Below are 57,671 nucleotides of genomic sequence, written 5' to 3' on the forward strand. Positions count from 1 at the left end.
TGGCGCCGGGGTGGCGCGGGTCGGCGGCCTGCGGTGCTGCGCGGGTCCGGTGCGTCGGGGTGGCGCGGGTCGGCGGCCTCGGTGCTGCGCGGGTCCGGTGCGTCGGCGCTGCTGCCGGCCGCGGGGCCGCTGCCGCGACCGTCCCGGTGGATGTGGACGGCCGACGTGATCCTCGCCGTCGTGCTGGCGGCGTGCACGGTGGGCACCGCGGTACGGCAGGGCGACGCGGGCATGGTCGTACCGCCGGGGAAGGTGCCTCTCTTCCAGGGGCCGGTACCGGTACCGGTACCGCCTCCGCCGCCCGCGGGCTGGGTTCCGGACCTCGGCCCGGTCGGGCATCTCGAACCCTGGCAACTCGTCCTGGCGGCGCTGACCGCCCTGCCGCTGGCCGCCCGCCGTCGGTATCCGCTGACGGCCTTCGGGGCCGTGATCGTCACGACGCTGCTCCTCAACCAGCGGCTGGGCGCGGGCGACACGACCGTCTACACGTTCCTGTCCTGCGTGGTCGCCGCGTACAGCGCCGCCGTCTACAGCCCGCACCGGCTGCGCGCGCTCGCCGGTGTGCTCATGGGCGCCGGTCTGATCGCGGCGTTCTCCGAGGAGAACTTCCCGTACGTCACTCCCGCCGTGGTTCCCTTCCTGCTGCTGGCCGGCGTGGGCCTGGGGGCGAACGCGACCCACGTCTGGAAGCAGCGGGTGCACGCCCTGGAGGTACGGCAGGAGGCCGCGACCCGGCTCGCGCTGGACAGCGAGCGGGCCCGTATCGCACGGGAGTTGCACGACATCGTCACCCACAATGTGAGCGTGATGGTGATCCAGGCGGGCGCGGCGCGCAAGGTGATGGACGCCGCGCCCGACCGGGCCCGCGAGGCGCTGCTGGCCGTCGAGGCGGGCGGGCGCACGGCGCTGTCCGAACTGCGGCAGGTCATGGGTCTGTTGACACCCTCCGACGAGGACCCCGGGATCGGCGCGAACGCGGAGCCCGGCGCCGACCTGGCCCCGCAGCCCGACCTGTCCCAGGTCCCGGCACTGGTCGGGCGGGTCCGCGCCACCGGCGTACTCGTCGAACTGACCGTCACGGGAACCCCGGTGCCGCTGCCCGCGGGCGTCGGCCTCACCGCGTACCGCGTGGTGCAGGAGGCGCTGACCAACACGGTGAAGCATGCGGCGGGTGCGACGGTCCGGGTGGTCCTGGAGCACACTCCCGACGCCCTGCATGTGGTGGTGACCGACACCGGTGGGACGGCCTCCCCTTCGGCCGGGACCGGCACCGGCCGCGGTCTGACCGGCCTGCGCGAACGTGTGTCCCTGCACGGCGGCACCCTCCGCGCGGACGGCCGCCCCACCGGGGGCTACCGCGTGGACGCGGTCCTCCCGACCGGGGAACCTTCATGACCGATCCGCTCCGCGTCGTGATCGCCGACGACCAGGCGCTGGTCCGCACCGGCTTCGGCATGATCCTGGCGGCCGACGGGATCGACGTCGTCGCCGAGGCCGCCGACGGGGATCAGGCCGTCGAGGCGGTCCACCGCACCCGGCCCGACCTGGTGCTGATGGACATCCGCATGCCCGGCACGGACGGTCTGGAAGCCACCCGGCGCATCCTGTCCGGCGCGGTGCCCGACCCGGCGCCCCGCGTCGTCATGCTGACCACGTTCGACCTGGACCGCTACGTCTACGCCGCCCTCACCGCGGGCGCCAGCGGCTTCCTCCTCAAGGACGTCACCCCGGAACACCTGGTCGCGGCCGTCCGCCTGACCCGTGCCGGGGACGCGCTGCTCTCCCCGGCCATCACCCGCCGCCTGGTCGAACGCTTCGTCACCCACGGCTCCGGTACGACCGCCCTGCACCGCGACCTGTCGGTCCTCACCCCACGGGAGCGGGAGGTCCTCCAGGCCCTCGGCGGCGGCCTGAGCAACGCGGAACTCGCGGCCCGCTTCCGTCTCAGCGAGGCGACCGTGAAGACCCACGTGGCCCGCATCCTCGCCAAGCTCCGCCTCCGGGACCGCGCGCAGGCGGTCGTCGTCGCCTATGAGACCGGCCTGATCGTGCCTCGCTCCGGGGACGTGGCCTGATCGTGCCCCGCTCGGGGGACGTGGGTGCCTGAGGGGCAGGCCTCGCCGTCGTCGCGGCCCCGTGTGCCTCCCGGCGGTCGGCCTCAGGAAGCCGCCGTTCCGCGCCCGCCGCCACGGCGCAGCGCGCGGGAACACCAGCCGATGACCGTGGCGTTGATCAGCGCGCCGAGCACGACGGCGAGGAGCAGCATCGCGCCACCGTCCGGCAGTACGAGGAACAGGAAGCTGCCCGGGGCGGTGGCGAGCAGCGGGATGACGGCCGCCATGGACTCGCCCGAGTCGTCGGCCGCGGCCACCACGATCGCCCACACGAGCAGGACGGCACAGACCGCCAGGTAGACGAGGGCGACGACGTCACCGAGCGCGTGGCGCAGTCGGCGGAGGAGGGATCTCCCGCGACCGGAATCGGAATCGGGACCGGCGTCGCCATCGGTATGGGTGTGGGTGTGGGTGTGGGTGTGGGCATCGGGCACAGGTGGACTCCTCGGTCGATGGGTGGACGCCGGTGGGCGGGTGGCCGGTCGGTCAGTTGGTCCGTCGGGCCGTCGGGCCGTCGGCCGTCGGTCAGATGAGGGTGCCGGGCAGGTTCGGGCGGGCGAGGCCGAGGTCGTAGGCGAGGATCGTCGCCTGGACCCGGTCGCGCAGCCCGATTTTGTGGAGCAACGCGTTGACGTGGGTCTTCACGGTGCCGACGGTGATGCCGAGCTGCCCGGCTATCTCCGCGTCGTCGAGCCCGGAGGCGACCAGGAGGAGGACGTACCGTTCTCGGCGGGTCAGGCTGCCCAGCTCGCGGGGGCCGCTCCCGGACCGGGATGCGAGGCCCGCCCCGGACGCGTAGTGGTCGATGAGGCGGCGGGTCGCGGACGGGGCGAGCACGCTGTCCCCGGCCGCCACCACCCGTATGCCCCGCAGGAGTTCGGCGGTGTGCACGTCCTTCAGCAGGAAGCCGGAGGCGCCGGCGCGCAGTGCGTCGAAGACGTACGCGTCGAGGTCGAAGGTGGTCAGTACCAGTATCCGGGGCGCGTTCTCCCGGCCGGTGATGATCCGGGTGGCGGCGATGCCGTCCAGGTCCGGCATCCGTACGTCCATCACGACCACGTCCGGCGCCAGTTCGCCGGCGAGCCGCACCGCCCCGGCGCCGTCACCGGCCTCGCCGACGACCGTCATGTCCTCCTCGCCGTCGATGACGGCGGCGAACCCGGCCCGTACGACGCCTTGGTCGTCGACGACCAGCACCCTGACGCTCATCGCTCCCTCTCCTCGTCGCCGCGCTCGGGAAGGGGTTCCGCAGTCGGCTCGGGAGTGGGCTCAGGAGTGGACTCGGGAGTGGACTCGGGAGTGGGTTCAGAAGTCGACTCGCCCATGGACTCGGGAACCGGCGCACCCGGAAGCGGCAACCGGAGGCGTACCGCACCCGGTTCCCCCGTGGTCAGGGTGCCGCCCAGCGCCGCGACCCGGGCTGCCAGCCGTTGCCGTACGACGGGCCGGCCGGAGCGGGGCACCCCGGTGGCCGTGAGGGTCAACGTGTCGCCGTCGGAGTCGAGTTCGAGCACCGCGGGCTCCTCTCCGCCGACGGCGAGCAGTGTCTCGGCGGCGTGATAGGCGGCCAGATCCACGGCCGTCGGCAACCGTTCGGGTACCCGGTCGGTGAGCCGTATCTCCACCTCGCGGCCGGTGGCCCGGCACTGCTGGGCGAGCAGGTCGAGCGCCTGGAGGGTGGGCTGCGGCCGCAGGTCGGGCCCGGTCCGCCCCGACTCCCCCGCCCGGACGGTGTCGAGCAGCGAGCGCATCGCGGCCAGGGCCTCACGGGCGCGGTCGGCGACCGTGTCGAGCCGGCCCGCCTCCGCCTCCGCGACCATGTCGGCGGCGCGCGCCAGCACCGTGGTCTCCAGACCGGCCGCGATCCGGCGCCGCTCGGCCCACGCCTCCCGTACGGCCTCCTCGGTCCAGGCGGCGAGGCGTTCCTCGCGCACCCCACGGGCGGCCCGGTCCCGCCGCCCGCGCGCGGCTCCCGCCCACCGGGCCGCGCCCACCACCAGGGCCACGCCGGCCGTCGCGCCCACGGCGACCGTCCAGACGGGGAGATCCGTGCCGCGGTCCAGGACGGCGGCACCCATCGCGACGGCGTGCACGGCGACGGCGGCCAGGGGGACGGCGTGTACGGCGACGGTGGCCGGGAGGACGCCCCCCGGACGCCGTGCGTGCCGGTCGGGGGAGGGCACGGCCGCGTCCGCGGCGAGCGCCACGCACGTGGCGAGCATGCTCAGCGCGGGCGGCAGGACGACGGGACCGGTGTACTCCCCCAGCGCCATCGCCACCGGCCACAGCGGGGCCAGAGCGAGCAGCACGCCCTGGGCGGCGCGCGGCGCCCGCCGCAGCCACAGCAGGGCGACGGCCTGGGCCGCGGCCAGCAGCGCGAACAGCACACCCGCCGACACCTGCGACCCGCTCGACGTGGTCTGCGACCGGACGACCAGGACCGGCAGCAGTGGTTGCAGGCACAGCCCGACCGCGGCCGTCACCTGGGCGAGACGGTAGCTCCGCGGCACGGACGCCTCCACCGGCGCGGCGGACCGCCCCGGCAGGACCGCCCGCACCTCCCAACCGCCCTCCGCCGTCGGACCGCTGGTCAGCGTGCCGCCGGCCTCCCGCGCCCGGGACCGCAGGAAGCCCTGGCCGCGCCCCGAGCCGAGACTGGCGCCGTGCGCCGCGGCACCGGCCGGCGGTGCCTCGCTCGTGACCACGACCTCGGTGCGGGTGTCGCCGTACCGGCACCGCACGCTCGTAGCGGCACCGGGGGCGTGCCGCGCGACGTTGGTCAGCGCCTCGCGCACGATGCCGTAGGCCGCGTCCGCCACGGCACCGTCCGGCAGCGGATCGATCTCGCACTCCACCCGCTGGTCCAGCCGACGGAACCCGGCGACGAGGGCGCGCAACCGCTCCTCCGGAGAGGGCAGTTCCTCCCGCGAGGGAGCCGGCGCCCGCACCGCGCCCAGCGCGCGGGTCACCTCGCGCCCGGTCTCGGCCGCGAACTCCAGTGCTCCCTCGGCGAGTTCCGGACGCCGGTCGCGCAGTCCGAGCGCCGCCCCCGCCGTGACCACCACGGCGGTCAGATGGTGGGCGCTGACGTCGTGCAGCTCGCGTTCCATACGGCGCCGTTCGACCGCCGGCAGCCGGTGGCGCTCGGCCTCCGCGCGCCGCAGCACCCGCTCGGCCGTCCCCTGTGCGCGACGCGTGCGCCGCACGAGCAGACCGGTGCCGCACGCGGTGGCGTAGAGCAGGGCGGTCAGGACGAGATCGAGCCCGTCGCGGTCGCTGAGCCCGTGCAGGCTGAGGTTCTGGAGCAGCTGCCAGAGGGCCAGCGCGACGACGCACAGTACGGCGGTGAAGGTGTCGCGTTCGGTCGCCACCGTGAACAGGGCCAGCGCGACCCCCGCGGTCCCGAGGACCGCCATCGCGCCGACGGGCAACGGCCCGGCCCCCAGCGCGCAGGCGGCGGCGACCAGCATCAGAGTCACCACGGGGCGGGCACGGCGGAGCGCGAGAGCGGCCGTGACCGGCCCGGCGACCAGCGCGGCCACCAGGAGGGCCGACGCGGGCGGTACGTCCCCGCGCACCAGCTCCGCCCCGGGCCACACCACGGCCTGGACGCAGATCAGCAGGACCGGGAGCAGCCGGTCGTCGGTTCGATTCATGACGAATCCAGGCTAGGGCCGCAGGTGAACGGCTCTCTCCGGCTGGAGGCGGATTTCGTTCTCTTACCTGGGATGCAGAGGGAGGCGGGCGGCTCGGAGTCGCTCTCCATCTCCGGTTCGAGACGACGGTCATCCCGCAGCCCGAGGCCCACGGGAGCGGGCGCGCCTAGGCTCGATCACATCGAGCAAGGGATCGGCGGTCGGCTCGTCCGAGCGCCCGATCGTTTCCCTTCCTTCCCTTTCACCACCCACTTCAGGGGGACCTCCCATGTCCAAGCGCGTTCTGGTGTCGTCGATCGTCGGCGTCGTGGCCCTCGGCGGAGTGGCCGCCGGCGGCCTGGCCCTGGCCTCGGCAAAGACCACGGAGGAACTGACCGTCGAGCACGCCTCAGCACGCTACGTCGCGCCGTCCGCCGGCCTGACCGGCTCGCTCACCTTCACCGCGGACGTGGGCGACGACTCCGGCGTCCGCGGCCTGAAGGTCCTTGCCTGGCCCGCGAGTTCGGGACTCGACCCGACCGCGACGGAGCTGAGGTCCGCGGAGGGCGCGAGCTGCCGCAGCACCTCGGACACGGCGTCCCGCTGCACCTACACCCTGGAGATCACCGAGCTGGAGGCAGCCGAACTGGCGGAAGGCACCTGGCACATCTCGACCCTGGCGACGGCCAGGGACGGCGACACGGAGTTCGCGCCCCGCACGTCGGAGTTCACCGTCACGCGCTGACCGTTCCGGCGTCGTCGGCACCCTCCCGGCAACTTCTACACTGTCGTAGAGTTTGTTGGGGTTCATGTCCCATGGACCCGAAGACGGTTTCCGAGGAGGAGAGCAGCGTGGGAGTTTCTCTGTCCAAAGGCGGCAACGTCTCACTCAACAAGGAGGCCCCGGGCCTGACCGCGGTCCTGATCGGACTCGGCTGGGACGTACGGACCACGACGGGCACCGACTACGACCTGGACGCCTCCGCACTGCTGCTGGACGCGTCCGGCAAGGTCGCCTCCGACCAGCACTTCATCTTCTACAACAACCTCAAGAGCCCGGACGGTTCCGTCGAGCACACCGGCGACAACCTGACCGGCGAGGGCGAGGGCGACGACGAAAGCGTGAAGGTGAACCTCGCCGCCGTGCCCGCCGAGATCGACAGGATCGTCTTCCCGGTCTCGATCCACGACGCCGAGAACCGAGGCCAGAGCTTCGGCCAGGTGCGCAACGCCTTCATCCGCGTCGTCAACCAGGCGGGCGGCGCCGAGATCGCCCGCTACGACCTCTCCGAAGACGCCTCGACGGAGACCGCGATGGTCTTCGGTGAGCTGTACCGCAACGGCACGGACTGGAAGTTCCGCGCCGTCGGCCAGGGTTACGCCTCCGGCTTGGCCGGCATCGCCACGGACTTCGGCGTCAGCCTCTGACCCGTCTCCCGACGGTCGGTCACCGGCCCCCGCCTCCGCGGCGACCGGTGACGACGGCCCTGCCGACGACGCCGTGCGCCGGCTCGGCCGAAGCGGACAGCGTCCGCCGAACATGCCACGGCTTGCGGACCCACCAACTCGGACCCCCTGCAGCTCCGAAACCGAGAACACCACCCCCCCGTTCGCTGAACTGCGGCAGCTTGAGCAGGCGGGTAGGCGGTGACGACCTGGTAGGCGTTGCCCGGACGGAGGACCGTGCGTGGACGCCGGTTCCTTGCGTTCGCGCCACTCTCGGTGAGGACCACGGCGGCGATGTCCGTCATGCGGTTCGGGCTGCAGCGGCTCCGGCGGAAGATCCGCCAGGACTTCGGGCGGGCAACGCGGTTCCCCGTTCGCCGGCTCGTGATCGATCTGCGGGGCATGGACGATGCTCGCTGACACCAGCCGGGCCAATCTCCTGGTGGCGCCCTGACGACGCCCGTGATGCTTCGTTCGATGTCTTTCCTGGGGGCGGTGACCGGTCCTGCCTGCCTGAACCGGGCGGGTGAACGGCTTGCCCAACTGGACCTCCGCGACGCTCCTGGCCCTCGGGGTGGAGTGGCCAGACGGTGCCCGGCCGGCGGGGCGCGACCGGTTCCGGCGCTCTGCCGGGAGCGTGGAGACGCGCCGCCGGTCGAGGGGTCAACAGACATTGAGGAAGATCGCGACCGCGACCGAAGAAGGGCGCTCGAGTGGTGAACCGGAGCGCCCTTTCCCACGTTGCGGTGATTGGACGTGCGTGCGTCCCTGCGATGCCGCCGTGCGCTGTGGCCCTCGGCGGCACCACACCACCATGGAAGGAACAACTCACCAGTGAAGCGCTTCATCACACGCCTCGCGGTAGTCGCGGCGGCCGGAGCCATGGCCGTTGTGCTGCCTGCTTCGTCGGCGTCCGCCATCAACCGCACCGATTGCAATGGACTGGGTCTCCTGTCGCTTCACAACGCAGGCGGCTCCCTCTGCTTCGCCAACGCGGGCGTGCAGAGCGTGGCGATCTACGGCGTGGACCGGATCTGGACCGGAGACAACAAGGTCACGTTCGAGTACGTGCCGAGGCTGGGCGCGCCGGCGACCAGCACGACCGTGGACAAGTGGCATTTTGGGAACATCGAGCCCATCCACAAGATCACGAAGATCAGGATCTGGTAGCACCCGTCGCCGCAAATGAGGTGACAGCGGGTCCTCGTCAGCGATGACGCAGGCACTCGGCACCGGAACCCACCGTGTCGCGGAGGTGGGGGCGCGGCCGGGCGCAGCTGCAGTCGTCCACACGGCTGCATGACGTCGCTGCGATGGGTTCATTGAGCCTTTTCAGCCTTGCCTCTCCAGGGTGAGAACCGCGGCGGCGATGTCCGTCGTGCGGTTCGGGCTGCAGCGGCTCCGGCGGAAGATCCGCCAGGACTTCAGGCGGGCGACGCCTCGTTCGACAGGAGCGCGGACCTGGGCGGGTGCCCGGTTCAGCGTCCGTTCGGTCGGTGACAGTCCGCCGTTGGGCGGGCGGTGGATGGCGGATGGCGGATGGCGGATGGCGATGGTGACCCAGGAGCCGGCGCCGATGTAGGCGCGGTCGGCGACGATCGGGACCTCCTGGCGTTCGCAGATTCGGTCGATGCGGTGGGTGCGTGCGACGGTCAGAGCGTGAGCGCGGCCCGGCAAGGCCGGCGAGATCCACAGAAGCTGGCCTTCGGGATCGGTGACGACCTGCACGTGCACGCCGTGGCGCCGGTGCTGGTGGGAGTGGTCGGCGCGTCCGTCGCCCAGGCGGTCGCACTCGCTGAGGGTGCGTCCGAGCACGTGGTCCGGGTCGTGCTCGCCCAGGGTCTTGAGCAGGCCCGGCGCCCGGTCGGCGAGGAGCCGCACGGCGGTGGCGTGGGCGTGGGCGGTGCACCTCACGCAACGGCACGGGAGCCCTGTCCGTTGCGGGCACCACAACGAGACCGGAACTGAGACCGGGAACAGCCGCGCGCCCCGCGCTCAGCGCGGTCGCCGCATGCGACAAAAAGCAAAAGCCCCAGGTCACGGCGAGTGAGTCCTGGGGCTTTCACAGAGCCGCCTTCGGGATTCGAACCCGAGACCTACGCATTACGAGTGCGTTGCTCTGGCCATCTGAGCTAAGGCGGCGCGCTGTGCGCACCATGGTGCGGTCAGCAACGACGGTAAGTCTACACAGTTTCCGGGGGTGCTCCGAACCGCCCCCGGAGCCCGCCGCTCCGGGGTGGTCGCAAGACCGCCGCAGGCCTATGAGCAGCGCTTACCGTCCGTCGGAGGGGTGCCGCGGACGAGGTAGGTGTTGATCGCGGAGTCGATGCAGGAGCTGCCCCGGCCGTAGGCGGTGTGGCCGTCGCCGCGATAGGTCAGGAGGCGGGCCGAGGAGAGCTGGCCCGCCAGGGACTGGGCCCAGCGGTAGGGGGTCGCGGGGTCGCGGGTGGTGCCGACGACGACGATCGGGGCCGCGCCCTTCGCCTCGATGCGGTGCGGTTCGCCGGTGGGCGCGACCGGCCAGTACGCGCAGTTCAGGGAGGCCCAGGCAAGACCCTCGCCGAAGACGGGGGACGCCTTCTCGAAGTCGGGCAGGGCCCTGCGCACCTCGTCGGGGCCGTCGAACGCGGCCGGCAGGTCGATGCAGTTCACGGCCGCGTTGGCGAACATGAGGTTGGCGTAGCCGCCCTCGGCGTCCCGCTCGTAGTAGCTGTCGGAGAGGACGAGGAGCCCGGCGCCGTCGTTCTCCCGCATCGCCGAGTTCAGCGCCTCGCGCAGTTGTTCCCAGGCGCTCTCGTCGTACATGGCCGCGATCACGCCGGTGGTGGCGAGGGACTCGGTGAGCCTGCGGCCGTCCGCGTCGCCGGTGGGCAGGGGGCGGGCGTCGAGCCGGTCGAAGAACGCCTTGAGGTTCTTGCCGACCTGCGCCGCCTTCGTGCCGAGCGGGCAGTCCGGCTGCCGCACGCAGTCCTTCGCGAACGACTGGAACGCCGTCTCGAAGCCCGCCGTCTGGTCCAGGTTCATCCGGCGGGAGGGCAACGACGGGTCCATCGCGCCGTCCAGCACGAGCCGCCCGACCCGTTCCGGGAACAGCCCCGCGTACGTCGCCCCGAGGAACGTCCCGTACGACGCCCCCACGTACGTCAGTTTCCGGTCCCCGAGGGCCGCGCGCAGGATGTCCATGTCGCGGGCCGCCTCGACGGTGGAGACGTGCCGCAGCAGCTTGGGCGACTGTGCGCCGCAGCCCTCCGCGAACTCCTTGTAGGCGTCCACCAGCTCGTCGGTCTCACGCCGGTCGTCGGGCGTGACGTCAGTCTGCGTGTAGGCGTCCATCTCACGCCCGTCGAGGCACTCCACCGGCTCACTGCGGGCCACGCCGCGGGGGTCCACGGCCACCATGTCGTAGCGGGCGCGGACCGGCGCCGGGTAGCCGATGCCCGCGTACTGCTGGAGGTAGCCGACCGCCGAGCCGCCCGGTCCGCCCGGGTTCACCAGCAGTGAGCCGATCCGCTTGCCCGGGCCGGTCGCCTTCTTGCGGGCGACGGCGAGCCGCACGTCGCCCACGCCGGGCCGGGCGTAGTCGAGCGGCGCCTTCATCGTGGCGCACTGGAACCCGGGGACGCCGCAGTCGCGCCAGCTCAGCTTCTGCCCGTAGTACGGCGCGAGCGCGGACGGCGTGGCCTGCGGCAGCGCGGCCAGTGCCGCTCGGGCCACCGCGGGGCTGGCGGAACTCGTCGCACTCCCGGAGGAGCAGGCCGAGACGAGCAGGGCGGCGAAGGAGAGAAGCGTGACGCCGGTACGGAACCTGTGGGGGGAGCGCCTGGAGTGCATCCAGCGAGCGTAACCGTGCGCAATGGCCTGAAAGCGGTGCGTACGCGAAGTGCCACGGACGAGTGACCCGGTCAATCCGCTCGGTCCCGCCGGCCGCCCGCCGGACGGACCCTCAGCCCGCTCTCAGTGCCATCGTCATCGCCTCCACGGCCAGCAGCGGAGTCACGTTCCGGTCGAGGGCCTCTGCGCACGCGGCGATCGCCTCGATACGGCGCAGGGTGGACTCGGGGGTGCTGGCGCGGGCCAGCCGCTCCAGGGCGTCCTCGGCGTCCACGTTGGCGAGGGCGATGCGGGAGCCGAGCTGGAGGGCGAGGACATCACGGTAGAAGGCGGTGAGGTCGGTGAGCGCGACGTCGAGGCTGTCGCGCTGCGTCCTCGTACGCCGCCGCTTCTGCATGTCCTCCAGGTCCTTCATCACGCCCGCCGTGCCGCGCGGCATGCGACCGCCCTGCACCGCGCCCATCGCTGCCTTCAGCTCGTCGGTCTCCTTGGTGTCCCGCTCCTCGGCGAGCTGCTTGGCGTCCTCGGCGGCGGCGTCGACGAGTTCCTGCGCCGCCCTGAGGCAGCCGCCGACGTCCTCGACGCGCAGCGGCAGCTTCAGCACGGCGGCGCGACGCTCACGGGCCGCCGGGTCGGTGGCGAGGCGGCGGGCCCGGTCGACGTGCCCCTGGGTGGCGCGGGCGGCGGACGCGGCGACGGCCGGCTCGACGCCCTCACGCCGTACGAGCATGTCGGCGACCGCGTCCACGGAGGGTGTGCGCAGGTTCAGGTGCCGGCAGCGGGAGCGGATCGTCGGCAGGACGTCCTCGATGGAGGGCGCGCACAGGAGCCAGACCGTGCGCGGGGCCGGCTCCTCGACGGCCTTGAGGACGGCGTTGGCCGACTTCTCGTTCAGCCGCTCGGCGTCCTCGACGAGGATGATCTGCCAGCGTCCGGTCGCCGGAGAGGTGTACGACTTGCGGACCGTGTCCCGCATGTCCTTGACGAGGATCTCCGCGCCCACGGCGGCGACCGTCGAGACGTCGGCGTGCGTGCCGACGAGGGCCGTGTGGCAGCCGTCGCAGAAGCCGCAGCCGGGGATCCCGCCGAGCGCCCGGTCCGGGCTCACGCACTGGAGCGCGGCGGCGAAGGCCCTGGCCGTCTGGATCCGGCCCGCGCCGGGCGGCCCGGTGAACAGCCAGGCGTGCGTCATGCTCGACGCCTCGGGCGGCGCGGTCCCGGCCGTGGTCGCGGTGACGAGCGCGTCGGCGTCCCGGGCGGCGGCGGCGAGCTGATCGCTCACTTTCTCCTGTCCGACGAGGTCGTCCCACACGGTCATGGGTCACACCGCCCTTCCGTCACGTTCACATCCGCACCGCCGATCGGTCCGCGGTGCGGATCACCCTGCGCCTTGCCGGTTCCATTGTGCGGGCAGCCACTGACAACCCGGCCCGGCGGCCACGGGGCGTCAGCGCCGCCGGCCCCGCCCGCGGCCTTCGTCACGGCCTTCGTCACGGTCGTCGTCGCTGTGCGGGCCCAGAAGCTCGTCCGCCAGCGACGGCAGGTCGTCCAGCGGGGTCTCCTCGGCCCAGTCGGAGCGCGGCCGCTGACGGGGGGCGCCCGACTCGTCGACCTGGGGCAGTTCCCGCGTACGGTCCCCGGTCCCGTCCGGCTCCGCCGCGCGCTCGTCGCGGAAGTACCCCGGCGGCACCCGGTCGTCCGGGTGCTTCCCGGACACGGACGGCAGTACGGCCGTCTCCACCTCGGGACTCGCCCCGCGCACCGGCGGCAGTACGGCCGTCTCGTCCGCGGCCCCGGCAGGCGCCGGCGGCTGCGGCAGCTCGGCCGTCACCTCGTTGTCCGATCCCCGCGCCGCGGACTTCCCGGCGGTCGGCGCCGCGGCGTCCGCCGCGTCCTCCACCGGTTCCTTGCCCATCCGCACCGGAGGCAGCACGGCCGTGTCCTCGATCGGCCCGCCCGACGCGTTCGTCGGCGTCACCACCGGAGTGGGCACGGTCGTGGCCTCCGGGGCGACCGGGGGCGCCGCGGGCGGTGTGGGCCGCAGCCGGTCCTGGGCCGCGGCGGCCGCCTGCTCAGCTGCGCGACGCGCCTCCTCGGCCCGCAGCAGCGCCTCCTCGGCCTTGCGCTGCTTCTCCAGGCGCCGCGCCTCGGCCTCGGCGCGCAGCCGGGCCTCTTCCTCGGCCTGCCGACGGCGCTGCTCCTCCTCCGCCTTGCGGCGGGCCTCCTCCTCGGCGCGGGCCTTCTCCTCGGCGAGGAGCCGCACCCGCTCCTCCTCGGCACGCCTGCGTGCCTCCTCGGCGCGCTGCCGGGCCTCCTCCGCCTGCCGCTCGGCCTCGCGGCGCTGCGCCTCCTCCAGCTCGCGGCGCTTGCGCTCCTCCTCCTCGGCGCGCAGCTTGGCGAGCTGCTCCTGGCGCTCCCGCTCCAGACGCTCCTCCTCGGCCTTGCGGGCGGCCTCTTCCTCGGCCTTGCGGCGGGCCTCCTCCTCGGCCTTCCTCCGCGCCTCTTCCTGGGCCTCGATCTCGGCTTCGGAGAGCGGCAGCATCCGGTCGAGCCGGTGCCGGACAACCGTGGTCACGGCCTCCGGCTCCTGGCCGGCGTCGACGACGAGGTAGCGGCCGGGGTCCGCGGCGGCCAGCGTGAGGAAACCGGAGCGCACGCGCGTGTGGAACTCGGCCGGCTCCGACTCCAGGCGGTCCGGCGCCTCCGTGAAGCGCTCGCGGGCGGTCTCGGGGGAGACGTCCAGCAGGATCGTCAGATGCGGCACGAGCCCGTTCGTCGCCCAGCGCGAGATCCTCGCGATCTCCGTCGGGGAGAGGTCACGGCCCGCGCCCTGGTAGGCCACGGACGAGTCGATGTACCGGTCGGTGATGACCACCGCGCCGCGCTCCAGGGCGGGTCGCACCACGGTGTCGACGTGCTCCGCGCGGTCAGCGGCGTACAGCAGTGCCTCCGCGCGGTGCGACAGACCGGCGCTGGAGACGTCGAGCAGGATCGACCGCAGCCGCTTGCCGACGGGCGTGGCCCCCGGCTCGCGCGTGAGGACGACCTCGTGCCCCTTGGCCCTGATCCACTCGGCGAGCGCCTCGGCCTGGGTGGACTTCCCGGCGCCGTCCCCGCCCTCCAGGGCGATGAAGAAGCCGCTCTGCAACGGCGCCTGCTCCGGGTCGTCGCCGCCGAGCAGCGCGTCCCGCAGGTCGTTGCGCAGGGGGACGCCGGAGCGGTCGTCGACCTTGGCGAGCACGAGTGCGGCCACCGGCAGCAGCAGCGCGCCGACCAGCATCAGCGTGAACGCGGCTCCGCCGTGGGCGAAGACGAACTTGCCGTTCTCCAGCCGGTGCGGCCCGATGAGTGCCGCCACCAGCGGGGCGATCAGGGCGCCGAGCGCCACCAGGACCCGTACGACCGCGTGCAGATGTTCCGTCACGCGCGTGCGGCGCTGGTCCTCGGTCTCCTGGTCGAGCAGCGCGTGCCCGGTGTTGGCGGCGACGCCCGCACCGATGCCTGCAAGGGCCGTGATCAGCAGCACGGTGGTGACGTCCGGGACCAGCCCGGCCGCGAGCAGGGCCACGCCGGTGAAGGCGATCGCCAGCGCGAGGAGCCGCCGCCGCGACAGCGTGACCAGCACCTTCGGTGCCGTACGGACGCCGACGGCGACTCCGCCGGTCAGCGCGAGCACCAGCAGGCCGTACGTCACCGGGCCGCCGCCCAGGTCCTTGGCGTGCAGTACGGCGACGGCGACGGCGGCGGCGATCGCCCCGGCCACGGCCGCGCAGGCGAGGACCAGCACCGGGATGGCACCCGTGCGGCCCGCCTCGACACCGGTGGCCGTCCGCGGGCGGCGCAGCCCCTCGAGCGGGGAACGCGCGCGGGGGGTGCGGGTGCCGGGCAGCTCCAGGAAGACCACGACGGACAGGGAGCCGGCGAACAGCCCGCCCGCCACGTACGAGGCGAGGGCCGCCTGGTGCCGGTCGAACCAGTCGATGCCGGCGCCCAGAAGGTTGTTGACCAGGGCCGCGGTGACCAGGGTGGCGGCCGCCAGCGGGATCGCGAGGAAGCTCGTGCGCAGGGACAGGCGGCGCAGGGCGTCGAGGTGATCGGGCAGCGGCCGTACCGTCGCGCCCTCCAGGGGCGGAGCGGGCAGCAGCGCGGGGGCGGCGCTCTCGCGGGCGACCGTCCAGAACCGCTCGGCGACGCCGGTCACGAAGACGGTGACCAGCAGCAGCGCCAGGGCGTCGTCGGGCGTCCAGTCGATCCACAGCGGCGCCGCGAGCAGCAGGGCGGCCCGCACACCGTCCGCGCCGACCATGGTCCAGCGGCGGTCCAGCGGGCCGTCCGGCGAGGTGAGGGAGGTCAACGGGCCGAGGAGTACGGCGCCGAAGAGCACGGTGGCGAGCACCCGGACCGCGAAGACGATCGCGACCGCGAACGCCACGCCCCGGTAGCCGCCTCCGAAGGCGCCCTCGGCGATGGCCGCCTGGAGGGCGAGGAGGACCAGCACGAGGAGGGCGAGGGCGTCGCCGACGCCGCTCACCAACTGTGCGCTCCACAGCCGCCTCAGCTGCGGCTCACGCAACAAGGCGCGCACTGCGCGCTCGCGGGAGTCCGCCACCAGGGCGTCGTCCGGGGCCGGGTGGTGGGCCGTTGGCTGCTCGGCTCGCGTCATGCTTTCAGCCTATCGGCAGCGACTGACAGCCCGGAGGGCCCGTCCATACGTACGCGCGCTCCGACACCAAAGTGATGCCGGGGCGCGCGTTTCATGATCCGATGCCGGGGAACCGCGGCGCCGCTCAGTCCTCGGAAGCCGCCTTCGCAGCCGTCGCCTTCTTCGTCGCGGTCTTGGTGGCGGTCTTCTTCGCGGCCGTGGTCGTCTTCGCGGCGGTCTTCTTGGCGGCCGCCTTCTTGGCCGGCGCGGCCTTCTTCGCCGTCGCCTTCTTCGCGGGCGCCTTCTTGGCCGTCTTCTTGGCGGGCGACTTCGCGCGCTTCTCGGCGAGCAGTTCGTAGCCGCGCTCCGGGGTGATCTCCTCGACGCTGTCGTCGGAGCGCAGCGTCGCGTTCGTCTCCCCGTCGGTGACGTACGGCCCGAAGCGGCCGTCCTTGACGACGACCGGCTTCTGGCTGACCGGGTCCTCGCCCAGTTCCTTCAGCGGCGGCTTGGCCGCGGCCCGGCCGCGCTGCTTGGGCTGGGAGTAGATCTCCAGCGCCTCTTCGAGCGTGATCGTGAAGAGCTGGTCCTCGGTCTGGAGCGACCGCGAGTCCGTGCCCTTCTTCAGGTACGGGCCGTAGCGGCCGTTCTGCGCGGTGATCTCCACGCCCTCGGCGTCCTTGCCGACGACGCGCGGCAGCGACATCAGCTTGAGCGCGTCCTCGAGCGTGACCGTGTCCAGCGACATCGCCTTGAACAGCGAGGCCGTACGCGGCTTGACCGCGTTCTTGCCGGTCTTCGGGGTGCCCTCGGGGAGCACCTCGGTGACATACGGGCCGTACCGGCCGTCGCGGGCGATGATCTGGTGGCCCGTCGACGGGTCGGCGCCCAGCTCGAAGTCTCCGCTCGGCTTGGCGAGCAGCTCCTCCGCGTACTCGACCGACAGTTCGTCGGGTGCCAGGTCCTCCGGCACGTCCGCGCGCTGGTGGTTCTCCGCGTCCTTCTCGCCGCGTTCGACGTACGGGCCGTAGCGGCCGACGCGCAGCATGATGTCGTTGCCCACCGGGAACGACGACACCTCGCGCGCGTCGATCGCGCCCAGGTCGGTCACCAGCTCCTTGAGGCCACCGAGGTGGTCCCCGTCGCCGTTGCCCGCCTCGGCAGCTCCGCCGATGGCCGGGCCCGCCGCGCCCTCGCCGAAGTAGAACCGCTTCAGCCACGGCACGGCCTTCGCCTCACCGCGGGCGATGCGGTCGAGGTCGTCCTCCATCCTGGCGGTGAAGTCGTAGTCGACGAGCCGCCCGAAGTGCTTCTCCAGGAGGTTGACCACGGCGAAGGAGAGGAACGACGGGACGAGCGCCGTGCCCTTCTTGAAGACGTAACCGCGGTCGAGGATCGTGCCGATGATCGACGCGTACGTCGACGGGCGGCCGATCTCGCGCTCTTCCAGCTCCTTGACCAGCGAGGCCTCGGTGTAGCGGGCCGGCGGCTTGGTGGCGTGCCCGTCGACCGTGATCTCCTCGGCGCTGAGGGCGTCGCCCTCGGTGACCTGGGGGAGGCGGCGCTCGCGGTCGTCCAGCTCGGCGTTCGGGTCGTCGGCGCCTTCGACGTAGGCCTTCAGGAAGCCGTGGAAGGTGATCGTCTTGCCGGAGGCGCTGAACTCGACGTCCCGGCCGTCGGCGGCGGTGCCACCGATCTTCACCGTGACGCTGTTGCCGGTCGCGTCCTTCATCTGGGAGGCGACGGTCCGCTTCCAGATCAGCTCGTAGAGCCTGAACTGGTCGCCGGTGAGGCCGGTCTCGGCGGGGGTGCGGAAACGATCACCCGAGGGGCGGATCGCCTCGTGCGCCTCCTGCGCGTTCTTGACCTTCCCGGCGTACGTGCGCGGCTGTGCCGGCAGGTAGTCGGCGCCGTACAGCTGGGTGACCTGGGCGCGGGCGGCGGTGATCGCCGTCTCCGACAGGGTCGTGGAGTCCGTACGCATATAGGTGATGAAGCCGTTCTCGTACAGCTTCTGAGCCACCTGCATGGTCGCCTTCGCACCGAAGCCGAGCTTGCGCGAGGCCTCCTGCTGGAGCGTCGTCGTACGGAACGGGGCGTACGGCGAGCGGCGGTACGGCTTCGACTCGACGGACCGCACCGAGAACCGGGTGCTGTCCAGGGCGGCGGCCAGCGCGCGGGCGTTGGCCTCGTCGAGGTGGAGGGTGTTCGCGCTCTTGATCTGTCCCAGGGAGTCGAAGTCGCGGCCCTGCGCGACCCGCCTGCCGTCGACGGTCTGGAGGCGGGCGACCAGCGAAGACGGGTCCGACGCGTCCCCCGCGCGGCCGGTCGCGAAGGTGCCCGTCAGGTCCCAGTACTCAGCAGAACGGAAAGCGATGCGCTCGCGTTCCCGCTCCACGACGAGTCGGGTGGCGACCGACTGGACGCGGCCGGCCGACAGGCGCGGCATGACCTTCTTCCACAGGACCGGCGAGACCTCGTAGCCGTAGAGGCGGTCGAGGATGCGGCGGGTCTCCTGGGCGTCGACCAGCTTCTGGTTCAGCTCGCGCGGGTTGGCGACGGCGGCCTGGATCGCGGCCTTGGTGATCTCGTGGAAGACCATCCGCTTGACCGGGACCTTGGGCTTCAGCACCTCCTGGAGGTGCCAGGCGATCGCCTCGCCCTCGCGGTCCTCATCGGTGGCGAGGTAGAGCTCGTCGGAGTCCTTCAGCAGGTCCTTGAGCTTCTTGACCTGGGCCCTCTTGTCGGCGTTGACGACGTAGATGGGCTGGAAGTCGTGTTCGACGTCCACGCCGAGGCGGCGGACCTCGCCGGTGTACTTCTCGGGCACCTCCGCGGCGCCGTTGGGGAGGTCGCGGATGTGCCCGACGCTCGCCTCGACAACGTATCCGGGGCCGAGATAGCCCTTGATCGTCTTCGCCTTGGCAGGCGACTCGACGATGACGAGTCGGCGGCCGCCCTTCGCGGTCTCGCTGGTCGGGGACAACTTCGCTCTTCTCTCCGGTCGACGCTGGGGCCTCCCCAGGCCTTCTCTGCCGGGGTCGGGTCATGGTGACGCTGCGGAGTGTGACGGTACATCCCGCCCCCGTGTCAAACGGGAAAAGCCCGCAACGGCCACTCGAACGGTAACCCGACTCCCGCCATTCCTGCCGCCCGGAGTGTCCACCGGCTCTTTCCGGCCTGACCGGAGCGGCGCCTGTCAATTATCCGCCCCGATCCCCCGCGCAGTTCTCGCAAGGGATCGGGGCAAGATCCCCGGAAGCGTTCAGAGGCGGGTGAGGCACCACGCGCCGCCGGCCAGCGCGACGACCGCGACGAGGGTCGCGACGGTCGCCGATGCGACAGGGCTCACACCATGGGCGACGGGCTGCCGCTGCCGTACACGCACCGCGGTCCACACCAGCAGGCCGCCCCCGAACAGCGCGAACACCATTCCGGTGAAGATCGCCGGTCCGCTCTCCATGATCGCCCGCGCCCCTTTTCTGCACCCGCGCGTGTCCCGTCGCCCGGAGACTGGCACGCACGGGCAGCGTCCGGACGAACCCGAGGTGAACGCCGGGCCCACGGGCGGGGGCGGCGGGTCACCGACGGCGGGTACCGGGGCCGGGAGCGTCCGGCGGGCGCCGCCCTGCGGCACCAGCGGCAAATGGGACGGGCCTCACACCTGGCCCGCGCGCGGCCCTCGTCGTCCGGCGAAGCGGGCGGCGCCACATCCGGAACGGGGTGAGCGCCCGCAACACGTCGAATGCGATGCCGCGGATCTCGGTCGTTCCTGTGACGCCGTTCTTCCCTGTCGTTCTTCTCTCACAGCCTTCTTGCAAGCCTGTTCTCCGGGCCTTCTCTCTCGGCCCTCTCTCCGGGTCTTCTCCCGGCCTTCTCTCCCGGCCTTCTCCGTGGACCTTTCCGCAATCCGAGAGGGCGGATTGCGGCCGTCGTGCCGGGGCGAAGGATCGGCAGGAGAAGGATGTTGGCCTGTTTCGCCCTCAGGCCGGCTCCAGGAACCCCTGCTCCACCAGCAACCGGATCTGCGCGGGCGTACGGTCGCGCAGCAGGACCGGGTCCTCGCCGACGAGCTGCGCGATGGCGTCCAGGATCCGGCCCGCGCTCAGCGAGCCGTCGCACACGCCGGCGAACCCCGCCCCGATGGAGTCCACCTTGGTCGCTCGGCGCATGCCGCGGTTCTGGCGCAGCACCACGTGCTCCGGGTCCTCGGCGCCGGGCAGTCCGACCTGTTCCTGCACGACCTCCGCGGCAAGCCTGAAGTGCGCCGCGAGGAGGGCCGCGTCGTCATGCCCGCGGAGATAGTCGACACGCTCGAAGTGGGCCCTGACCGTGGCACCGAGCGGCTGCTCGACGGGGTGCGGCCACTCCTCCAGGGTGATGGTGGGCTCGTCGGACGCGGTCCTGCGCAGGGTGATCCAGCCGAAGCCGACGGCCTTCACCTTGCGCGCCTCGAACTCGTCGAGCCACGCGTCGTAGCGCGCGCGGTACTCGGCCGGGTCGCCCTGGTGGTCACCGGCGTCCCTCAGCCACAGCTCGGCGTACTGCGTGATGTCCTGCACCTCGCGCTGCACGATCCACGCGTCGCAGCCGCGCGGCACCCACGACCTGAGTCGGTCCTGCCAGTCCTCCCCCTCCACGTGCTGCCAGTTGGCGAGGAACTGCGCGAACCCGCCCACGTTCAGCCGTTCCCCCGCCCCTTGAACGAGCGAGCGGCACAGATCGTCCCCGCCCATCCCGCCGTCGCGGTACGTCAGCCGCGCGCGGGGCGAGATGACGAACGGCGGGTTGGACACGATCAGGTCGAACGTCTCGTCGTCCCGGACCGGTTCGAACAGCGAGCCCTCGCGCAGATCCGCGGCGGGCGCGCCGGACAGGGCCAGGGTGAGCGCGGTGATGTGCAGCGCGCGCGGGTTGAGGTCCGTAGCCGTCACGCGCGTGGCGTGCCGGGCGGCGTGCAGCGCCTGGATCCCGGAGCCGGTGCCGAGATCCAGCGCTGCGGAGACGGGCGTACGGACGGTGATTCCGGCGAGCGTCGTGGACGCCCCGCCGACGCCCAGGACGACGCCCTCGGCGCTGCTGCCGATACCGCCGGCCCCGCCGACGGCGCAGCCCAGGTCGGACACGATGAACCAGTCCTCGCCGTCCGGCCCGCCGAAGGGCCGGACGTCCACGGTGGCAGCGATGTCGTCCGCGCCGGCGCGGGTCAGCCAACCGGTCTCCACGCACGCGTGCACGGGCAGTACCTCCTGCACGCGCGCGTACGGCACCGGCTGTTGGAGCAGGAAGAGACGCACGAGCGTCTCCAGCGGCGTGTCCCCGCGGGTCGCGCGCAGCGCGGGCACGGTCTCGCTGCGCGCGAGGGCCGCGTACGCGGGGGCGCCGAGCAGGTCGAGGAGGCCGTCGGCGGTGAAGGAGGCCGCGAGCAGGGCCTCGCGCAGCCTGGCGGCGACGTCCGGGTGGTCGACGGAGGGCAAGGGGGACCGGGTGGCGTTACTCACGCCCCCATTGTGTCCCGCGGCGGCCGGCTCAGCTGTCGGTGGCCGACGCGGACGCGGCGGCCTTCTTGCAGCCGGCCTGCTTGGCCACGGCCTGCTTGACCTCGCCCTGCTCCAGGCTCTGCAGTGCGGCGACCGCGCCCTTGTACTGCTCGGAGACGTCCTTCATCTCCTTGGAGACCTCATCCAGCCCGGTGGCGAACTTCCCCTGGTCCTTCGTGTCGAGCGCGTCGACCTGCTTCTTCAGATCGGCGTAGGACTCGGACAGGACCGTGAGCTTCTGGACGGCGTCCTGCTGCTTCTTCGCGCTGCCTTCGACGCCCGGAGGGGCACCGGCGTTCTTGAGGGCGGTCGCACGCCCCTTGAAGCCGTCGGACAGGTCCTGGAAGGCCTGGGAGTCGGTCTTCTGGAGGTCCTCCGGCGCGCCGTTCTTGGCGACCTTCGCCAGCGCGTCGTAGGCGGCGACGATCTTCGCCTGCTGGGCGGGGACCGTCTCGCAGACCTGCTTGGCCCAGGCGTCCAGTTCCTTGTTGTCCTTCTCCTCGCTGCATCCCGACAGCGCCACCACGAGTACCGCACCGCCGGACAGTGCGGCCGCGAGCTTCTTGTTCACCGGTTTGGCCCCTTCCATGGCTCTCGGCCCCGGAACATACACGCCGACCAGGTGACAACCCCAGACTTGATATCCGTTTCCTTCATATTTGTTGCGCTTTGAACCAAGAGAGAGAAGGCTCACGGCCATGGCGCACCCACAGCAGGGCGGGCGGCCGACGCGACAACACGCGCCGTCCGCCCGCCCTTTGAGCTGCGGGTCCGACCCTGCCCTACGAAACCACCGCCGGATCGACCGACTTGGCCGACTCGTCGGCGTCGTCCTCGTCGCCCATGGCGATGCCGCGCCGCTTGGAGACGTAGACCGCGCCGACGATCACCGCGAGCGCGAGGACCGCGATCGTTATCCGTACGCCGAGGTTCTTGTCGTCGCCGTAGCTGAAATTGATCACCGCGGGGGCGATGAGCAGTGCCACCAGGTTCATGACCTTCAGCAGCGGGTTGATCGCGGGTCCCGCGGTGTCCTTGAACGGGTCGCCGACGGTGTCGCCGATGACGGTCGCCGCGTGGGCCTCGCTGCCCTTCCCGCCGTGGTGGCCGTCCTCGACGAGCTTCTTGGCGTTGTCCCAGGCACCGCCGGAGTTGGCGAGGAACACGGCCATCAGCGTGCCCGAGCCGATCGCGCCCGCGAGGAACGCGCCGAGCGCGCCGACGCCGAGCGTGAACCCGACGAAGACCGGGGCCAGCACCGCGAGCAGTCCGGGCGTGGCGAGTTCCCGCAGAGCGTCCCTGGTGCAGATGTCGACGACCTTGCCGTACTCCGGCGTCTCGGTGTAGTTCATGATCCCGGGCTTCTCCCGGAACTGCCGCCGCACCTCGTAGACCACGGACCCCGCAGATCGCGACACCGCGTTGATCGCCAGTCCCGAGAAGAGGAAGACGACCGCCGCGCCCGCGATCAGGCCGACCAGGTTGTTGGGCTGCGAGATGTCCATCATCAGGGTCATCGGCGCGCCGTCCCCGGAGAGTTCCTCGCCGACGTCCCGCGCGCCGGTGGTGATGGCGTCGCGGTACGACCCGAAGAGCGCCGCCGCCGCCAGCACGGCCGTGGCGATGGCGATGCCCTTGGTGATGGCTTTGGTGGTGTTGCCGACGGCGTCCAGGTCGGTGAGCACCTGCGCGCCCGCGCCCTGCACGTCGCCGGACATCTCGGCGATGCCCTGCGCGTTGTCGGAGACGGGCCCGAAGGTGTCCATCGCGACGATCACGCCGACCGTGGTGAGCAGGCCGGTGCCGGCCAGGGCCACCGCGAACAGTGCCAGCATGATCGACGTACCGCCGAGCAGGAACGCCCCGTACACACCCAGGCCGATCAACAGGGCGGTGTAGACGGCCGATTCGAGGCCGACGGAGATTCCGGCGAGGACGACGGTGGCCGGGCCGGTCAGCGAGGACTTGCCGATGTCGCGCACCGGGCGGCGCGTTGTCTCGGTGAAGTAGCCGGTGAGCTGCTGGATGACGGCTGCCAGGAGGATGCCGATCACCACCGCGACGAGGGCGAGGACGCGCGGGTCGCCGCTCTTGCCCTGGATCGCCGCGTCGGTGACGCCGTCGAGGTCGGCGTACTTCCCGGGGAGATAGACGAACACGGCCACGGCGACCAGCACGATCGAGACCACCGCGGAGATGAAGAAGCCCCGGTTGATCGCGGACATGCCACTGCGGTCGGACTGACGCGGCGCGACCGCGAAGATGCCGATCATCGCCGTGATCACACCGATCGCGGGCACGAGCAGCGGGAACGCGAGTCCGGCGTCACCGAAGGCCACCTTGCCGAGGATCAGCGCGGCGACCAGCGTGACGGCGTACGACTCGAAGAGGTCCGCCGCCATGCCCGCGCAGTCGCCGACGTTGTCGCCCACGTTGTCGGCGATGGTCGCGGCGTTGCGCGGATCGTCCTCCGGAATCCCCTTCTCGACCTTGCCGACCAGATCGGCGCCGACGTCGGCGGCCTTGGTGAAGATGCCGCCGCCGACCCTCATGAACATGGCGATGAGCGCCGCGCCGAGACCGAAGCCCTCCAGGACCTTCGGCGCGTCGGCCGCGTACACCAGCACCACGCAGGAGGCGCCGAGAAGACCGAGCCCCACCGTGAACATGCCGACCACGCCGCCCGTGCGAAATGCGATCTTCATCGCCTTGTGCGAAACGGCGGTGAGATCCTTTTCCGGTTCGCCTTCCGCCGGAGTCGCTTCCCGGGCCGCCGCGGCGACACGCACGTTACTGCGCACGGCGAGCCACATGCCGATATAGCCGGTGCCCGCCGAGAACGCCGCGCCGACCAGGAAGAAGATCGATCGCCCGGCGCGTTGATTCCAGTCGTCCGCGGGCAGCAGCATGAGCAGGAAGAACACCAGGACGGCGAATACGCCGAGGGTGCGCAACTGCCGGGTCAGATACGCGTTGGCACCCTCCTGGATCGCCGCCGCGATCTTCTTCATGCTGTCGGTGCCCTCGTCCGCCGCGAGCACCTGGCGCAGCAGCACGCCCGCGACCACGAGCGCGGCCAGCGCGACGACCCCGATGACCACCACGAGGAGCCGGTTGCCGTCGGTCAACACCGCGGCCGCGAAGGTTGAGGAGTGGTCCAACCGATGAGGGGTAGAAAGCCCCGCCATTCGTCCTCCTTGACGCTTGGGCTGAGCTCAAGATGTGGACGGATTGTAGGTACCGGAACCTGATCAAAACAGTGGGCGGCAAACGGAATTCGCCTTCGCACGCAAATCCGCCACGGTAATGCCCCCAAGGCATTGTCGTTCGTGAACGAATTCACGAAATTCGCGGCAAGATTCACTTCCCCGCGCGACAGGATTCACTTCTTCAAGATTCACTTCCTGGGACCACTGTAAGCGCGCCGTCGTCACTGCGCACACGCCGAAGGGCCCCACCGGAGTGGGGCCCTTCGGGTACATGTCTGCCCGGCCGGGCGGGACGCGGCGTGTCGGCGTCAGCCGAGCGCCGTGGCCGGCGGGGTGGTCGGCCACGTCATACGAATCAGCCCGCCATGCTCGCCGGCGGTGACCTCCATGTCGTCGACGAGGCCGCTGATGACCGCGAGGCCCATCTCGTCCTCCTCGGCGTCCACGTCGATGTCACCGGAACCCGGCGCCCGGTCACCGGGCGCGATCCGCGGGGCCTCGTCCCCCACCTCGATGGAGAACTGCTTCTCCTCCTCGATGAGCGAAACCTTCACCGGGGCGGTGATGCCACCGCTCTGATGGAGTCCGACGGCACGAGTACAGGCCTCACCCACGGCGAGCCTGACCTCGTCGAGAACGGCCTCGTCCACTCCGGACCTGCGCGCCACCGCCGCCGCCACCAGTCGGGCGGTCCTGACGTGCTCGGGCAGCGCGCTGAAGCGGAGTTCAACGGTGGCCATGCATCCCCCTCGGAACTACGGGCGTGCTGTCGGGGGGCCGGGCTGCCGACAGCCCGGTACCCCGGAGTTCAACTGGGCCTCCGGGCCACAAGGGCCCGGACGGAGTGGTCAGTCGGTGGCCGCGACCGCTTCGTCGACCGAGGTGTGAATCGGGAACACCTTGGTCAGACCGGTGATGCGGAAGATCTTCAGAATGCGCTCCTGGTTGCAGACCAGGCGCAGCGAGCCCTCATGGGCACGCACCCGCTTCAAGCCACCGACCAGCACGCCGAGCCCGGTGGAGTCGAGGAAATCCACGCCCTCCATATCGACGACAAGGTGAAAATTGCCGTCATTCACCAGCTCGACCAGCTGCTCGCGCAACTTGGGCGCGGTATATACGTCGATTTCGCCACCGACCTCGACGACCGTACGATCGCCGACGGTACGGGTCGACAGGGACAGGTCCACGGATCCTCCAGCACCTTGCTATCGAGCGGTCGTCCCTCGGAACACCTGGGCAGGAGCCCCCGGGACGGTACGCCAGCCGCGATGGCATTCAATCACTTACCGGCAGGCGTGCACGACGCCTTGGCTCCATTGTCCGTCACGCCAGTGACACACTCGGTGCCGATGGCCAAGAATCACCGATCCGATCGACCCTCGGCACAGCCCGCGTCCCGCCTGTCGCCGGGCCAGATCCTGGACCGGCTCGCCCCGGGACCGAGCCGGGCGTCGCGCATCACTCATACGGAGCATGTGCCCCCGCGCGCGGGCCGCCATGCCGTCTGGCCTGACCGGATTCGTCCGGAGGTCATCGCGGCCGTGCAGGCCTGCGGCATCGAGCACCCCTGGGCGCACCAGGCCGCCGCTGCCGAGCACGCCCTGGACGGCGAGTCGGTGGTCGTCGCGACCGGCACCGCCTCCGGCAAGTCGCTGGCGTACCTGGTGCCGGTCCTCTCGGCCCTCCTGGACGGCTCACAGGCCCCGAACGGCCGCGGCGCCACCGCGCTCTACCTCGCGCCCACCAAGGCGCTGGCGGCGGACCAGTGCCGATCCGTGAAGGAACTTTCACAACCGCTGGGCACCGCGGTGCGCCCCGCCGTGTACGACGGCGACACCCCGGTCGAGGAACGCGAGTGGATCCGGCAGTACGCCAACTACGTCCTCACCAATCCCGACATGCTGCACCGCGGCATCCTCCCGTCCCACCCCCGCTGGTCCTCCTTCCTGAAATCCCTCAAGTACGTCGTCATCGACGAGTGCCACACCTACCGCGGCGTGTTCGGCTCCCACGTGGCCCAGGTGCTGCGTCGCCTGCGCCGCCTGTGCGCCCGCTACGGCGCCTCCCCCGTCTTCCTGCTGGCCTCGGCGACGGCCGCCGAGCCCTCGGTGGCCGCCGGCCGCCTCACCGGCCTCCCGGTGATCGAGGTGGCCGACGACGCCTCACCCCGCGGTGAACTGGTGTTCGCCCTCTGGGAACCCCCGCTCACCGAGATGAAGGGCGAGAAGGGCGCTCCCGTCCGGCGCACCGCCACCGCCGAGACCGCCGACCTTCTCACCGACCTCGCCGTCCAGGGCGTCCGCACGGTCGCCTTCGTCCGCTCCCGGCGCGGCGCCGAGCTGATCTCCCTCATCGCCCAGGAGCGCCTTGGCGAGATCGACCGCTCGCTGGCCCGGCGTGTCGCGGCCTATCGCGGCGGCTACCTCCCCGAGGAACGCCGCGCCCTCGAACAGGCCCTGCACTCCGGTGAACTCCTCGGCCTGGCCGCCACCACCGCCCTCGAACTCGGCATTGACGTCTCCGGCCTGGACGCCGTCCTCATCGCTGGATACCCGGGCACCCGCGCCTCCCTGTGGCAGCAGGCGGGACGGGCGGGCCGGTCAGGACAGGGCGCGCTGGCCGTGCTGGTCGCCCGTGACGACCCGCTGGACACCTTCCTCGTCCACCACCCGGAGGCCCTGTTCGACCGCCCGGTGGAATCGACCGTCCTCGACCCCGACAACCCCTACGTCCTCGCCCCGCACCTGTGCGCGGCCGCCGCCGAACTTCCGCTCACCGAGGACGACCTGGCGCTGTTCGGTCCCGAGACCGAGGCCCTGCTGCCCCAGCTGGAGGCCGCGAAGCTGCTGCGCCGCCGCACCAAGGCCTGGCACTGGACCCGCCGCGAGCGGGCCGCGGACCTCACCGACATCCGCGGCGGGGGCGGCCGGCCGGTCCAGATCGTCGAGTCCGGCACGGGCCGCCTGCTCGGCACGGTCGACGAGGGCGCCGCCCACTCGACCGTCCACGAGGGAGCGGTCCACCTGCACCAGGGCCGCACCTACCTGGTGCGGTCGCTGGACCTGGACGACTCGGTCGCCCTGGTCGAGGAGGCCGGCCCGCCGTACTCGACGGTCGCCCGCGACACGACGGCGATCTCCGTCCTGGAGACGGACGTCGAAATCCCCTGGGGCGAGGGCCGGTTGTGCTACGGATCCGTCGAAGTCACCAACCAGGTGGTCTCCTTCCTGCGTCGACGTCTCATCACCGGTGAAGTACTGGGCGAGTCGAAGCTCGACCTCCCTCCTCGTACGCTGCGCACCCGTGCCGTGTGGTGGACGGTCACCGAGGACCAGCTGGACGCCGCCCGCATCAACCCCGAGATCCTCGGCGGAGCCCTGCACGCCGCCGAGCACGCGTCCATCGGCATGCTTCCCCTCTTCGCGACCTGCGACCGCTGGGACATCGGCGGCGTCTCGATCCCCCTGCACCCCGACACCCTGCTCCCCACGGTCTTCGTCTACGACGGTCATCCCGGCGGCGCGGGCTTCGCGGAACGGGCCTTCCACACGGCCCGCTCCTGGCTGACCGCCACCCGCCAGGCCATCGCCTCCTGCGAGTGCGAGGCCGGCTGCCCGTCCTGCATCCAGTCCCCGAAGTGCGGCAACGGCAACGACCCCTTGCACAAGAGAGGCGCGATCAGACTCCTGACCGAGCTGCTGCGGGGAGCGCCCAAGGGGGACGACGACGGCCGGGCGGCGGACTCCGGGGCGGAAGACGCAGGGGAGTTGGGCAAGCGGGTGGAGTAGGGGCCTGGAGGCGCGTGGAAAGGGCTGCGGGGCGCGGGAGTGGGTTCGGGACGGGAGGGGGTCTCCGGGGCCCGGAGAGGATCTGAGGGGCGCTGAGGGACGTGACGGGCGGCTTGCAGGGATGCCGCCCCCTGCGGGTGGGTCGAGGGCCAGGGCCAGGGCCAGGGCCGAGGGTCGGGAGTCGGGGGCGGGCGGCGGGGCCCGCCGGTGGGCCGAGGGCCCCGGGTCGGTGGCGGGGCAGGGGCGGGAGCCGCTTCCGGGATCCTGGTGAGGTGGTCGACGCCGGGGAACACCCCGGACGGGGAAGGGCGCTGCCAGCCGCTGGTCGGCCGGGAGGCGGCCACGTCGCCGGGAGGTGCCGGCCTGGACCGCGGTTGACGGAGCAGCCCCCCGGTCAGCCTCCTCCCTCCGGGACCGCCTCCGGTGCGTCCGATATCACCGGTGCGTCCGACGCCTCCGGTGCGCCCGACGCCTCCGGTGCGCCCGACACCACCGGTGTCACCGGCCCCGCAGGTCCCGCCCGCGCCCTCACCTCCACCGTGAACGGCCCCCGCCCCGCCGCCGCGGTGACGTCCGACACCTCTCCCAGGATTACGCACCGCACCAGTCGCGCACCCTGTGCCCGAGCCAGCCGGTCCGCGCGGGCGCAGGCGGCCTCGGTGCCGTCCATCCAGTGGTCCGCGGCAGCCAGTGCCGCGAGGTCAGCGCCACCGGCTGCGCGGTGCCGGGCAAGGACCGCCTGTCCGAGGGCGAGCGCAGCGCCGAAGACCACACACAGCACGGCGATCACTGCGAGGGTCCAGACGGTCGCGGACCCCCGGTCGGCCTGACCCCGGCTCCGGCCCACGAGACCGTCTCTCCAACGGCTGAGGCCGGCTGCACCCCGGCCCGCCCCGAGGCGCCGCGCCAAACCTCTCCCACGCTCCCTCATGACCCCGTCCCCCATCCAGCCACGGCCCCGCCGCCACCGTCCTCCGTGCCCCGCGCGTCCTCCGCCGCCGCCACGGCCTCCTCCCGTACCTCGAACGGCAGCCCCCGCAACATCGGCGGCTTCGCCACGACCACCACCCGGACCTGCTCGCCCTCCCTGGTGACCGTCACCCGCGCCCCACGCGGTGCCGTCGCCCGAGTCACCTCCACCACCGCGTCGGCCGGGTCCTGCCGGGCGGCGGCCCTGGCGCCGGCCCTGGCCGCGTCCACGCACTGGATCTGGGCGGTCATGACCAGCAACCCCCACACCAGCGCCATCGCGAACGCCACCAGCACCGGCAGCGCCACGGCCGCCTCCGCCGTCACGAACCCCCGGTCCGCGCCTCGCGCCCGGAGCCGCTCACGTCCCCGCACTGAGCGCCCGCTTCACGATGCCCTGCAATTCCGCCGCGACCGCCCCGCTCGTCACGACCTGGTAGAGGGCCACGGCGAACGCCACCGCCGCGACGATTCCCATCGCGTACTCGGACGTCACCATCCCCGCGTCCCTCCGCGCCGCACGCACACGCACCCGGCACACCAGGAAACGCAGCCTCGCTCGTACCGCCTTGCTCATGTCGACCCCCGTGTTTCTCGATCCCATCGCCCGTACCGGTCCTGCTGACCAGCCGAACTGCTTGACCTGTTTGACTGCTTGACCTGCTTGACCTGCTTGACCTGCTTGACCGCCTGGCTGACTGCTTGCCTGTTTGCCTGCCGTAGCTGTCGGAATGGAGGGAACTGCCGGCACCGCACGCTTGACCGGCTGACCGACCCCGACCCGGCTGACTGTCAGACACCCCTCACGGCCCACCTCCTCCCAGCACCCCACCCGCCAGGCCGATCACGACGGGCACGATGCCCACCGCGATGAAGGCGGGCAGGAAACACAGCCCCACCGGTGCGGCGACCAGCACGGCCGCCCGTCTTGCCCGAGCCGTGCCGGCGCGGGCCCAGTCGGCGCGGGCGTCGGCCGCGATCCGGGCGACCGGCACCGCCGCCGGGAGACCGGACACATCGGCCCGCTCCAGCAGACGGGCCAGCGCGTCCGCCCCCGGCGCCGAGGCCAACATCCGCCAGGCGTCGGAGGGTTCACCACCCAGCCGCACCTCGGCCGCGCCCCGCGCCAAGGCTTTTCCGACCGGACCGTCCAGCGCCTCGCCCACGGCCTGCGCCGCGATCACCGGTCCAGCGCCCGCCGCGATGCACGCGGCCAGCAGGTCGGCCGCGAGCGGAAGCTGCCGGGCCGCGGCCCGTGCTTCGGCCTCACTCATCGAGTCCGTCGCCTGCTGTCTACGACGCCACCACCACAGCACCGCCACCCCGGCCAGCCCCAGGACGAGACCGACGCCCCCACCACCGACCGTCAACCCGGCGCACACCACCGCCACCTCCGGCAGCCACCGCCGCAGGACCTCCCGCGCCCGCGGCCGTGAGATCTCCGTCCTCGCCGGCCGGACGAGCACCTCGGCGAGCCGCTGCCTCACGCGGCGCCGACGCCGCACGGTGTCCAGCAGCCGCACCACCCATCCCAGGGCCACCACGATCCCCATGGCCACCCCCAGCCTGTGGACAACTTCCGTACTCATCCCGCCTCCCGCTCCCTCATCCGTCCTGCACCGCCTCACCCGGTCGACCCGCCCCTCAGACGCCCTCCGCGCCTCGTACGATCCGCAGCGCCCACCACATCCCCAGCCCTTCCAGCACCCCGCCGACGAGCAGGCAGCCCAGGCCGGCCCCGGTGTGCAGCAGGACGTGCAGGGGGTCCGCGCCGAGTGCGGTGCCCAGGAGGAGCCCGAGGACCGGCAGACCGGCGAGCATCACCGCCGTGGAGCGCGCTCCCGCCAACTGCGCTTGCAAATCAGCTCGTTGGTCTCGCTCGGCGCGCAGGGCCCCTTCGAGGCGGTCCAGTCCGGCCGCCAGCCCCGCACCCTGGTCCACGGCCACCCGCCAGCACGCCGCGAGCCCCAACAGGCCGCCGGTCCCCCGGTTGTCGTGCCGCACCCACCAGCGCGCCAGGTACGTCCCCGCCGAACCGGGCAGCCGCCAACACGGCCGCCTGGGCCTCGCCGAGCCCTCCCGCGTCGCGTGCGGCGCACTGGAGCGCCTCACCGGGTTGCCTTCCCGAACGCACCTCCCCGGCGAGCGCCGCGCACAGTGCGATCACCGCGTCAGCCCGGCGCTCGCCGCCCGCCGCGCCGAGCGGTCCCGCCTCATCCGGCGCAGCAGGGGTACTCCGGCCGCCCCCGCGACGACCGGCAGGACCGAACCGCCCAACACGCCCACGACCAGTCCGACGACGGGTGACCACCACTCGGGCCGCCACCGTCCACGCACGCGCCGCAACTCGTGCGCCACGTCCTCCCACGACGGGGGCCCGCTGCCGACCACTCCGCCTCCGGCCAGCAACAACTGCGCCCGCCGGGCCGCCGAATACGGTCCGCCCCACAGCAGGACCGCCACCCCGACACAGGCAACGGCAGCTCCCATCGGCACGTCACCCATCACGCCGGTCACGCCGGTCACGCCCATGAACCTGTCCTCTCGTTTCGCAGCAGCTCCCTCAGTCGCTTCCAGCCGCGCTCGTACGCGAACGCGTCCGCCTGCCACCGCAGCGCCGGCACGGTCCGCACGAGCCCCGCGGGGTCCCGCTCCAGCACATGCACCTCGGCGATCCGCCGCCGCCCGGCCGGTCGCGCACGAGGTGCAGCACCACGGACAGCGCGGCGGCCAACTGGCTGTGCAGAGCGGCCCGGTCGAGCCCGGCCGCCGTGCCGAGCGCTTCCAGCCGGGCGGGGACGTCGGCCGCGGCGTTGGCGTGGACGGTCCCGCACCCGCCTTCGTGGCCGGTGTTGAGCGCGGCCAGCAGGTGGACGACCTCGGGCCCGCGCACCTCGCCCACGACCAGCCGGTCCGGTCGCATCCTCAGCGCCTGCCGCACGAGATCCTCGAGCGTGACCAGGCCGGCGCCCTCCTGGTTGGCGGGCCTGGTCTCCAGCCGGACGACGTGCGGGTGGTCCGGCCGCAGCTCCGCCGAGTCCTCCGCCAGCACGATCCGCTCCCCCGACCCGACCAGCCCCAGAAGTGCGCTGAGCAGGGTTGTCTTACCGCTGCCGGTGCCCCCGCTGACCAGGAACGACAAGCGGGCCCGCAGCAGCTCTCGCAGCACCTGGTCCCCGCCCGGCGGCACGGTGCCCGCGGCCACGAGTTCGTCGAGGGTGAACGCCCGCGGCCGTACCACGCGCAGCGACAGGCAGGTGCAGCCGACGGCCACCGGGGGCAGCACCGCGTGCAGCCTGGTTCCGTCGGGCAGCCGGGCATCGGCCCAGGGCCGGGCGTCGTCCAGGCGTCGGCCGGCCACCGCGGCCAGTCGCTGCGCGAGGCGCCGTACGGCTGCCGCGTCCGGGAAGGAGACGGCGGTCAGCTCCAGGCCGCCGCCCCGGTCGACCCACACCCGGTCGGGGGCCGACACCAGTACGTCGGTCACCGACGGGTCGGCGAGCAACGGCTCCAGCGGGCCGCTGCCGACCAGCTCGGAGCGCAGCTGTGCGGCCGCTCCGAGGACCTCCGCGTCCCCGAGAACCCGTCCCTGTTCCCGCAGCGCCTGTGCCACACGCGCCGGTGTCGGTTCGGCTCCGCTCTCGGCGAGCCACTGCCGTACGCCGTCGAGGAGTGCGCCGGAGCCTCGCGGCCGGTCGAGCCGGGGCACGGTGCTCATGCGGTGCCCGCCTCGGTCAGGGACCGCTCCCAGAACTCGTTGCAGAAGCGGGCGAGCGGTCCGCGCGCTGACGCGCCGGGCGGTGCTTTGCCGCCGTCCGGGCGCAACAGGCTCGACTCGACGGGCACCTCGCCGGCCAGGGGCAGCCCGAGCAGGCGGGCCACCTCACGGTCGTCGAGTCCCGGCGCGTACGGGCCGCGAACCGCCGCCCTCAGGTCTCGCAGGACCATGCCGACGGCGGAGGCCACTCGTCCGGCCGCGGCGACGGCGCGCAGTTCGGCGGGGACCACCAGGAGCCCGACGTCGAGTTGGGCGAGGACCTCGGCGATGCCGTCATCGATGCGGCGCGGAAGGTCGACGACCACGGTGCCCCCGCGGCGCCGGGCCGCGGCGAGCACCGCCCGTACGGCCTGCGGCGGGATGGTGACGCAGTCGCCGCGGTCCCAGCTGAGCACCCGCAGTTGATGCAGCTCGGGCAGCGACTCCTCCAGGGCGCCGCCGCCGACGCGTCCGCGGGAGGCGGCGAACGCCGGCCATCGCAGGCCTTCGGCGGTCTCGCCGCCGAGGAGTACGTCGAGTCCGCCGCCCAGGGGATCCGCGTCCACGAGGAGGGTGCGCAGTCCCTCCCGCGCGGAGGTGACGGCGAGGGCGCACGCGAGCGTGGACGCTCCGGCCCCGCCCCGCCCGCCGACGACTCCGACGGTGAGGGCGGGCCGCCCGACACCCTCGGCGACGTCGGCGATCCGGTCGACGAGCCACTGCTCGCCGTCGGGCAGCACCAGGACATGGTCGGCGCCGATTTCGACGGCCCTGCGCCAGACCCCCGAGTCGTCCTGGTCACGCCCGACGAGGACCACTCCGCGGCGGCGGGCGGCACCGCGCACGCGCCGGGCGGCATCGTCGCCGACCAGGACGAGCGGCGCTGACTCCCAGCCGCCCCGCTGCTCGGGCACCGAGTGGTGCACCTCTGGTGTGGCACCGGCGGCGGCGCACAGCCGCAGCAGGTCGTCGAGGAGTGCCGCGTCCTCGGTGACGATCAATGGCCTGCCCTGCCGCCCTCCGGCGGCGGGCGGCGGGTCGTGTGTGACGGCTCCGGTCACGGCTTCCATCCCCCTTCGCCGCGTGGCACGCAGTCCTCTGCGGCCCCGCGATTCCCTTACGTGTGAAGAACCGGCATCCGGCCTCCATATGAACGTCCGACGAAAACCGGCTCGGGCGACCGGCAAACGGAACCGGTCCTGAACTCGGCACGAGCGAACGTGTGGGAATCACGGTGCGGCGAACCGGGAAATCGTGTGGATCTTGGTGGATAACTGTGGACGAGTGGCGAGTTGTGAATATCACCGTCACCCGTACCGGTGAGCGCCGTCCGCCCTGTGTACGACGCCCGCAGGGCAGTCCGACGACTACACTGCGTGACGTCCTGCGGGCACGCCGAAGAGACGACCTCAGTCGCCTCGGTACGGCACCACAGCCGCACAGAAAGGGGAAAAACCCATCCGGACATGCGACGACCCCCGCCGGGGGGGAGAGCGGGGGTCGTCTTCCACGGCCGACTCGGGGGGGGGAGGAGTCGGGCCGGGTTAGCACGGTCGCGAACGATCCGTGACTTCCATGGTGTACCCGAGAGCCTTCTCAGGCAAACCCACACGCCGACCTTACGCCGAATGAGCTGCCCCTATGCTCAAGGGTGTGGAAAACCACTCCCTGCCCCGCACAGCGGCCTTCTTTGACCTGGACAAGACGGTCATTGCGAAGTCCAGCACGCTCACCTTCAGCAAGTCCTTCTACCAAGGCGGACTGATCAACCGCAGGGCGGCCCTGCGCACCGCATACGCCCAGTTCGTGTTCCTCGTCGGCGGTATGGACCACGACCAGATGGAGCGGACGCGCGAGTACCTCTCCGCGATGGTCCGTGGCTGGAACGTCCAACAGGTGAAGGAGATCGTCGCCGAGACCCTTCACGACCTGATCGACCCGCTGATCTACGACGAGGCGGCCTCCCTGATCGAGGAGCACCACACCGCCGGCCGCGATGTCGTGATCGTGTCCACTTCGGGCGCGGAGGTCGTCGAGCCGATCGGCGAACTGCTCGGTGCGGACCGCGTGGTGGCCACCCGGATGGTCGTGGGCGAGGACGGCTGCTTCACCGGGGAGGTGGAGTACTACGCGTACGGCCCGACCAAGGCCGAGGCGGTCAGGGAACTGGCGGAGTCCGAGGGGTACGACCTCTCGCGCTGCTACGCCTACAGCGACTCGGCGACCGATCTGCCGATGCTGGAGGCGGTCGGCCATGCGCACGCCGTGAACCCGGACCGCGCGCTGCGCCGTGAGGCCGTCGCGCGCGGGTGGCCGATTCTGGACTTCAACCGTCCGGTGCGGCTCAAGCAGCGGATCCCGGGGTTCGCCGTCCCGCCCCGTCCGGCGCTCGTCGCCATGGCGGCGGTAGGAGCCGCGGCGGCCACGGCGGGCCTCGTCTGGTACGCCAGTCGGCGGCGGGCGGCGGCGACCGCCTGAGCCCGACCGGCGCCTCGACCTGCATCCGTTTGCCACCTTTTTGAGGGCAAAAGTAAAGAACCGGCGCCAGCACTTCCGCTTGCCCGGGTCCTGGAGTACAAAGGATTTAACGGCCCGCGAGACCAAGGACATCCGAGAGGATTACCTGAATACCGCATTTGGCCCCACGGACCGAAGCATGAACACCGAGCACCCACGCGACGTCGACCCGTCGATTACGGGCCAGCCGCACCAGGTGACGGGCGAAGTTCCCGACCTGATGGGCATATATCGAGGACGCTTGGTAACCCGGTGAACATGCCAGCGGCGGTACGAGATCTCGTACCGCCGCAACCCTGTTCAGGCTCCCTTCGGGGAGCCTTCTTCCGTCACGCCGCCCCGCGCTGTAGCGCCTCGCACACCGCTGTCGACTCGCGGGCCCCCAGTTCGACCGCCCTGCCGCAGTGCGCGATCCAGGCCGCCATGCCCTCCGGGGTACCGGCGGCGTAGCCGTCGAGAGCGGCGAGGTAGGCCGCCCGGCCCAGCTCCGCATGGCCCACCTCGGCGGGGCAGACCGACTTGGGGTCGAGGCCGCTGCCGATCAGGACGATGCGTTGCGCGGCACGCGCCACCAGTCCGTTGTGCGAGACGAAGGGGCGCAGGGCGAGAAGTTCGCCGTGCACGACGGCGGCCGTGACCAGGGCGGGTGCGGAACTGCCCGCGACGATCAGCTCGGACAGCCCCTCCAGCCGGCCGGACACCTCGTCCGCGCTCGGCAGCGGCAACTCGATCAGCGGCTCGTCGACGGCCTCTCCCGCCTGCCGGGGCCGGCCCACCTCGTCTTCGTCGGTCGCGGCCGCCACCAGGTGGAGCCGCGCCAGCACACGCAGGGGCGACTGCCGCCAGATGGACAGCAACTGACCCGCCTCGGCGGTCAACCGCAGAGCCGCGCCGACGACACGCGCCTCGTCGTCGGCACCGAAGTCGCTGCGCCTGCGGACCTCCTCCAGGGCCCAGTCCGCCCCGGACAGCGCCGCCGAGCCGCGGGAGCCGCGCAGGGCCGCCTCGGAGGTGATCGCGGTGCTGCGGCGTCGCATGATGCGGTGCCCGTAGACCCGGTCCACCGCCTTGCGCACGGTTTCGACGGAGTCGGCCACCCCGGGCAGCGATCCCAGGGCTGCGAGCGGATCGGCGGTAGCGCCTGTCGTACTCATGAGTACGAGATTACGCAACGCGGCCGCGGACCCCACGAAGGAGTGGTCTTCTTCACGCGCGTGCGCCGAGCAGCACGTTCGTCGCACTACGCTTGCTGAACATGAAAACTGCTTTCGTTGGGAAGGGTGGCAGCGGCAAGACCACCCTGTCCTCCCTGTTCGTCCGCCATCTCGCGGCCACCGGCGTGCCGGTGATCGCGATCGACGCGGACATCAACCAGCATCTGGGCGCGGCGCTCGGACTCGACGAGGCCGAGGCCGCAGCACTGCCCGCGATGGGCGACCGGCTGCCACTGATCAAGGACTACCTGCGCGGCACCAACCCCCGCATCGCCTCCGCCGAGACGATGATCAAGACGACCCCGCCCGGCGAGGGCTCGCGGCTGCTGCGGGTGTCGGAGGACAACCCGGTGTACGACGCGTGCGCCCGGCCGGTGGAACTCGACGGCGGCGCCGTCCGTTTGATGGTCACGGGCCCCTTCACGGACGCCGACCTGGGGGTCGCCTGCTACCACTCCAAGACGGGAGCGGTGGAGCTGTGCCTGAACCACCTGGTGGACGGCCGCGACGAGTATGTGGTCGTCGACATGACGGCGGGCTCGGACTCCTTCGCCTCCGGCATGTTCACCCGCTTCGACATGACGTTCCTCGTCGCCGAGCCGACCCGGAAGGGGGTCTCCGTCTACCGTCAGTACAAGGAGTACGCCCGTGACTACGGCGTCGAGCTGAAGGTCGTCGGCAACAAGGTGCAGGGGCAGGACGACCTCGACTTCCTCCGCGCCGAGGTCGGGGACGACCTGCTCGTGACGGTCGGGCACTCGGACTGGGTGCGCGCCATGGAGAAGGGCCGGCCGCCCCGGTTCGACTCCCTGGAGGACACCAACCTGCGCGCCCTGGACGTGTTGCGGACGGCCGCCGACTCGGCGTACGAGCGGCGCGACCGGGAGCGCTACACGCGCCAGATGGTGCACTTCCATCTGAAGAACGCCCAGTCGTGGGGGAACGAGCGCACGGGGGCCGACCTGGCCGCGCAGGTCGACCCCGGTTTCGTCCTCGGCGAGAGCCTGACCGCCTCGGTGTGAGGTCGCGCGGGCCTGCCCCGCGCGACACCCGCCGCCGACGACCGCCCGCTACCGCTTGACCGCCGGTGCCCCGGGTACGCCCTTCGGGGCGGGGGCGGGGCTGCCGGAGAGGAAGGACGCCCAGCCCTGTTTCGGAGCCTCGCCGACCCCGAGGCCCCGCAGCTTGGCCAGGGTCTGCGGGTCCTGGGCGTCCAGCCAGTCCGCGAGCTGGCGGAAGGAGACGCAGCGCACCTCTTCCTTGGTGCACACGTTCTCCACGACCTCCTCGATGGCGCGCATGTACGTGCCGCCGTTCCAGGACTCGAAGTGGTTGCCGATGATCAGTGGCGCGCGGTTGCCGTCGTAGGCCCGCTGGAAGCCCCTGAGCAGGCCGTCACGCATCTGGTCGCCCCAGTACTCGTGCTTGGCCGGGTCGCCCTGGGTGGCGGTGCCGGACTGGTTGACCATGAAGTTGTAGTCCATGGTGAGCTGCTCGAAGGAGTGGCCGGGGAAGGGCACGAGCTGCATGGACAGATCCCACAGGCCCTCCTTCTTGCCGGGCCAGACCTGGTTGTTGACGCCGCTGGTGTCGTAGCGGAAGCCCAGCTCCCGGCCGGCCTTGCGGAAGTTCTCCTGGCCCTCCAGGCAGGGGGTGCGGGCGCCGATGAGTTCCTTGTCGTAGTCGAAGGGCAACGGGGCCGCCTTCGCCATGCCGGTGTTGGTCTTCCAGGTCTTCACGAACTGCTTCGCCTGGGCGATCTCCTCCTTCCACTCCTCGACCGACCACTCGCCGACGCCCCCGCCCTTGCCACAGAAGTGACCGTTGAAGTGGGTGCCGATCTCGTTGCCCTCGAGCCAAGCCAGGCGCAGTTGCTTCACGGTGTCGGCGATGCCCTGCTCGTCGTTGAAGCCGATGTCGGAGCGGCCCGGCGAGTGCTGGGGCGGCCTGTAGAGGTCGCGTTTGTGCTCCGGCAGCAGGTACACGCCGCTGAGGAAGTAGGTCATGGTGGCGTTGTTCTCCTTGGCCACCTTGCGGAAGTGGGAGAACAGGCGCTGACTGTCCTCACCCGCGCCGTCCCACGAGAAGACGACGAACTGCGGCGGCTTCTGCCCTGGCTTCAGGCGTTCAGGCCTGGACAGATGGGGCTGGGCCCCGGTGAACGCGGTGGAGCCGTCCCCGATGAGGCGGACGGCACTCTTGGGGGCGGGGGCCGCCGGCTCCGCCTTCTCAGGCCCCGACGCCCCTCCTTCATGGGAACCACCGGTTCCCCTGGCGCAGCCGGCGAGCGATGCGGCGACCGCCGCGGCGATCACGACGCCCGTGGCGATCCTCTGGGTGGCGGCCATTTTCCGCCCACCTTCTTCCTACTCCGGGCCAACAACGGCGCCGCCAACGTCGCACGGGACCCGAAAAGGAATTAATACGACAAGCCGATGAAATGGCCAGTTCACTCATCGGGGTGATCGATTGACCCATTTGCCCGAAACATCCATGCTTAGCCTTTACTCTGCATTACGATTCATTTACTAAGAGTTGATCCATCCCGCCGCTGTACGCCCGTGACCCACGGCCGCAAAATGCGACCGCGCAGCCCCGGAGGAGACGGGAAACATGTCAGCCTGCGTCCCCACTCGTACGCCGGACTCCTCGCGCACCGAGCGCGTCAATCCACCCCACGACCCCCCGCGTGCCCCGCACCGCCGCTTCCGCGTCGCGGGCGCCGACGTATCCGCCTCGATCGCGGTCTTTCTCATCGCCCTGCCCCTGTCGCTGGGTATCGCCCTCGCCACCGGCGCACCCCTCCAGGCGGGCCTGTGGCCGCCGCCGTGGGCGGGCTCGTCGCCGGACGGCTCGGCGGCTCGCCCCTCCAGGTCAGCGGACCCGCCGCCGGCCTCACCGTCGTCACCGCCGACCTCATCCAGCGCTACGGCTGGCGGACGACCTGCGCCATCACCGTCCTGGCCGGACTCGTGCAACTGGGGCTCGGCTGCCTGCGCGTGGCCCGCAGCGCGCTCGCCGTCAGCCCCGCCATCGTGCACGGCATGCTCGCGGGCATCGGCGTCACCATCGCCGTCGCCCAGATGCACATCGTCCTCGGGGGCAGCCCGCAAAGCTCCGTCCCCGACAACCTCCGCTCCCTGCCCGCCCAGTTGGCCGATCTACACCCCGCCGCTGTGGCGGTCAGCGCCCTCACCCTGGTCCTGTTGCTGCTCTGGCCGCGCCTGCCCGGCCGCCTCGGCCGTCTGTTGCGCAAGGTGCCCGCCGCCCTCGTCGCCGTCACCGGCGCCACCGCGACCGCCGTGTTCGCCGGGCTGACCCAGCCCAGGGTCGAACTGCCGTCCTGGAGCAGTCATGCCCTGGCCGGACTGCCCGAGGGGCCGGTGCTGGGCCTCGTTGCCGCAGTCCTGACCACCACCCTGGTGTGCAGCGTGCAGTCGCTGCTCGGCGCGGTCGCCGTGGACAAGCTGATCGCCGCCCGCCCCGGCGTGCCGGCCCAGGTCGGCCGCTCCGACCTCGACCGCGAGCTGCTGGGGCAGGGGGCCGCCAACATGGTCTCCGGCGCGTTGGGCGGTCTCCCCGTCGCGGGAGTGGCGGTGCGCAGTGCCGCGAATGTGCAAGCCGGTGCCGTCAGCCGGAACTCCACCATGCTGCACGGCGTTCTCGTAGTGATCGCCGCGCTGTTGATGGTCCCGGCCCTGGAGCTGATTCCGCTCGCCTCGCTCGCAGCCCTGGTCATGGCCGTCGGCATCCAGATGGTGTCCCTGCACCACATTCGCACGGTGACCCGCCACCGAGAGGTGCCGGTGTACGCCATCACCACCCTTGGCGTGGTCTTCCTCGGTGTCCTGGAGGGCGTCACTCTGGGCATCGCCGTGGCCGTCGCCGTCTCCATGCGCCGCCTCGCCCGCACCCGCATCACCCACGCCGAGAAGGAAGGAGTCCATCACGTACATGTACGAGGGCAGTTGACGTTCCTGGCGGTTCCACGCCTCAGCCGGGCCCTGCATCACGTGCCACACGGCTCCTCCGTCGTGGTGGAGTTGGACGGTTCGTTCATGGACCATGCGGCGTTCGAGACGTTGCAGGATTGGCAGAGAACGCACACCGCGCGGGGCGGCTCCGTCGAGCTGACCGGCCGCCGCTCCGGCGGAGGGACCGACACCAGCACCGGCTCCGGCAGGGAGGGCGAGGAGCCTGCCGCCTCCCTCGTCCAAGCCGTCGTCCCTGTCGTCGGTACGGCGGACAACCCCCTCGCCGGCTGCCGCTGCCGACCCTGGACACCCTGGCGCAACCATCAGTGCGACGGCCCGTTGCCGGCGCCGCCGCCCGGCCGTCGTGCCGTGGAGCGCCAGAAGCAGCTGCCGGAGGAGCCGTCCTGCGGCGAACCAGGCGGACGTACCGGCGCTCTCCCCCCGGAAGCTGCCGAGTCGGCCGCCGAGAGTGGACCCGCCAGGTCCGCCGCACCCGCGACGCCCACCAGTCCGACCCCTCCGATCCATCCGACCGAGCAGACAGAGCAGACGGATCCGGTCGATTCCACCGGTCCTGACAGGCGCACCGAGTCCGTCGGTGTCGCCGGTTCCGGGCCGAGTGGGCGTCAACTGGTCCGAGGGATCAGCGCGTTCCAGCGCAACACCGCGCCCCTGGTGCGGGGCGAGCTGGCGCGGCTGGCACGGGAGGGGCAGCAGCCGTCCCAGCTGTTCCTCACCTGCGCCGACTCGCGGCTGGTCACGTCGATGATCACCTCCAGTGGTCCCGGCGACCTGTTCGTGGTGCGCAATGTGGGCAACCTCGTGCCACCTCCCGGCGAGGAGAGCGGGGACGACTCGGTCGCGGCCGCGATCGAGTACGCGGTGGACGTACTGAAGGTGCGGTCCCTCACGGTCTGCGGACACTCCGGGTGCGGGGCCATGCAGGCACTGTTCGACGCTGAGCCGGGCGGCAAGCAGACGCCGTTGAAGCGGTGGCTTCGGCACGGGGTGCCCAGTCTGGAGCGGATGGCCGACACCGGACGGCCCTCGGCACGGCTGGCCGGGCGGCCGGCTGCCGACCCGGTGGAGCAGCTCTGCCTGACCAATGTGGTCGAGCAGTTGGACCATCTGCGGGCCTACGAGTCGGTGGCACGGGCGCTGCGGGCCGGGGAGCTCGAGCTGTACGGGATGTATTTCCACGTGGGCGAGGCCCAGGCGTACCTGCTCAGCGAGGCGGGGCAGAGCGAAGGCGAGGCCGCGGTGTTCGACCACGTGGGAGTGGCCGATCTGAGCGCGTCAGAGGCGTGAGAGGTCGGGTCGGGCTTCGCCGGACCGGCGGGGCCGACCGCTCCTCGGCGTACGCCCAGCCCGCACCCGGCCCACGCCCGCCTCCCCCCGAATGTGAAAGCCGTTACACCAGCTGAACTCCGCCCGGCCGGGGTCCGTGGGTACGGATGAATCCGGGTGACAGAAGGGGAGCCGCACCACACCGCCCGACAGGTCTAAACCAATTGCCTGTCGGCCCTTGTCACCGGCCCCCCGGGTCTGATGAGCTGTGGCCTGGGACACAACGGACACCCTTGGAAAGGGAGATGTCGTGAGCAACGAAAGCCTGGCCAACCTGCTGAGGGAGGAGAGGGACTGATGAGCGAGACTTCTTCCCTTTCCAACCTGCTCAAGGAAGAGCGCAGGTTCGAGCCGCCCGCCGACCTGGCCGCCAACGCCAACGTCACGGCGGAGGCGTACGAGCAGGCCAAGGCTGACAGGCTCGGCTTCTGGGCCGAGCAGGCCCGTCGGCTGGCCTGGGCCAAGGAGCCGACGGAGACGCTGGACTGGTCGAACCCGCCGTTCGCCAAGTGGTTCAAGGACGGCTCGCTCAATGTCGCGTACAACTGCGTGGACCGGCACGTGGAGGCCGGGAACGGCGACCGGGTGGCGATCCACTTCGAGGGCGAGCCGGGCGACAGTCGCGCCATCACCTACGCCCAGCTCAAGGACGAGGTCTCCAAGGCGGCCAACGCCCTGTTGGAGCTGGGCGTGCGCAAGGGCGACCGCGTCGCCGTCTACATGCCGATGATCCCCGAGACGGCCGTCGCGATGCTCGCGTGCGCCCGGATCGGTGCCGCGCACTCCGTGGTCTTCGGCGGCTTCTCGGCGGACGCGCTCGCCACCCGTATCCAGGACGCCGACGCCAAGGTCGTCATCACCTCGGACGGCGGGTACCGGCGCGGCAAGCCGTCCGCGCTGAAGCCGGCCGTCGACGACGCGGTCGCGCGCGTGGACAACGTCGAGCACGTCCTCGTGGTCCGGCGTACCGGCCAGGAGGTCGCCTGGGACGACAGCCGTGACGTGTGGTGGCACGAGATCGTCGAGCGGCAGCCGGCCGAGCACACGCCCGAGGCGTTCGAGGCCGAGCACCCGCTGTTCATCCTCTACACCTCCGGCACGACGGGTAAGCCGAAGGGCATCCTGCACACCTCCGGCGGCTATCTCACCCAGACCGCGTACACCCACCACGCCGTGTTCGACCTCAAGCCCGAGACCGACGTGTACTGGTGCACCGCCGACGTCGGCTGGGTCACCGGCCACTCGTACATCGTGTACGGGCCGCTGGCGAACGGCGCGACGCAGGTCATGTACGAGGGCACGCCCGACACCCCGCACCAGGGCCGGTTCTGGGAGATCGTGCAGAAGTACGGGGTGACGATCCTGTACACGGCGCCGACCGCGATCCGTACGTTCATGAAGTGGGGTGACGACATCCCCGCGAAGTTCGACCTCTCCAGCCTCCGGATCCTGGGGTCCGTCGGGGAGCCGATCAACCCCGAGGCCTGGATCTGGTACCGCAAGCACATCGGCGCGGACCGCACCCCCGTCGTCGACACCTGGTGGCAGACCGAGACCGGCGCGATGATGATCTCGCCGCTGCCGGGTGTCACCGCGGCCAAGCCCGGTTCCGCGCAGACGCCGCTGCCCGGCATCTCCGCCACCGTCGTGGACGACGAGGCCAACGAGGTGCCCGACGGCGGTGGCGGCTACCTCGTCCTGACCGAGCCGTGGCCGTCGATGCTGCGCACCATCTGGGGCGACGACCAGCGGTTCCTCGACACGTACTGGTCGCGTTTCGAGGGCAGGTACTTCGCCGGTGACGGCGCGAAGAAGGACGACGACGGCGACATCTGGCTGCTCGGCCGGGTCGACGACGTGATGCTCGTATCGGGCCACAACATCTCCACCACCGAGGTGGAGTCGGCGCTGGTGTCGCACCCGTCCGTCGCCGAGGCGGCCGTGGTGGGCGCCGCCGACGAGACGACCGGGCAGGCGATCGTCGCCTTCGTGATCCTGCGGGGCACGGCGAACGCCGAGGACGAGAACCTCGTCGCCGACCTGCGCAACCACGTCGGCACCGCGCTCGGCCCCATCGCCAAGCCGAAGCGGATCCTGCCGGTGGCCGAGCTGCCGAAGACCCGCTCCGGCAAGATCATGCGCCGCCTGCTGCGGGACGTGGCGGAGAACCGGCAGCTGGGTGACGTCACCACGCTGACCGACTCGACAGTCATGGACCTCATCCAGACGAAGCTCCCCGCGGCGCCCAGCGAGGACTGAGGGCCGCCATCGAGGGCACCCCGCACCAGGAGCGCGGGGTGCCTATTGCACCTAACGTGAGTATCGCCGGAACGTGCCGGGCTCACTTTAGGTAAGCTAAACAAAGGTGAGCCGGGAAGTCTGGTCGGCATGAGTTCTGTGCTGCCCACTCACCGGAGGTCCCGTAGTGCCCTCGCCCAGCACCGCCACCCCCCGCAAGGTCTTCGGACGTCTCTCCCTGCCCGAGCGGAACTACGTGGCGGAGGCGCTGCGCACCGAGACCGTCGGCGGTGTATTGCTGCTGGTCGCCGCCGTCACCGCGCTGATCTGGGCGAACATACCCGCGCTGCACGACAGCTACGAGAGCGTCAGCCACTTCCACCTCGGCCCCGGGGCGCTCGGGCTGAACCTGTCGATCGAGCACTGGGCGGCCGACGGTCTCCTCGCCGTCTTCTTCTTCGTCGCCGGCATCGAGCTGAAGCGCGAACTCGTCGCCGGTGAACTCAAGGACCCGAGGGCAGCCGCGCTGCCCGTCGTCGCCGCCCTGTGCGGCATGGCCGTACCGGCACTGGTCTATGTAGTGACCAACCTCACCGGTGGCGGCGCCCTGGACGGCTGGGCCGTGCCCACCGCGACCGACATCGCCTTCGCGCTCGCCGTGCTGGCCGTCATCGGCACCTCCCTGCCCAGTGCCCTGCGCGCCTTCCTCCTCACGCTCGCCGTCGTCGACGACCTGTTCGCCATCCTGATCATCGCCGTCTTCTTCACCGAGGGCATCGACTTCGCCGCGCTCGGTGGCGCGGTCGTCGGCCTCGTCGTGTTCTGGCTGCTGCTGCGCAAGGGTGTACGCGGCTGGTACGTGTACGTGCCGCTCGCGCTGATCATCTGGGCGCTGATGTACAACAGCGGCGTGCACGCCACCATCGCGGGCGTCGCGATGGGCCTGATGCTGCGCTGCAGCACCCGCGAGGGCGAGGAGCACTCCCCCGGCGAGCGGATCGAACACCTCGTGCGCCCTCTGTCGGCGGGCCTCGCGGTTCCGCTGTTCGCCCTGTTCAGCGCCGGTGTGTCGATCTCCGGCGGCGCGGTCGGGGATGTCTTCACCCAGCCGGAGACGCTGGGGGTCGTGCTGGGACTGGTCGTCGGCAAGACCCTCGGCATCTTCGGCGGGACCTGGCTGACCGTCCGCTTCACCCGGGCCTCGCTCAGCGAGGATCTCGCCTGGGCGGACGTCTTCGCCGTCGCCTCGCTCGCCGGCATCGGGTTCACCGTCTCGTTGCTGATCGGGGAGCTGGCCTTCGAGGGCGACGCGGTCCTCACCGACGAGGTCAAGGCGGCCGTCCTGATCGGTTCGCTGATCGCGGCGGCCCTGGCCACCGTTCTGCTGAAGCTGCGCAACGCCAAGTACCGCCGGATGTGGGAGGACGAGGAGCGCGACGAAGACCTCAGCGGCGTCCCTGACATCTACGAGGAGGACGACCCGGCGTACCACCTGCGGATGGCGGACATCCATGAGCGCAAGGCCGCCGAGCACCGTCGGATGGCCGCGGAGAAGGCCGCCGCGCGCCACGGGCTTGCCGAAGTGCCGGGCGGGGCGGGCAACGAGGGCGACCGTCCGGCATGATCTGACGGGACGGTACAAAAGACGGGACCGTACGCAGTCAGGCAGAAGACGGCGGAACCGTACAAGACGAGGGAGACCGCGATGAGCGCACCCGACGGCAGCCCGGTCGGCGCAGAACGCAGCATCGGCCAACTGTTCGCCTCCGCGACGACCGAGATGTCGTCGCTGGTGCACGACGAGATCGCGTTGGCGAAGGCTCAGCTCAAGCAGGACGTGAAGCGCGGCGCGACGAGCGGCGGGGCGTTCACGGTGGCGGCGGCGATCCTGCTGTTCTCGCTGCCGATGCTGAACTTCGCCCTCGCGTACGGCATCCGTACCTGGAGCGACTGGAATCTCGCGATCTGCTTCCTGCTGTCCTTCGCCGCGAACGTCCTCATCGCCGTGGTCCTGGCGCTGATCGGCGTGCTCTTCGCCAAGAAGGCCAAGAGGAGCAAGGGTCCGCAGAAGGTCGCCGCCTCGATGAAGGAGTCGGCGGGCGTCCTCCAGAACGCCAAGCCGCACCCGCGGCCCGAGCTCGCGCGGGATCGGGACCGTAAGGCCCTCGAGGCTGTGACACGCTCGTCGTCATGACCGACCCCGCTACCCCATCGGCGCAGCCGGCCTCAGTCGTACGGCCCGCGTTCGTCGGCGAGACCAAGGTGACCCACCGCGAGGTCGCCGCCAACGGCGCGCGCTTCCACATCGCCGAACTGGGTGACGGCCCTCTCGTGATGCTCGTGCACGGCTTCCCCCAGTTCTGGTGGACGTGGCGGCATCAGCTGACCGCGCTGGCCGACGCCGGCTTCCGGGCCGTCGCCATGGACCTGCGGGGCGTCGGCGGCAGCGACCGCACGCCCCGCGGCTACGACCCGGCCAACCTCGCCCTCGACATCACCGGCGTGATCCGTTCCCTCGGCGAGCCGGACGCCGCGCTGGTCGGCCACGACCTGGGCGGCTATCTGGCGTGGACGGCGGCGGTCATGCGCCCCAAGCTCGTACGGCGGCTCGCGGTCTCCTCGATGCCGCACCCGAGGCGCTGGCGCTCGGCGATGCTCGCCGACGTCCGGCAGACCACCGCCGGCTCCCACATCTGGGGGTTCCAGCGGCCCTGGATCCCGGAGCGGCAGCTGACCGCAGACGACGGCGAGCTGGTCGGCCGGCTGATCCGGGAGTGGTCCGGGCCGCGCCCGCCGGAGGACGAGGCGATCGAGACGTACCGGCGGGCGATGTGCATCCCCTCCACCGCGCACTGCTCGGTGGAGCCGTACCGGTGGCTGGTGCGGTCGCTGGCCCGGCCGGACGGGATCCAGTTCTACCGGCGCATGAAGCGGCCCGTGCGCGTGCCGACACTGCATCTGCACGGCTCCCTGGACCCGGTGATGCGCACCCGCAGCGCGGCCGGTTCGGGCGAGTACGTCGAAGCGCCGTACCGCTGGCGCCTGTTCGACGGGCTCGGGCACTTCCCGCACGAGGAGGATCCGGTCGCTTTCTCCACCGAACTGGTCAACTGGCTGAAGGATCCCGAACCCGATCGGTGACCGGGCTGTCGCGCCCGGTATCCGGTGCTGAACACCTGTACTACGAACAGCCAATTGCCTGGCGCATAGGCCAATTGGTGGGCTCTCGCGCGGTTATCGACCTTGGGGCAGGGGCAGACGTCGAGGTATGGGCTGGACGCACGACTACAGTGACGCACCACGCAACCGCCGCTCAGCCGGTGGTCTTGACTCCCACCAACGAGGTAACGGCCCGAAGTTGCAGGGCAGCGACCCGCGTGTGGGCATTCCGCGCATCCTGCGCCGCCGGGCCCGCTGGGTCTCGGTACGCCTGCGTCACCCGCGCGACTGACGGCCTCGCGGGCCTCTTCCGGGTGCGGTCGGCCGACTGACCGACCGCACCCGTCTCACAGGGCGCAGTTGTCGCTGTCCACCTGCTGGTTCGCGGTGCGGCCCTGGGCGATGTCCTGCTGGATCTCTTCCGCGGTGAGCGCGTAGCCGGTGTCCGCGTCGTCGAGGGACTTGGCGAAGACCACGCCGTACACCTTGCCTTCGGGCGTGAGCAGCGGGCCTCCGGAGTTGCCCTGGCGGACCGTCGCGTACAGCGAGTAGACGTCACGGCGGACGGTGCCGCGGTGGTAGATGTCGGGGCCGTTGGCCGTGATACGGCCCCGCACGCGCGCCGCGCGGACGTCGTACGCGCCGTTCTCCGGGAAGCCGGCGACGATCGCGCTGTCCCCGCTCGCCGCGTCTCCGGTGGTGAACTGGAGCACGGGCGCGTCGAGATCCGGTACGTCGAGGACGGCGATGTCGCGCTTCCAGTCGTACAGCACGACCGTGGCGTCGTACTTGCGGCCCTCACCGCCTATCTGGACGGTCGGCTCGTCGACGCCGCCCACGACATGCGCGTTGGTCATGACGCGGCGCTCGCCGAAGACGAAGCCGGTGCCCTCCAGGACCTTGCCGCAGCTCTCGGCGGTGCCCATCACCTTGACGATGGAGCGCTGCGCGCGGACCGCCACGGCGCTGTCGGCCAGGGCCGGGTCGGGCGGCTGGACGTCGGTGATCGGCTCGTTGGCGAACGGGCTGAAGACCTGTGGGAAGCCGTTCTGCGCGAGGACCGAGGAGAAGTCGGCGAACCAGGTGTCGGCCTGGGCGGGCAGCGCCTCGGACACGCCGTGCAGCACCGTGGAGCTACGGACCTCCTTGCCCAGCGTGGGCAGGGTGGTGCCGGCGAGGGCGGACCCGATCAGCCAGGCCACCAGCAGCATCGCGACCACGTTGACCAGGGCGCCGCCGGTCGCGTCCAGCACGCGGGCCGGGGACCAGGTGATGTGACGGCGCAGTTTGTTGCCCAGGTGGGTGGTGAGGGCCTGCCCCACGGAGGCGCAGACGATCACGACGACCACCGCGACGACCGCGGCCGTCGTGCTCACCTCGGAGTTGTCGGTCAGCCAGTCCCAGATGACCGGGAGCAGATAGACGGCGACGAGACCGCCGCCCAGGAATCCGATCACCGACAGGATGCCGACGACGAAGCCCTGGCGGTAGCCGACGACGGCGAACCAGACGGCAGCGACCAGCAACAGGATGTCCAGCACGTTCACCGTTCAGGCCTCGCCTCGTTCTACCCGGCCACGGCAGGCCGGCCGGGGTCCGGGGGGTCGTCCCCCGGGTACACACAGCACGGACGACACCCTGTCATGACCGCCAGTCGAGTGGCACCAGCTTCTCGCGGTCCCAGGGGCGCTCCCAGCCCGCGTAGTGCAGGAGGCGGTCGATGACACCGGCCGTGAAGCCCCACACGAGGGCGGATTCGACCAGGAATGCCGGGCCTCGGTGACCGCTGGGGTGGTACGCCGTGGCGCGGTTGGCGGGATCCGTGAGATCCGCCACGGGGACCGTGAACACCCGGGCTGTCTCGTTCGGATCGACCACGCCGACCGGGCTCGGCTCGCGCCACCAGCCCAGCACGGGGGTCACGACGAACCCGCTGACCGGGATGTACAGCTTGGGCAGTACACCGAACAGCTGGACGCCCGCCGGGTCGAGGCCCGTCTCCTCCTCGGCCTCGCGCAGGGCTGCCCGCAGCGGGCCGTCACCATGCGGATCGCCGTCCTGCGGGTCGAGGGCGCCGCCGGGGAATGAGGGCTGCCCGGCGTGCGAGCGCAGGGAGCTGGCGCGCTCCATGAGCAGCAGTTCGGGGCCTCGCTCGCCCTCACCGAAGAGGATCAGGACGGCCGACTGTCTGCCCCCGCCGTCCTCCGGGGGCAGGAAGCGGCTCAGCTGGAGCGGCTGCACCGTCTCCCCGGCGTCGGCCACCGGTCCCAGCCAGGCCGGAAGCCCCTCCTTGCTGAGGGCCACCGCCCCGCCCTGCGTGTCACTCGCACGTGTCATCGCCGCACCACCCCCCGTTCTGCCTGCTCCAACGCCCGAGGAGACGGGGATCGTTCCGGCTCGACCGGGCTTCACCCTGCCTCATCCGGCCCCCAGCGGGGGAGCGGGCCGGCCACCCGCGTCCAGGTAGGCCTGGGGCGGGTTCAGCCGTTGGCCGGGGAAGCCGCCCTTCTCGTACTTGAGGAGCTTCTTCGCCTTCTCGGGGTCCGTCTCCCCCTCGCCGTACGCCGGGCAGAGCGGGGCGATCGGGCAGGCGCCGCAGGCGGGCTTGCGGGCGTGGCAGATGCGGCGGCCGTGGAAGATCACGTGGTGCGAGAGCATCGTCCACTCGCTCTTGGGGAAGAGTGCGCCGACGGCGGCCTCGATCTTGTCCGGCTCGGTCGCCTCCGTCCACCGCCAGCGCCGTACGAGCCGCTGGAAGTGGGTGTCGACGGTGATTCCCGGTCGCCCGAACGCGTTGCCCAGGACCACGAAGGCGGTCTTGCGGCCGACGCCGGGGAGCTTCACCAGCTCTTCGAGACGCCCGGGGACCTCGCCGTCGAACTGCTCGACCAGGGCTTTGGAGAGCCCTATCACCGACTTGGTCTTGGCGCGGAAGAAGCCGGTCGGGCGCAGGATCTCCTCGACGTCCTCCGGGTTGGCGGCGGCCAGGTCCTCGGGAGTGGGGTACTTCGCGAAGAGGCCGGGGGTGGTCTGGTTGACCCGGAGGTCGTGGTCTGGGCGGACAGGACCGTGGCGACCACCAGTTGGAAGGGGTTCTCGAAGTCCAGTTCGGGGTGGGCGTAGGGGTAGATCTCGGCCAGCTCGCGGTTGATCCGGCGGGCGCGGCGGACGAGGGCGGTGCGGGACTCGTTCCTCGGGGGCTTCGGTGCTTCGAGCGCCGTCACGGCGCCCTCGGACTTCTTCGCGGGAGCCACCTTCTTGACGGCCGCCTTCTTCGCCGCCGGTTTCCCGGCTGCCGTGCCCTTCGCAGCCGCAGTCGCCTTCTTCACGGCTTTCGCCCTCTTCTCCTCACCACCGGAGCCCTGTTCGCCCACAGCGGAATCGCGACGTACAACCACCTGTCCAGCCCCCTCGGCCTGTGCTCTCACCGGCGATTTGGACACCCGGCCAGCCTAAAGCCCGGCACCGACATCCGCCCCGGACCCTGAAGATCAGCGCCCAATTGGACCCCTGCCGCTTACCCCAGGACACGTGTGCGGCATCCTTGTGACAGATCACACTGTTTGGACCGTCCGGCAAAATGGGGAACACGGACCCCTGGCACACGGGGGAGCAAGATCCCCTGAGCAGGTCGACAAGGAGAGAACTCGTGGACGACGTCCTCCGGCGCAACCCGCTCTTCGCGGCACTCGACGACGAGCAGGCCGCGGAGCTCCGCGCCTCCATGAGCGAGGTGACGCTCGCCCGTGGCGACTCCCTGTTCCACGAGGGAGACCCCGGCGACCGGCTCTACGTCGTCACCGAGGGCAAGGTCAAGCTCCACCGCACGTCTCCGGACGGCCGCGAGAACATGCTGGCGGTGGTCGGTCCCAGCGAGCTGATCGGCGAGCTGTCGCTGTTCGACCCGGGCCCGCGGACGGCGACCGCCACCGCACTGACCGAGGTCAAGCTGCTCGGCCTCGGCCACGGCGATCTCCAGCCCTGGCTGAACGCCCGCCCCGAGGTGGCCACCGCGCTCCTGCGCGCCGTCGCCCGGCGCCTGCGCAAGACGAACGACGCCATGTCCGACCTGGTCTTCTCCGACGTTCCCGGCCGTGTCGCGCGCGCCTTGCTGGACCTCTCCCGCCGCTTCGGTGTGCAGTCCGAGGAAGGCATCCACGTCGTCCACGACCTCACGCAGGAGGAACTGGCCCAGTTGGTCGGCGCGTCCCGCGAGACCGTGAACAAGGCGCTGGCCGACTTCGCGCAGCGCGGGTGGCTCCGCCTGGAGGCCCGCGCGGTCATCCTGCTGGACGTGGAGCGACTGGCCAAGCGGTCTCGCTAGCCCCTGGGCCTGGCCGACGGGGGTCCCCGTACGGGCGTTCGTCGGCGGGCTCGCGGTGGGTGCGGGCGTCGCCGGGCCACCGCCCCGCCCCGCCCCGCGCCCGCTTTCGGCCTGGACGGCCTCGTTCTCGAACGCCGGACGGGCTGTCCGTCTCCCGGCACGCAAATGGCGAGCGGACGGGCTGTCCGTCTCACCGGCAGGAAAATGGCGAGCCCGGTCGTCGCCCCCGTTGCACAGTGGCCCCATGAGCGAACGCCGCCCAGGGCTCCATGCCCAGGGGTACATCGCGCGCGAAGGGTCCCTCGCGCGCGTGCCGTGTGCCTTCCGTCCGGTCGTCGCCGCGGCGAGTGAGCGGTTGCCGGACGTGTTCGGGGCGCGGCTGCACAGCGCGTATCTGTACGGGTCGCTTCCTCGTGGCACCGCGCGCGTGGGGCGCAGCGACCTGGATCTCCTGGTCGCGCTGCACGAGGAGCCGACCGAGGCGGACCGGGCGGGCGCCCGCGCACTGGGGGAGGCGCTCGACGAGGAGTACCAGCAGATCGACGGGGTCGGCACGCTGCTGTACAGCCGGGCGCGGCTGCTGAGCGAAGCGGAGTCGCACGACCTGGGCTGGTTCGTGGCGTGTCTGTGCACGCCGCTGCTCGGCGAGGACCTGGCCGAAAGCCTGCCCCGCTACCGGCCCGGATCCCTGCTCGCCCGGGAGACCAACGGCGACCTGGCTCCGCTTCTCGCCCGTTGGCGCACCCGCATCGCCGAGGCCGAGGACACCGACGCGGCCCGGCTGCCACTGGTCCGGTTCATGTCCCGGCACCTCGTGCGCACCGCCTTCACCCTGGTCATGCCCCGCTGGAACGGCTGGACCAGCGACCTGTACGAGATGGCGGAGGCCTTCGCCGCGTACTACCCCCCCGCGCGCGGAACAGCTCCGCGCGGCGGCCGTACGCGGCTACGAGCCGACCGGGGACGCGGACGTGCTGCGCGGGTACGTCGACGACCTCGGGCCCTGGCTCGCGGAGGAGTACACGCGCGTGCACGGCGTGAAGGCACCGCGGCCGCACTGAGGGAGCGGGACTGGGGCCTGTCGTTTGGATCGGGCCGCAGGAGTTCAACGGTGCTGTTCAGTGCCGGTGAGCGGGGTCTGGTGCGTGCAGCTGCGAGGCGGAGGAGGGAGTCGACGCGGAGCGTCGGCGAGTGACGACAACGCGGCAGCTGTGCGTGCCGGGCCCCGCGTCCGCGGCGCGATCCAAACGACAGGCCCTAGATGAGGCCGTGCTCCTGGAGGTACTCCAGCTGGGCGCGTACCGACAGCTCCGCCGCCGGCCACAGGGAGCGGTCCACGTCGGCGTAGACGCGGGCGACGACCTCGGCGGGTGCGCGGAAGCCGTCCTCCACGGCCGTCTCGACCTGGGCGAGGCGGTGGGCGCGGTGGGCGAGGTAGAACTCGACGACGCCCTGGGCGTCCTCCAGGACGGGCCCGTGGCCCGGCAGGACCGTGTGGACGCCGTCGTCGACCGCGAGGGACCTGAGCCGCCGCAGGGAGTCCAGGTAGTCGCCCAGGCGGCCGTCGGGGTGCGCCACGACCGTCGTCCCGCGGCCGAGGATCGTGTCGCCGGTCAGGACGGCGCGGTCGGCGGGCAGGTGGAAGCAGAGGGAGTCGGCGGTGTGGCCCGGCGTCGGTACGACCCGCAGTTCCAGGCCGCCGACCGTGACCACGTCACCGGCGGCAAGGCCCTCGTCGCCCAGCCGCAGCGCCGGGTCCAGGGCCCGCACCTTCGTGCCGGTCAGCTCGGCGAAGCGGGCGGCTCCCTCGGCGTGGTCGGGGTGGCCGTGGGTGAGCAGGGTCAGGGCGACGCGCTTGCCGGCCTGCCGGGCGGTGTCGACGACCGTGCGCAGGTGAGCCTCGTCCTGCGGACCCGGGTCGATGACGACGGCCAGCTCCGAGTCGGGCTCGGAGACGAGCCAGGTGTTCGTGCCGTCCAGGGTCATCGCCGAGGCGTTGGGCGCGAGGACGTTGACCGCGCGCGCGGTGGCGGGGCCCGAGAGGACTCCGCCCCGGGGCTGGCCGGGCAGGGCGGCTGCGTCGGTCATGCGGGGCCTCCACCGGCCGGGATGTGCTTGGTGAACTCGTCGTGTCCCGGCCAGGACAACTCGACCTCGCCGTCCACGAGGCGGGCCCGCGCCAGGACCGGGGTGAGATCGCGCGCGGGTGCGGCGGCGAGGGCCTCGGCGGCCGTGCCGTACGGGAGCAGTTGGCGCAGGGTCGCGATCGTGGGCGGCATCATCAGCAGCTCGCCCTCGTCGTACGAGGCCGCCGCGTCGGCGGGACGGATCCAGACCGTGCGGTCGGCCTCCGTGGAGGCGTTGCGGGTGCGCTGTCCCGCGGGGAGCGCGGCGACGAAGAACCAGGTGTCGTAGCGGCGGGGCTCGAACTCCGGGGTGATCCAGCGCGTCCAGGCGCCCAGCAGGTCGGAGCGCAGCACCAGTCCTCGTCGGTCGAGGAACTCCGCGAAGGATGTCTCACGGGCGACGAGCGCGGCCCGGTCGGCCTCCCAGTCGTCTCCGGTGGTGTCGCCGACGACGGAGTCGGGGGCCGGCCCGGCGAGCAGCACGCCGGCCTCCTCGTACGTCTCCCGTACGGCCGCGCAGACGATCGCCTGGGCCGCCGTCTCGTCGACGCCGAGCCGCGCGGCCCACCACGCGCGCGTGGGGCCCGCCCAGCGCACGTGCCGGTCGTCGTCACGCGGGTCGACTCCGCCGCCCGGATACGCGTACGCGCCCCCGGCGAAGGCCATCGAGGCGCGTCTGCGCAGCATGTGGACGACGGGGCCGCTGCCGGCGTCCTTCAGGAGCATCACCGTGGCCGCGCGTTTGGGGGCGACCGGGGTGAGCGTGCCGTCCGTGAGCGCGCGGATGCGCTCCGGCCAGTCCGGTGGGAACCACTGCCCATTCGCCATGGCCGGAGGCTATCCCGTGACGCGCGAATGTTCGAGAGGTGCCCGAGGTCAGGGGGTACGCCCGTGGGGTTTCCCGTCCCTCCGGCGTCCACCGGCCCGGCGGCTACTCGGCCAGCTCGACCTGGATCTCCACCTCGACGGGCGAGTCCAGGGGCAGTACGGCGACGCCCACCGCACTGCGCGCGTGCACGCCCTTGTCGCCGAGGACCTCGCCGAGCAGCTCGCTCGCACCGTTGAGGACGGCGGGCTGGCCGGTGAAGTCGGAGGCCGACGCGACGAAGCCGACGACCTTCACCACGCGTGCGATGCGGTCCAGGTCGCCCGCGACCGACTTGACGGCGGCCAGGGCGTTCAGCGCGCAGGTGCGGGCCAGGTCCTTGGCCTCGTCGGGGGTGACCTCGGCGCCTACCTTGCCGGTGACCGGAAGCTTGCCGTCCACCATCGGCAGTTGGCCGGACGTGTACACGTACCGGCCGGACTGCACGGCCGGCTGGTAGGCCGCGAGCGGCGGGACGACCGCGGGCAGGGTTAGGCCCAGCTCGGCGAGCCTCGCCTCGACCGCGCTCACGCCCTTTCCCGCTTCAGGTAGGCGACGAGCTGCTCGGGGTTGTTCGGGCCGGGCACGACCTGGACGAGCTCCCAGCCGTCCTCGCCCCAGGTGTCCAGAATCTGCTTCGTGGCATGGACGAGCAGCGGCACGGTTGCGTATTCCCACTTGGTCATGGGCCGACTTTATCCGCTGGAACGGCGTGGCTCCGTCCCCGGCCATGTGGCCGATCGGACACCGGTTATCCACAACCTGCCGATTGGCTCGCGCGCCGACTGGTTACGCTCGAAGACGTGAGCAGGCTCCAGGTCGTCAGCGGCAAGGGCGGGACCGGAAAGACCACGGTCGCCGCCGCTCTCGCGTTGGCTCTCGCGACCGAGGGGAAGCGGACGCTTCTCGTCGAGGTCGAGGGTCGCCAGGGCATCGCGCAGCTCTTCGAAACGGAAGCGCTGCCTTATGAGGAGCGGAAGATCGCCGTCGCTCCCGGGGGCGGGGAGGTGTATGCCCTGGCGATCGACCCCGAACTGGCCCTTCTGGAGTACCTCCAGATGTTCTACAAACTGGGCAGTGCCGGCCGGGCCCTGAAGAAGCTCGGCGCGATCGACTTCGCCACCACCGTCGCGCCCGGCCTGAGGGACGTACTCCTCACCGGCAAGGCGTGCGAGGCGGTGCGCAGGAAGGACAGGAGCGGGCGGTTCGTGTACGACTACGTCGTCATGGACGCCCCGCCCACGGGCCGCGTCACCCGCTTCCTGAACGTGAACGACGAGGTCGCGGGCCTCGCCAGGATCGGCCCGATACACAATCAGGCGCAGGCCGTGATGCGGGTGCTGAAGTCCCCGGAGACGGCCGTGCACCTGGTGACGCTGCTGGAGGAGATGCCCGTCCAGGAGACCGCCGACGGCATCGCGGAACTGCGGGCCGCGAGGCTGCCGGTGGGGCGGGTCGTCGTCAACATGGTCCGGCCCGAGGTGTTGGACCCGGACGAGCTGGAACTCGTCAGGACGGTGGCGCGTTCCTCTGTTGCGCGGTCGCTGTCCGCCGCGGGACTGGGCGGGGCGCGCCGGGGCGGGCACGCCGAGCGGCTGGTGGACCCCCTCCTGACCCAGGCCGACGAGTACGCCGAGCGGTATGCGCTGGAGCACGAGCAGCGTGCCGTACTGGGCGAGCTGGGACTGCCGTCGCACGAACTGCCGTTGCTCGCCGAGGGCGTGGACCTCGCGGGCCTGTACGAACTCGCCAGCGAGCTGCGGAAGCAGGGGATGTCATGAGTGCGGACAAGGCTCCGGTCCAGGACGACACCCGCCGCCTCTCCCCCGCGCGCGTGCTGGACCTCGATCCCCTGCTCGACGATCCGGGGACCCGCATCGTGGTGTGCTGCGGTTCGGGCGGGGTCGGCAAGACGACGACCGCGGCGGCACTGGGCCTCAGGGCGGCCGAGCGTGGCCGCAAGGTGGTCGTCCTCACCATCGACCCGGCGCGCCGCCTCGCGCAGTCCATGGGCATCGACTCCCTCGACAACACGCCCCGCCGGGTGAAGGGCGTCGAGGGGGACGGCGAGCTGCACGCGATGATGCTCGACATGAAGCGCACCTTCGACGAGATCGTCGAGGCGCACGCGGACGCCGAGCGGGCGGCCACGATCCTGTCGAACCCCTTCTACCAATCGCTCTCCGCGGGCTTCGCCGGCACGCAGGAGTACATGGCGATGGAGAAACTGGGCCAGCTGCGGGCACGCGACGAGTGGGACCTGATCGTCGTCGACACGCCGCCGTCCCGCTCCGCGCTGGACTTCCTGGACGCCCCCAAGCGGCTCGGGTCGTTCCTGGACGGGCGGCTGATCCGGCTGCTGACGGCCCCCGCCAAGCTGGGCGGCCGCGCCGGGATGAAGTTCCTCAACGTCGGGATGTCGATGATGACCGGCACCATCGGCAAACTCCTCGGCGGCCAACTCCTCAAGGACGTCCAGACGTTCGTCGCCGCGATGGACACGACCTTCGGCGGTTTCCGCACGCGCGCGGACGCCACGTACAAACTCCTCCAGGCGCCCGGGACGTCGTTCCTCGTGGTGGCGGCACCCGAGCGGGACGCGCTGCGGGAAGCGGCGTACTTCGTGGAGCGGCTGGCCGCCGAGAAGATGCCGCTGGCCGGACTGGTGCTCAACCGGGTCCACGGCAGCGGCGCCGCCCAGCTGTCCGCCGAGCGGGCACTCGCCGCCGCCGAAAATCTTGAAGAACCCCGCATTGTGGATCAGGACGGCGGGAAAGCTGGACTTCGTAACTCTCCCGACTCGTACGGCAGTTCAGAAGCAACCGCTCCCGGAACACCGGCCGCCGACAGTGACACCCCCGACGGCTCCCCCACCGGCCCCGATCCGGAGCGGTCCACCGACCAGCTCACCGCAGGCCTGCTGAGGCTGCACGCCGATCGTATGCACCTGCTCGCCCGCGAGCAGCGCACACG

The 57,671-nt window shown here is 71.7% G+C and carries 42 protein-coding genes, 1 tRNA gene and 7 pseudogenes (1 of these 50 cut by a window edge); 18 read left to right on the forward strand and 32 right to left on the reverse strand.

Going from position 1 to position 57,671, the window contains the following annotated elements:
- Both BM536_RS33480 and BM536_RS33485 read left to right on the forward strand, forming a co-directional pair.
- Nucleotides 1-1,395: sensor histidine kinase (locus BM536_RS33480; RefSeq protein ID WP_342748857.1), on the forward strand; the 1,395-nt coding region annotated here is incomplete at its 5' end.
- Complete coding sequence (locus BM536_RS33485) at nt 1,392-2,075, forward strand: response regulator (RefSeq protein WP_073495219.1); 684 nt, start codon at nt 1,392-1,394, stop codon at nt 2,073-2,075. The genes BM536_RS33480 and BM536_RS33485, both read left to right, overlap by 4 nt.
- 83 nt (nt 2,076-2,158) lie before the next feature.
- Here BM536_RS33485 and BM536_RS33490 read toward each other — a convergent pair whose 3' ends face one another.
- From BM536_RS33490 to BM536_RS33500, 3 genes are all read right to left on the reverse strand, one after another.
- Nucleotides 2,159-2,449, reverse strand: a complete 291-nt coding sequence (locus tag BM536_RS33490; protein ID WP_079275072.1) for an SCO4225 family membrane protein — start codon at nt 2,447-2,449, stop codon at nt 2,159-2,161.
- Between the two features lie 190 nt (nt 2,450-2,639).
- Complete coding sequence (locus tag BM536_RS33495) at nt 2,640-3,323, reverse strand: response regulator (protein ID WP_073495225.1); 684 nt, start codon at nt 3,321-3,323, stop codon at nt 2,640-2,642.
- Nucleotides 3,320-5,770: a sensor histidine kinase gene (locus BM536_RS33500; protein WP_094103848.1), complete on the reverse strand. Its 2,451-nt coding sequence runs from the start codon at nt 5,768-5,770 to the stop codon at nt 3,320-3,322. Before BM536_RS33500 ends, BM536_RS33495 begins: the two co-directional genes overlap by 4 nt.
- A 268-nt stretch (nt 5,771-6,038) precedes the next feature.
- Between BM536_RS33500 and BM536_RS33505 the strand changes: the two genes are divergently transcribed.
- Together BM536_RS33505 and BM536_RS33510 are read left to right on the forward strand one after the other, a co-directional pair.
- Complete coding sequence (locus BM536_RS33505; RefSeq protein WP_073495228.1) at nt 6,039-6,494, forward strand: DUF5707 domain-containing protein; 456 nt, start codon at nt 6,039-6,041, stop codon at nt 6,492-6,494.
- A 107-nt stretch (nt 6,495-6,601) separates the two neighbouring features.
- Nucleotides 6,602-7,177, forward strand: a complete 576-nt coding sequence (locus tag BM536_RS33510; protein ID WP_073495260.1) for a TerD family protein — start codon at nt 6,602-6,604, stop codon at nt 7,175-7,177.
- Nucleotides 7,178-7,470: 293 nt separating this feature from the next.
- On the opposite strand, the pseudogene BM536_RS39910 reads toward BM536_RS33510, so the two are convergent.
- Nucleotides 7,471-7,557, reverse strand: a pseudogene (locus BM536_RS39910) (IS5/IS1182 family transposase); the annotation flags it as partial.
- A gap of 472 nt (nt 7,558-8,029) precedes the next feature.
- On the opposite strand from BM536_RS39910, the gene BM536_RS33520 reads away from it, so the two are divergent.
- Complete coding sequence (locus BM536_RS33520; protein WP_107439648.1) at nt 8,030-8,365, forward strand: beta/gamma crystallin domain-containing protein; 336 nt, start codon at nt 8,030-8,032, stop codon at nt 8,363-8,365.
- 162 nt (nt 8,366-8,527) lie between these two features.
- Here BM536_RS33520 and BM536_RS33525 read toward each other — a convergent pair.
- From BM536_RS33525 to bldG, 12 genes and pseudogenes are all read right to left on the reverse strand, one after another.
- Nucleotides 8,528-9,100: pseudogene (locus tag BM536_RS33525) on the reverse strand (transposase family protein); the annotation flags it as partial.
- A gap of 163 nt (nt 9,101-9,263) precedes the next feature.
- A tRNA-Thr gene (locus tag BM536_RS33530) sits at nt 9,264-9,337 on the reverse strand.
- A gap of 117 nt (nt 9,338-9,454) precedes the next feature.
- Nucleotides 9,455-11,026: an alpha/beta hydrolase gene (locus tag BM536_RS33535; protein WP_073495231.1), complete on the reverse strand. Its 1,572-nt coding sequence runs from the start codon at nt 11,024-11,026 to the stop codon at nt 9,455-9,457.
- 112 nt (nt 11,027-11,138) lie between these two features.
- Nucleotides 11,139-12,344: a DNA polymerase III subunit delta' gene (locus tag BM536_RS33540; protein WP_073495234.1), complete on the reverse strand. Its 1,206-nt coding sequence runs from the start codon at nt 12,342-12,344 to the stop codon at nt 11,139-11,141.
- Nucleotides 12,345-12,473: 129 nt separating this feature from the next.
- A complete protein-coding gene (gene tmk / locus BM536_RS33545) occupies nt 12,474-15,689 on the reverse strand; it encodes a dTMP kinase (protein WP_094103850.1) in 3,216 nt (1,071 codons plus the stop codon).
- Between the two features lie 124 nt (nt 15,690-15,813).
- On the reverse strand, nt 15,814-18,654 hold the full coding sequence (gene topA / locus BM536_RS33550) for a type I DNA topoisomerase (RefSeq protein ID WP_073495237.1): 2,841 nt from the start codon (nt 18,652-18,654) through the stop codon (nt 15,814-15,816).
- 279 nt (nt 18,655-18,933) lie between these two features.
- Nucleotides 18,934-19,131, reverse strand: a complete 198-nt coding sequence (locus BM536_RS33555) for a hypothetical protein (protein ID WP_073495239.1) — start codon at nt 19,129-19,131, stop codon at nt 18,934-18,936.
- A gap of 520 nt (nt 19,132-19,651) precedes the next feature.
- On the reverse strand, nt 19,652-21,169 hold the full coding sequence (locus tag BM536_RS33560) for a DUF7059 domain-containing protein (protein WP_094103851.1): 1,518 nt from the start codon (nt 21,167-21,169) through the stop codon (nt 19,652-19,654).
- Between the two features lie 28 nt (nt 21,170-21,197).
- Entirely contained in the window at nt 21,198-21,797 is a 600-nt protein-coding gene (locus tag BM536_RS33565) for a small secreted protein (protein ID WP_073495245.1), read from the reverse strand.
- 193 nt (nt 21,798-21,990) lie between these two features.
- Nucleotides 21,991-24,396, reverse strand: a complete 2,406-nt coding sequence (locus BM536_RS33570; protein WP_073495248.1) for a sodium-translocating pyrophosphatase — start codon at nt 24,394-24,396, stop codon at nt 21,991-21,993.
- A 329-nt stretch (nt 24,397-24,725) separates the two neighbouring features.
- Nucleotides 24,726-25,157: an ATP-binding protein gene (locus BM536_RS33575; protein WP_073495251.1), complete on the reverse strand. Its 432-nt coding sequence runs from the start codon at nt 25,155-25,157 to the stop codon at nt 24,726-24,728.
- Nucleotides 25,158-25,265: 108 nt separating this feature from the next.
- Nucleotides 25,266-25,607 (reverse strand): anti-sigma factor antagonist BldG, encoded by a 342-nt coding sequence (gene bldG, locus BM536_RS33580; protein WP_009189842.1) that lies wholly within the window; start codon nt 25,605-25,607, stop codon nt 25,266-25,268.
- A gap of 81 nt (nt 25,608-25,688) precedes the next feature.
- Here bldG and BM536_RS33585 point away from each other — a divergent pair, with 81 nt between their 5' ends.
- Complete coding sequence (locus BM536_RS33585; protein ID WP_094103852.1) at nt 25,689-28,208, forward strand: DEAD/DEAH box helicase; 2,520 nt, start codon at nt 25,689-25,691, stop codon at nt 28,206-28,208.
- 394 nt (nt 28,209-28,602) lie between these two features.
- On the opposite strand, the gene BM536_RS33590 is transcribed toward BM536_RS33585, so the two are convergent.
- The 7 genes and pseudogenes from BM536_RS33590 to ssd form a co-directional block, all read right to left on the reverse strand.
- Nucleotides 28,603-29,055 (reverse strand): Rv3654c family TadE-like protein, encoded by a 453-nt coding sequence (locus BM536_RS33590; RefSeq protein ID WP_245873904.1) that lies wholly within the window; start codon nt 29,053-29,055, stop codon nt 28,603-28,605.
- A gap of 80 nt (nt 29,056-29,135) precedes the next feature.
- A complete protein-coding gene (locus BM536_RS33595; protein WP_342748858.1) occupies nt 29,136-29,504 on the reverse strand; it encodes a TadE family type IV pilus minor pilin in 369 nt (122 codons plus the stop codon).
- A 34-nt stretch (nt 29,505-29,538) separates the two neighbouring features.
- Nucleotides 29,539-29,754: a DUF4244 domain-containing protein gene (locus BM536_RS33600; protein ID WP_073492706.1), complete on the reverse strand. Its 216-nt coding sequence runs from the start codon at nt 29,752-29,754 to the stop codon at nt 29,539-29,541.
- A gap of 226 nt (nt 29,755-29,980) precedes the next feature.
- On the reverse strand, nt 29,981-30,766 hold the full coding sequence (locus BM536_RS33605; protein WP_073492695.1) for a type II secretion system F family protein: 786 nt from the start codon (nt 30,764-30,766) through the stop codon (nt 29,981-29,983).
- 55 nt (nt 30,767-30,821) lie between these two features.
- Nucleotides 30,822-31,667: pseudogene (locus BM536_RS33610) on the reverse strand (type II secretion system F family protein).
- A gap of 32 nt (nt 31,668-31,699) precedes the next feature.
- A pseudogene (locus BM536_RS33615) lies at nt 31,700-32,895 on the reverse strand (TadA family conjugal transfer-associated ATPase).
- On the reverse strand, nt 32,892-34,004 hold the full coding sequence (ssd, locus tag BM536_RS33620) for a septum site-determining protein Ssd (RefSeq protein WP_094103854.1): 1,113 nt from the start codon (nt 34,002-34,004) through the stop codon (nt 32,892-32,894). The pseudogene BM536_RS33615 and the gene ssd overlap by 4 nt, the downstream one beginning before the upstream one ends.
- 571 nt (nt 34,005-34,575) lie before the next feature.
- On the opposite strand from ssd, the gene BM536_RS33625 reads away from it, so the two are divergent.
- Nucleotides 34,576-35,412: an HAD family hydrolase gene (locus tag BM536_RS33625; protein ID WP_073492691.1), complete on the forward strand. Its 837-nt coding sequence runs from the start codon at nt 34,576-34,578 to the stop codon at nt 35,410-35,412.
- 368 nt (nt 35,413-35,780) lie between these two features.
- Here BM536_RS33625 and BM536_RS33630 read toward each other — a convergent pair whose 3' ends face one another.
- On the reverse strand, nt 35,781-36,605 hold the full coding sequence (locus BM536_RS33630; protein ID WP_073492689.1) for a Fic family protein: 825 nt from the start codon (nt 36,603-36,605) through the stop codon (nt 35,781-35,783).
- 101 nt (nt 36,606-36,706) lie between these two features.
- Between BM536_RS33630 and BM536_RS33635 the strand changes: the two genes are divergently transcribed.
- Nucleotides 36,707-37,687 carry an ATP-binding protein gene (locus BM536_RS33635; RefSeq protein WP_073492686.1) on the forward strand — a complete coding sequence of 327 codons (981 nt, stop codon included), beginning with the start codon at nt 36,707-36,709 and terminating at the stop codon, nt 37,685-37,687.
- A gap of 48 nt (nt 37,688-37,735) precedes the next feature.
- Here BM536_RS33635 and BM536_RS33640 read toward each other — a convergent pair whose 3' ends face one another.
- Nucleotides 37,736-39,013: a polysaccharide deacetylase family protein gene (locus BM536_RS33640; RefSeq protein WP_073492684.1), complete on the reverse strand. Its 1,278-nt coding sequence runs from the start codon at nt 39,011-39,013 to the stop codon at nt 37,736-37,738.
- A 468-nt stretch (nt 39,014-39,481) separates the two neighbouring features.
- On the opposite strand from BM536_RS33640, the gene BM536_RS33645 reads away from it, so the two are divergent.
- The 6 genes from BM536_RS33645 to BM536_RS43420 all read left to right on the forward strand — a co-directional run bounded on the left by BM536_RS33645 (nt 39,482) and on the right by BM536_RS43420 (nt 47,675).
- On the forward strand, nt 39,482-41,947 hold the full coding sequence (locus BM536_RS33645) for a SulP family inorganic anion transporter (protein ID WP_245873905.1): 2,466 nt from the start codon (nt 39,482-39,484) through the stop codon (nt 41,945-41,947).
- Between the two features lie 336 nt (nt 41,948-42,283).
- Nucleotides 42,284-44,245, forward strand: coding sequence for an acetate--CoA ligase (gene acs, locus BM536_RS33650; protein ID WP_073492680.1), 1,962 nt, complete (start codon nt 42,284-42,286; stop codon nt 44,243-44,245).
- 166 nt (nt 44,246-44,411) lie between these two features.
- The gene (gene nhaA / locus BM536_RS33655) at nt 44,412-45,848 is read left to right on the forward strand and encodes a Na+/H+ antiporter NhaA (protein ID WP_073492678.1); all 1,437 of its coding nucleotides are present in this window, start codon (nt 44,412-44,414) and stop codon (nt 45,846-45,848) included.
- An 81-nt stretch (nt 45,849-45,929) separates the two neighbouring features.
- Nucleotides 45,930-46,418 carry a phage holin family protein gene (locus tag BM536_RS33660; protein WP_073492676.1) on the forward strand — a complete coding sequence of 163 codons (489 nt, stop codon included), beginning with the start codon at nt 45,930-45,932 and terminating at the stop codon, nt 46,416-46,418.
- Complete coding sequence (locus tag BM536_RS33665) at nt 46,415-47,365, forward strand: alpha/beta fold hydrolase (protein WP_073492674.1); 951 nt, start codon at nt 46,415-46,417, stop codon at nt 47,363-47,365. Before BM536_RS33660 ends, BM536_RS33665 begins: the two co-directional genes overlap by 4 nt.
- A gap of 127 nt (nt 47,366-47,492) precedes the next feature.
- On the forward strand, nt 47,493-47,675 hold the full coding sequence (locus BM536_RS43420; protein ID WP_073492672.1) for a hypothetical protein: 183 nt from the start codon (nt 47,493-47,495) through the stop codon (nt 47,673-47,675).
- 55 nt (nt 47,676-47,730) lie between these two features.
- Here BM536_RS43420 and BM536_RS33675 read toward each other — a convergent pair whose 3' ends face one another.
- From BM536_RS33675 to nth, 3 genes and pseudogenes are all read right to left on the reverse strand, one after another.
- Complete coding sequence (locus BM536_RS33675; RefSeq protein WP_073492670.1) at nt 47,731-48,930, reverse strand: MarP family serine protease; 1,200 nt, start codon at nt 48,928-48,930, stop codon at nt 47,731-47,733.
- A 94-nt stretch (nt 48,931-49,024) separates the two neighbouring features.
- Nucleotides 49,025-49,720: an NUDIX hydrolase gene (locus BM536_RS33680; protein ID WP_073492668.1), complete on the reverse strand. Its 696-nt coding sequence runs from the start codon at nt 49,718-49,720 to the stop codon at nt 49,025-49,027.
- 81 nt (nt 49,721-49,801) lie between these two features.
- A pseudogene (gene nth, locus BM536_RS33685) lies at nt 49,802-50,757 on the reverse strand (endonuclease III).
- 275 nt (nt 50,758-51,032) lie between these two features.
- On the opposite strand from nth, the gene BM536_RS33690 reads away from it, so the two are divergent.
- Together BM536_RS33690 and BM536_RS33695 are read left to right on the forward strand one after the other, a co-directional pair.
- Nucleotides 51,033-51,707, forward strand: a complete 675-nt coding sequence (locus BM536_RS33690; protein WP_020129286.1) for a Crp/Fnr family transcriptional regulator — start codon at nt 51,033-51,035, stop codon at nt 51,705-51,707.
- A 244-nt stretch (nt 51,708-51,951) separates the two neighbouring features.
- Nucleotides 51,952-52,768: pseudogene (locus BM536_RS33695) on the forward strand (nucleotidyltransferase domain-containing protein).
- Nucleotides 52,769-52,964: 196 nt separating this feature from the next.
- Here BM536_RS33695 and BM536_RS33700 read toward each other — a convergent pair.
- The 4 genes from BM536_RS33700 to sp36 form a co-directional block, all read right to left on the reverse strand.
- Nucleotides 52,965-53,795 (reverse strand): MBL fold metallo-hydrolase, encoded by an 831-nt coding sequence (locus BM536_RS33700; RefSeq protein ID WP_073492667.1) that lies wholly within the window; start codon nt 53,793-53,795, stop codon nt 52,965-52,967.
- Entirely contained in the window at nt 53,792-54,661 is an 870-nt protein-coding gene (locus tag BM536_RS33705) for an NUDIX hydrolase (protein ID WP_073492666.1), read from the reverse strand. The genes BM536_RS33700 and BM536_RS33705 overlap by 4 nt, the downstream gene beginning before the upstream one ends.
- Before the next feature lie 103 nt (nt 54,662-54,764).
- On the reverse strand, nt 54,765-55,229 hold the full coding sequence (locus BM536_RS33710; protein ID WP_073492665.1) for a RidA family protein: 465 nt from the start codon (nt 55,227-55,229) through the stop codon (nt 54,765-54,767).
- On the reverse strand, nt 55,226-55,384 hold the full coding sequence (sp36, locus tag BM536_RS33715; protein WP_073492664.1) for a Sp36 family protein: 159 nt from the start codon (nt 55,382-55,384) through the stop codon (nt 55,226-55,228). Before sp36 ends, BM536_RS33710 begins: the two co-directional genes overlap by 4 nt.
- A 117-nt stretch (nt 55,385-55,501) precedes the next feature.
- Between sp36 and bagA the strand changes: the two genes are divergently transcribed.
- Both bagA and bagB read left to right on the forward strand, forming a co-directional pair.
- Entirely contained in the window at nt 55,502-56,479 is a 978-nt protein-coding gene (gene bagA, locus BM536_RS33720; RefSeq protein ID WP_094103855.1) for an ATPase BagA, read from the forward strand.
- Nucleotides 56,476-57,671 (forward strand): annotated as a pseudogene (bagB, locus tag BM536_RS33725) (ATPase BagB) (its annotated part continues 130 nt past the right edge of the window); the annotation flags it as partial. The gene bagA and the pseudogene bagB, both read left to right, overlap by 4 nt.

The organism is Streptomyces phaeoluteigriseus (assembly GCF_001896135.2).
GTDB lineage: Bacteria > Actinomycetota > Actinomycetes > Streptomycetales > Streptomycetaceae > Streptomyces > Streptomyces phaeoluteigriseus.

What these genes read in the sequence shown, in the direction of transcription:
- BM536_RS33635 (WP_073492686.1), top strand. Translation starts at nt 36,707, where the DNA reads ATGAAAACTGCTTTCGTTGGGAAGGGTGGCAGCGGCAAGACCACCCTG.
- BM536_RS33565 (WP_073495245.1), bottom strand. Translation starts at nt 21,797, where the DNA reads ATGGAAGGGGCCAAACCGGTGAACAAGAAGCTCGCGGCCGCACTGTCC.
- BM536_RS33575 (WP_073495251.1), bottom strand. Translation starts at nt 25,157, where the DNA reads ATGGCCACCGTTGAACTCCGCTTCAGCGCGCTGCCCGAGCACGTCAGG.
- BM536_RS33600 (WP_073492706.1), bottom strand. Translation starts at nt 29,754, where the DNA reads ATGAGCAAGGCGGTACGAGCGAGGCTGCGTTTCCTGGTGTGCCGGGTG.
- BM536_RS33500 (WP_094103848.1), bottom strand. Translation starts at nt 5,770, where the DNA reads ATGAATCGAACCGACGACCGGCTGCTCCCGGTCCTGCTGATCTGCGTC.
- BM536_RS33570 (WP_073495248.1), bottom strand. Translation starts at nt 24,396, where the DNA reads ATGGCGGGGCTTTCTACCCCTCATCGGTTGGACCACTCCTCAACCTTC.
- BM536_RS33535 (WP_073495231.1), bottom strand. Translation starts at nt 11,026, where the DNA reads ATGCACTCCAGGCGCTCCCCCCACAGGTTCCGTACCGGCGTCACGCTT.
- BM536_RS33585 (WP_094103852.1), top strand. Translation starts at nt 25,689, where the DNA reads ATGGCATTCAATCACTTACCGGCAGGCGTGCACGACGCCTTGGCTCCA.
- tmk (WP_094103850.1), bottom strand. Translation starts at nt 15,689, where the DNA reads ATGACGCGAGCCGAGCAGCCAACGGCCCACCACCCGGCCCCGGACGAC.
- BM536_RS43420 (WP_073492672.1), top strand. Translation starts at nt 47,493, where the DNA reads ATGGGCTGGACGCACGACTACAGTGACGCACCACGCAACCGCCGCTCA.
- BM536_RS33680 (WP_073492668.1), bottom strand. Translation starts at nt 49,720, where the DNA reads ATGACACGTGCGAGTGACACGCAGGGCGGGGCGGTGGCCCTCAGCAAG.
- BM536_RS33700 (WP_073492667.1), bottom strand. Translation starts at nt 53,795, where the DNA reads ATGACCGACGCAGCCGCCCTGCCCGGCCAGCCCCGGGGCGGAGTCCTC.
- BM536_RS33505 (WP_073495228.1), top strand. Translation starts at nt 6,039, where the DNA reads ATGTCCAAGCGCGTTCTGGTGTCGTCGATCGTCGGCGTCGTGGCCCTC.
- BM536_RS33660 (WP_073492676.1), top strand. Translation starts at nt 45,930, where the DNA reads ATGAGCGCACCCGACGGCAGCCCGGTCGGCGCAGAACGCAGCATCGGC.
- ssd (WP_094103854.1), bottom strand. Translation starts at nt 34,004, where the DNA reads ATGGAAGCCGTGACCGGAGCCGTCACACACGACCCGCCGCCCGCCGCC.
- BM536_RS33625 (WP_073492691.1), top strand. Translation starts at nt 34,576, where the DNA reads ATGCTCAAGGGTGTGGAAAACCACTCCCTGCCCCGCACAGCGGCCTTC.
- BM536_RS33495 (WP_073495225.1), bottom strand. Translation starts at nt 3,323, where the DNA reads ATGAGCGTCAGGGTGCTGGTCGTCGACGACCAAGGCGTCGTACGGGCC.
- BM536_RS33540 (WP_073495234.1), bottom strand. Translation starts at nt 12,344, where the DNA reads ATGACCGTGTGGGACGACCTCGTCGGACAGGAGAAAGTGAGCGATCAG.
- BM536_RS33665 (WP_073492674.1), top strand. Translation starts at nt 46,415, where the DNA reads ATGACCGACCCCGCTACCCCATCGGCGCAGCCGGCCTCAGTCGTACGG.
- BM536_RS33630 (WP_073492689.1), bottom strand. Translation starts at nt 36,605, where the DNA reads ATGAGTACGACAGGCGCTACCGCCGATCCGCTCGCAGCCCTGGGATCG.
- sp36 (WP_073492664.1), bottom strand. Translation starts at nt 55,384, where the DNA reads ATGACCAAGTGGGAATACGCAACCGTGCCGCTGCTCGTCCATGCCACG.
- acs (WP_073492680.1), top strand. Translation starts at nt 42,284, where the DNA reads ATGAGCGAGACTTCTTCCCTTTCCAACCTGCTCAAGGAAGAGCGCAGG.
- BM536_RS33640 (WP_073492684.1), bottom strand. Translation starts at nt 39,013, where the DNA reads ATGGCCGCCACCCAGAGGATCGCCACGGGCGTCGTGATCGCCGCGGCG.
- BM536_RS33605 (WP_073492695.1), bottom strand. Translation starts at nt 30,766, where the DNA reads ATGAGTACGGAAGTTGTCCACAGGCTGGGGGTGGCCATGGGGATCGTG.
- BM536_RS33555 (WP_073495239.1), bottom strand. Translation starts at nt 19,131, where the DNA reads ATGGAGAGCGGACCGGCGATCTTCACCGGAATGGTGTTCGCGCTGTTC.
- BM536_RS33705 (WP_073492666.1), bottom strand. Translation starts at nt 54,661, where the DNA reads ATGGCGAATGGGCAGTGGTTCCCACCGGACTGGCCGGAGCGCATCCGC.
- BM536_RS33485 (WP_073495219.1), top strand. Translation starts at nt 1,392, where the DNA reads ATGACCGATCCGCTCCGCGTCGTGATCGCCGACGACCAGGCGCTGGTC.